Source organism: Kitasatospora sp. NPDC003701, from assembly GCF_053587085.1.
Genome location: NZ_JBSFNM010000006.1, coordinates 166,644 through 223,091, shown reverse-complemented (window position 1 = coordinate 223,091; position 56,448 = coordinate 166,644). Strand labels below are relative to the sequence as shown.

At 75.2% G+C, this 56,448-nt stretch carries 51 protein-coding genes (2 of these 51 running past the window's edge); 23 read left to right on the top strand and 28 right to left on the bottom strand.

The window, feature by feature from the left end:
- The 4 genes from ACWDRR_RS08665 to ACWDRR_RS08650 all read left to right on the top strand — a co-directional run.
- Positions 1-393: the end of a thiolase family protein gene (locus ACWDRR_RS08665; protein ID WP_449771431.1), read on the top strand. It extends 795 nt beyond the left edge of the window; only the last 393 of its 1,188 coding nucleotides appear in the window; its start codon lies off the left edge, out of view; its stop codon occupies positions 391-393.
- 124 nt (positions 394-517) lie between these two features.
- Positions 518-1,276 (top strand): beta-ketoacyl-ACP reductase, encoded by a 759-nt coding sequence (locus ACWDRR_RS08660; protein WP_449771430.1) that lies wholly within the window; start codon positions 518-520, stop codon positions 1,274-1,276.
- A gap of 197 nt (positions 1,277-1,473) precedes the next feature.
- A complete protein-coding gene (locus ACWDRR_RS08655; protein WP_449771429.1) occupies positions 1,474-2,832 on the top strand; it encodes a S53 family peptidase in 1,359 nt (452 codons plus the stop codon).
- A 356-nt stretch (positions 2,833-3,188) separates the two neighbouring features.
- Positions 3,189-3,641: a hypothetical protein gene (locus ACWDRR_RS08650; protein WP_449771428.1), complete on the top strand. Its 453-nt coding sequence runs from the start codon at positions 3,189-3,191 to the stop codon at positions 3,639-3,641.
- Positions 3,642-3,704: 63 nt separating this feature from the next.
- On the opposite strand, the gene ACWDRR_RS08645 is transcribed toward ACWDRR_RS08650, so the two are convergent.
- From ACWDRR_RS08645 to ACWDRR_RS08635, 3 genes are all read right to left on the bottom strand, one after another.
- Positions 3,705-5,819 (bottom strand): hypothetical protein, encoded by a 2,115-nt coding sequence (locus ACWDRR_RS08645; protein ID WP_449771427.1) that lies wholly within the window; start codon positions 5,817-5,819, stop codon positions 3,705-3,707.
- A gap of 828 nt (positions 5,820-6,647) precedes the next feature.
- Complete coding sequence (locus ACWDRR_RS08640) at positions 6,648-7,082, bottom strand: VOC family protein (RefSeq protein WP_449771426.1); 435 nt, start codon at positions 7,080-7,082, stop codon at positions 6,648-6,650.
- A gap of 223 nt (positions 7,083-7,305) precedes the next feature.
- The gene (locus ACWDRR_RS08635) at positions 7,306-8,037 is read right to left on the bottom strand and encodes an SDR family oxidoreductase (RefSeq protein WP_449771425.1); all 732 of its coding nucleotides are present in this window, start codon (positions 8,035-8,037) and stop codon (positions 7,306-7,308) included.
- A gap of 114 nt (positions 8,038-8,151) precedes the next feature.
- Between ACWDRR_RS08635 and ACWDRR_RS08630 the strand changes: the two genes are divergently transcribed.
- Positions 8,152-8,643: an RrF2 family transcriptional regulator gene (locus ACWDRR_RS08630; protein WP_449771424.1), complete on the top strand. Its 492-nt coding sequence runs from the start codon at positions 8,152-8,154 to the stop codon at positions 8,641-8,643.
- A 110-nt stretch (positions 8,644-8,753) separates the two neighbouring features.
- Here ACWDRR_RS08630 and ACWDRR_RS08625 read toward each other — a convergent pair whose 3' ends face one another.
- The 13 genes from ACWDRR_RS08625 to ACWDRR_RS08565 all read right to left on the bottom strand — a co-directional run bounded on the left by ACWDRR_RS08625 (position 8,754) and on the right by ACWDRR_RS08565 (position 22,904).
- On the bottom strand, positions 8,754-12,680 hold the full coding sequence (locus ACWDRR_RS08625) for a BTAD domain-containing putative transcriptional regulator (RefSeq protein ID WP_449771423.1): 3,927 nt from the start codon (positions 12,678-12,680) through the stop codon (positions 8,754-8,756).
- Entirely contained in the window at positions 12,680-13,063 is a 384-nt protein-coding gene (locus ACWDRR_RS08620; protein ID WP_449771422.1) for a hypothetical protein, read from the bottom strand. Before ACWDRR_RS08620 ends, ACWDRR_RS08625 begins: the two co-directional genes overlap by 1 nt.
- Positions 13,064-13,355: 292 nt before the next feature.
- Positions 13,356-13,754: a TadE/TadG family type IV pilus assembly protein gene (locus ACWDRR_RS08615; RefSeq protein ID WP_449771421.1), complete on the bottom strand. Its 399-nt coding sequence runs from the start codon at positions 13,752-13,754 to the stop codon at positions 13,356-13,358.
- 95 nt (positions 13,755-13,849) lie between these two features.
- On the bottom strand, positions 13,850-14,260 hold the full coding sequence (locus ACWDRR_RS08610) for a TadE/TadG family type IV pilus assembly protein (RefSeq protein WP_449771420.1): 411 nt from the start codon (positions 14,258-14,260) through the stop codon (positions 13,850-13,852).
- Complete coding sequence (locus tag ACWDRR_RS08605) at positions 14,260-14,547, bottom strand: hypothetical protein (protein WP_449771419.1); 288 nt, start codon at positions 14,545-14,547, stop codon at positions 14,260-14,262. The genes ACWDRR_RS08610 and ACWDRR_RS08605 overlap by 1 nt, the downstream gene beginning before the upstream one ends.
- 59 nt (positions 14,548-14,606) lie before the next feature.
- Positions 14,607-15,485, bottom strand: coding sequence for a hypothetical protein (locus ACWDRR_RS08600; protein ID WP_449771418.1), 879 nt, complete (start codon positions 15,483-15,485; stop codon positions 14,607-14,609).
- A complete protein-coding gene (locus ACWDRR_RS08595) occupies positions 15,482-16,480 on the bottom strand; it encodes a type II secretion system F family protein (RefSeq protein ID WP_449771417.1) in 999 nt (332 codons plus the stop codon). The genes ACWDRR_RS08600 and ACWDRR_RS08595 overlap by 4 nt, the downstream gene beginning before the upstream one ends.
- The gene (locus ACWDRR_RS08590) at positions 16,477-18,072 is read right to left on the bottom strand and encodes a CpaF family protein (protein ID WP_449771416.1); all 1,596 of its coding nucleotides are present in this window, start codon (positions 18,070-18,072) and stop codon (positions 16,477-16,479) included. The genes ACWDRR_RS08595 and ACWDRR_RS08590 overlap by 4 nt, the downstream gene beginning before the upstream one ends.
- On the bottom strand, positions 18,062-19,393 hold the full coding sequence (locus ACWDRR_RS08585; protein ID WP_449771415.1) for a hypothetical protein: 1,332 nt from the start codon (positions 19,391-19,393) through the stop codon (positions 18,062-18,064). Before ACWDRR_RS08585 ends, ACWDRR_RS08590 begins: the two co-directional genes overlap by 11 nt.
- A 1-nt stretch (position 19,394) precedes the next feature.
- Positions 19,395-20,144 carry an SAF domain-containing protein gene (locus ACWDRR_RS08580; RefSeq protein WP_449771414.1) on the bottom strand — a complete coding sequence of 250 codons (750 nt, stop codon included), beginning with the start codon at positions 20,142-20,144 and terminating at the stop codon, positions 19,395-19,397.
- Positions 20,145-20,349: 205 nt separating this feature from the next.
- Positions 20,350-21,219: a hypothetical protein gene (locus tag ACWDRR_RS08575; protein WP_449771413.1), complete on the bottom strand. Its 870-nt coding sequence runs from the start codon at positions 21,217-21,219 to the stop codon at positions 20,350-20,352.
- 71 nt (positions 21,220-21,290) lie between these two features.
- The gene (locus ACWDRR_RS08570) at positions 21,291-21,851 is read right to left on the bottom strand and encodes a hypothetical protein (protein WP_449771412.1); all 561 of its coding nucleotides are present in this window, start codon (positions 21,849-21,851) and stop codon (positions 21,291-21,293) included.
- 201 nt (positions 21,852-22,052) lie between these two features.
- The gene (locus ACWDRR_RS08565; protein WP_360630726.1) at positions 22,053-22,904 is read right to left on the bottom strand and encodes a hypothetical protein; all 852 of its coding nucleotides are present in this window, start codon (positions 22,902-22,904) and stop codon (positions 22,053-22,055) included.
- A gap of 337 nt (positions 22,905-23,241) precedes the next feature.
- On the opposite strand from ACWDRR_RS08565, the gene ACWDRR_RS08560 reads away from it, so the two are divergent.
- The 3 genes from ACWDRR_RS08560 (at position 23,242) to ACWDRR_RS08550 (ending at position 25,902) form a co-directional block, all read left to right on the top strand.
- Entirely contained in the window at positions 23,242-23,673 is a 432-nt protein-coding gene (locus ACWDRR_RS08560) for a pyridoxamine 5'-phosphate oxidase family protein (protein ID WP_449771411.1), read from the top strand.
- Between the two features lie 179 nt (positions 23,674-23,852).
- On the top strand, positions 23,853-24,305 hold the full coding sequence (locus tag ACWDRR_RS08555) for a MaoC family dehydratase (protein ID WP_329490640.1): 453 nt from the start codon (positions 23,853-23,855) through the stop codon (positions 24,303-24,305).
- 367 nt (positions 24,306-24,672) lie between these two features.
- Positions 24,673-25,902 (top strand): MBL fold metallo-hydrolase, encoded by a 1,230-nt coding sequence (locus ACWDRR_RS08550; protein ID WP_449771466.1) that lies wholly within the window; start codon positions 24,673-24,675, stop codon positions 25,900-25,902.
- Between the two features lie 82 nt (positions 25,903-25,984).
- Here the strand turns inward: ACWDRR_RS08550 and ACWDRR_RS08545 are convergent, their stop codons facing one another.
- From ACWDRR_RS08545 to ACWDRR_RS08535, 3 genes are all read right to left on the bottom strand, one after another.
- A complete protein-coding gene (locus tag ACWDRR_RS08545; protein WP_449771410.1) occupies positions 25,985-26,932 on the bottom strand; it encodes a DUF389 domain-containing protein in 948 nt (315 codons plus the stop codon).
- 138 nt (positions 26,933-27,070) lie between these two features.
- A complete protein-coding gene (locus ACWDRR_RS08540) occupies positions 27,071-29,755 on the bottom strand; it encodes a DUF7824 domain-containing protein (RefSeq protein ID WP_449771409.1) in 2,685 nt (894 codons plus the stop codon).
- Entirely contained in the window at positions 29,752-31,140 is a 1,389-nt protein-coding gene (locus ACWDRR_RS08535; RefSeq protein ID WP_449771408.1) for an SWIM zinc finger family protein, read from the bottom strand. The genes ACWDRR_RS08540 and ACWDRR_RS08535 overlap by 4 nt, the downstream gene beginning before the upstream one ends.
- Before the next feature lie 147 nt (positions 31,141-31,287).
- Here ACWDRR_RS08535 and ACWDRR_RS08530 point away from each other — a divergent pair, with 147 nt between their 5' ends.
- The 8 genes from ACWDRR_RS08530 to ACWDRR_RS08495 all read left to right on the top strand — a co-directional run bounded on the left by ACWDRR_RS08530 (position 31,288) and on the right by ACWDRR_RS08495 (position 37,381).
- Positions 31,288-32,199 carry an acyl-CoA thioesterase gene (locus ACWDRR_RS08530; RefSeq protein WP_449771407.1) on the top strand — a complete coding sequence of 304 codons (912 nt, stop codon included), beginning with the start codon at positions 31,288-31,290 and terminating at the stop codon, positions 32,197-32,199.
- A gap of 132 nt (positions 32,200-32,331) precedes the next feature.
- Positions 32,332-32,982 carry a TetR/AcrR family transcriptional regulator gene (locus ACWDRR_RS08525; RefSeq protein ID WP_449771406.1) on the top strand — a complete coding sequence of 217 codons (651 nt, stop codon included), beginning with the start codon at positions 32,332-32,334 and terminating at the stop codon, positions 32,980-32,982.
- Positions 32,983-33,205: 223 nt separating this feature from the next.
- A complete protein-coding gene (locus tag ACWDRR_RS08520) occupies positions 33,206-33,997 on the top strand; it encodes an alpha/beta fold hydrolase (protein ID WP_449771405.1) in 792 nt (263 codons plus the stop codon).
- 82 nt (positions 33,998-34,079) lie between these two features.
- On the top strand, positions 34,080-34,454 hold the full coding sequence (locus ACWDRR_RS08515) for a MerR family transcriptional regulator (RefSeq protein WP_449771404.1): 375 nt from the start codon (positions 34,080-34,082) through the stop codon (positions 34,452-34,454).
- Between the two features lie 216 nt (positions 34,455-34,670).
- A complete protein-coding gene (locus ACWDRR_RS08510) occupies positions 34,671-36,308 on the top strand; it encodes a BCCT family transporter (RefSeq protein ID WP_449771403.1) in 1,638 nt (545 codons plus the stop codon).
- Positions 36,309-36,484: 176 nt separating this feature from the next.
- Positions 36,485-36,664 carry a hypothetical protein gene (locus ACWDRR_RS08505; protein WP_449771402.1) on the top strand — a complete coding sequence of 60 codons (180 nt, stop codon included), beginning with the start codon at positions 36,485-36,487 and terminating at the stop codon, positions 36,662-36,664.
- Positions 36,665-36,704: 40 nt separating this feature from the next.
- A complete protein-coding gene (locus ACWDRR_RS08500; RefSeq protein WP_449771401.1) occupies positions 36,705-36,986 on the top strand; it encodes a hypothetical protein in 282 nt (93 codons plus the stop codon).
- Positions 36,983-37,381 (top strand): type II toxin-antitoxin system VapC family toxin, encoded by a 399-nt coding sequence (locus tag ACWDRR_RS08495; RefSeq protein ID WP_449771400.1) that lies wholly within the window; start codon positions 36,983-36,985, stop codon positions 37,379-37,381. Before ACWDRR_RS08500 ends, ACWDRR_RS08495 begins: the two co-directional genes overlap by 4 nt.
- 3 nt (positions 37,382-37,384) lie before the next feature.
- Here the strand turns inward: ACWDRR_RS08495 and ACWDRR_RS08490 are convergent, their stop codons facing one another.
- On the bottom strand, positions 37,385-39,088 hold the full coding sequence (locus ACWDRR_RS08490) for a DUF2398 family protein (RefSeq protein ID WP_449771399.1): 1,704 nt from the start codon (positions 39,086-39,088) through the stop codon (positions 37,385-37,387).
- A gap of 226 nt (positions 39,089-39,314) precedes the next feature.
- Here ACWDRR_RS08490 and ACWDRR_RS08485 point away from each other — a divergent pair, with 226 nt between their 5' ends.
- Positions 39,315-40,070 (top strand): lysoplasmalogenase, encoded by a 756-nt coding sequence (locus ACWDRR_RS08485; RefSeq protein ID WP_449771398.1) that lies wholly within the window; start codon positions 39,315-39,317, stop codon positions 40,068-40,070.
- A gap of 80 nt (positions 40,071-40,150) precedes the next feature.
- Here the strand turns inward: ACWDRR_RS08485 and ACWDRR_RS08480 are convergent, their stop codons facing one another.
- The 3 genes from ACWDRR_RS08480 to ggt form a co-directional block, all read right to left on the bottom strand.
- Positions 40,151-40,768: a hypothetical protein gene (locus tag ACWDRR_RS08480; protein ID WP_449771397.1), complete on the bottom strand. Its 618-nt coding sequence runs from the start codon at positions 40,766-40,768 to the stop codon at positions 40,151-40,153.
- A gap of 181 nt (positions 40,769-40,949) precedes the next feature.
- The gene (locus ACWDRR_RS08475) at positions 40,950-41,753 is read right to left on the bottom strand and encodes an exodeoxyribonuclease III (protein WP_449771396.1); all 804 of its coding nucleotides are present in this window, start codon (positions 41,751-41,753) and stop codon (positions 40,950-40,952) included.
- A gap of 168 nt (positions 41,754-41,921) precedes the next feature.
- Positions 41,922-43,709, bottom strand: coding sequence for a gamma-glutamyltransferase (gene ggt / locus ACWDRR_RS08470; RefSeq protein ID WP_449771395.1), 1,788 nt, complete (start codon positions 43,707-43,709; stop codon positions 41,922-41,924).
- A 196-nt stretch (positions 43,710-43,905) separates the two neighbouring features.
- Between ggt and ACWDRR_RS08465 the strand changes: the two genes are divergently transcribed.
- Complete coding sequence (locus ACWDRR_RS08465) at positions 43,906-44,733, top strand: hypothetical protein (RefSeq protein ID WP_449771394.1); 828 nt, start codon at positions 43,906-43,908, stop codon at positions 44,731-44,733.
- A 102-nt stretch (positions 44,734-44,835) separates the two neighbouring features.
- Here the strand turns inward: ACWDRR_RS08465 and ACWDRR_RS08460 are convergent, their stop codons facing one another.
- From ACWDRR_RS08460 to ACWDRR_RS08445, 4 genes are read right to left on the bottom strand one after another with little or no spacing between them, the layout of a single operon-like run.
- A complete protein-coding gene (locus ACWDRR_RS08460; RefSeq protein WP_387887584.1) occupies positions 44,836-45,942 on the bottom strand; it encodes an ROK family glucokinase in 1,107 nt (368 codons plus the stop codon).
- Positions 45,939-46,748: an ATP-binding cassette domain-containing protein gene (locus ACWDRR_RS08455; protein ID WP_449771393.1), complete on the bottom strand. Its 810-nt coding sequence runs from the start codon at positions 46,746-46,748 to the stop codon at positions 45,939-45,941. The genes ACWDRR_RS08460 and ACWDRR_RS08455 overlap by 4 nt, the downstream gene beginning before the upstream one ends.
- The gene (locus ACWDRR_RS08450; RefSeq protein ID WP_449771392.1) at positions 46,745-47,776 is read right to left on the bottom strand and encodes an ABC transporter permease; all 1,032 of its coding nucleotides are present in this window, start codon (positions 47,774-47,776) and stop codon (positions 46,745-46,747) included. Before ACWDRR_RS08450 ends, ACWDRR_RS08455 begins: the two co-directional genes overlap by 4 nt.
- Positions 47,773-48,792: a sugar ABC transporter substrate-binding protein gene (locus ACWDRR_RS08445; protein WP_449771391.1), complete on the bottom strand. Its 1,020-nt coding sequence runs from the start codon at positions 48,790-48,792 to the stop codon at positions 47,773-47,775. The genes ACWDRR_RS08450 and ACWDRR_RS08445 overlap by 4 nt, the downstream gene beginning before the upstream one ends.
- Positions 48,793-49,150: 358 nt before the next feature.
- Here ACWDRR_RS08445 and ACWDRR_RS08440 point away from each other — a divergent pair, with 358 nt between their 5' ends.
- Positions 49,151-50,248, top strand: a complete 1,098-nt coding sequence (locus tag ACWDRR_RS08440; protein ID WP_449771390.1) for an alpha/beta hydrolase — start codon at positions 49,151-49,153, stop codon at positions 50,246-50,248.
- Between the two features lie 70 nt (positions 50,249-50,318).
- Here the strand turns inward: ACWDRR_RS08440 and ACWDRR_RS08435 are convergent, their stop codons facing one another.
- Complete coding sequence (locus ACWDRR_RS08435) at positions 50,319-51,911, bottom strand: PucR family transcriptional regulator (protein WP_449771389.1); 1,593 nt, start codon at positions 51,909-51,911, stop codon at positions 50,319-50,321.
- A gap of 423 nt (positions 51,912-52,334) precedes the next feature.
- Between ACWDRR_RS08435 and ACWDRR_RS08430 the strand changes: the two genes are divergently transcribed.
- From ACWDRR_RS08430 to ACWDRR_RS08415, 4 genes are all read left to right on the top strand, one after another.
- A complete protein-coding gene (locus tag ACWDRR_RS08430) occupies positions 52,335-53,222 on the top strand; it encodes an FAD binding domain-containing protein (RefSeq protein ID WP_449771388.1) in 888 nt (295 codons plus the stop codon).
- Complete coding sequence (locus tag ACWDRR_RS08425) at positions 53,219-53,704, top strand: (2Fe-2S)-binding protein (RefSeq protein ID WP_449771387.1); 486 nt, start codon at positions 53,219-53,221, stop codon at positions 53,702-53,704. Before ACWDRR_RS08430 ends, ACWDRR_RS08425 begins: the two co-directional genes overlap by 4 nt.
- Positions 53,701-56,073, top strand: a complete 2,373-nt coding sequence (gene pucD, locus ACWDRR_RS08420; protein ID WP_449771386.1) for a xanthine dehydrogenase subunit D — start codon at positions 53,701-53,703, stop codon at positions 56,071-56,073. The genes ACWDRR_RS08425 and pucD overlap by 4 nt, the downstream gene beginning before the upstream one ends.
- 364 nt (positions 56,074-56,437) lie before the next feature.
- Positions 56,438-56,448, top strand: partial view of an NCS2 family permease gene (locus tag ACWDRR_RS08415; RefSeq protein WP_449771385.1) — the beginning only. The gene runs 1,471 nt beyond the window's last position; the window shows 11 of its 1,482 coding nt (coding positions 1-11); it begins with the start codon at positions 56,438-56,440; its stop codon lies beyond the right edge, outside the window.

Here is a 56,448-nt window from a genome sequence, read left to right as displayed (position 1 = left end):
GTCCTGGGCGAGCTGGGCCTGCAGCCGCTCGGCCGGTACGTGGCCGGCGCCTCGGCCGGGGTGCACCCGGACGTGATGGGCATCGGGCCCGTCCCCGCGACCCGCAAGGCGCTCGGCCGGGTCGGCTGGTCGGTCGCCGACCTGGAGGAGGCCGAGCTCAACGAGGCCTTCGCCGCCCAGGTGCTCGCCAGCGTCGACCAGCTGGGCCTCGACCCCGAGCTGGTCAACCCGACCGGCGGGGCGATCGCGCTCGGCCACCCGCTGGGCGGCTCCGGGGCGCGCATCCTCACCACCCTGCTGCACCGGATGCGCCGCAACGGCACGCGGCGCGGTCTGGCCACCATGTGCGTGGGCGTCGGCCAGGGCACCGCCGTCCTGGTCGAATCCGCCTGAACGCCGAGGGCCGGCACCCGGCCCGAGCGACCGACGGCTCGCGGCCACCGTCCCGTTCCCTTCTCTCATCGACATCGACATCGACGTCGCAATCGCAAGCGCAATCGCAATCGAAGGAGTTGCCGTGACCCGATTCACGGGCAAGGTCGCCGTCGTCACCGGTGCGGCGCAGGGCATCGGCGCGGCCACCGCGCGTCTGCTGGCCCAGGAGGGGGCGGCCGTCGCGGTGGTCGACCTGACCGCCGAGCGGGCCGCCGGGACGGTCGAGGAGATCACCGCCAAGGGGGGCACCGCGCGGGCGTACGGCTGCGACGTGGCCGACTACGACGCGGTGGAGGCGGTCTTCGCCGAGGTCGCCCGGGACCTCGGCGGGGTGCACATCCTGGTGAACAACGCCGGGATCACCCGGGACAACCTCTTCTTCAAGATGACCAGGCCGGACTGGGACACGGTGCTGACGGTCAATCTGACCAGCGCGTACAACTGCAGCCACGTGGCGCAGAAGTACATGGTGGCGCAGAAGTACGGCAAGATCGTCTCGCTCAGCTCGCGCTCGGCGCTCGGCAACCGGGGCCAGGCGAACTACGCCGCCGCCAAGGCGGGCATCCAGGGCCTGACCGCCACGCTGGCGATCGAGCTGGGTCCGTTCAACATCAACGTCAACGCCGTCGCCCCCGGCTACATCGCCACCCCGATGACCGCCGCCACCGCCGAGCGGGTCGGCGCGACGGCCGAGGACCACCAGGCGGAGGTCTCCGCCCGGACGCCGCTGCGGCGGGTCGGCCGGCCCGAGGAGATCGCCTCGGTGGTCGCCTTCCTGGCCAGTGAGGACGCCTCCTACGTCAGCGGGCAGACGCTGTACGTCAACGGTGGGGCGCGCTGATCACGACTGACGTTTCGTCAGAAGGCCGTCCCCGGCGTCGGGTTACCTTCGCCTGGGACGGCCTTTACCCTTTCCGGTGGCCAGGCACGACCATGCCGACGGGTACCAAATGACTATGGCATGATCATGCGGCTATCGATGGGATGGCCGGACCGCCCCGACCTGACCAGGTCGGGCCCTGCGTCCCAAGGAGTCCCATGGGCAGCCCCGCCACCCTCCGCCGCGCCCTGGCCCTGCTCGCCGTCGGGGCCACCGCCCTCACGGCCGGCACGCTCGCCGTCCCGGCGGCCCACCCGGCCGCCGCCGGCCTCGCGGGCGTCCACGTCCGCCCCGCCTCGGCCGGGCACATCAGTGCCGTCGGCCGGAACGCGCCCCTGCCCACCTCGCAGTGCGTCAGCGAGATCGGCATCCACTGCTACTCCCCGCTCCAGTACCGGACCGCCTACAACCTCGACCCGCTGTACCGGGAGGGCGTCACCGGCAAGGGCCGCACGATCGTCATCGTCGACTCCTTCGGCTCACCGACCATCCAGCACGACCTGGAGGTCTTCGACAAGCAGTGGGGCATCCCGGACACCAAGGTCGAGGTGGTCAGGTGGGGCAACGTCCCGGTCTTCGACCCGACCAACCCCGACCACACCGGCTGGGCCGGTGAGAGCACCCTGGACGTCGAGTACGCCCACGCCATCGCCCCCGACGCCCACATCATCCTGGTCGAGACCGGCGTCGCCGAGACCGAGGGGACGACCGGCCTGCCCGAGATGATGGACGCCGAGAAGGCCCTCATCAAGTCCGGCCGCGCCGACGTCATCTCACAGAGCTTCGGCGCCACCGAGAACACCTTCCCCGGCTTCGACAAGGGCGACTACAGCTCCATCACCGGCCTGCGGTACGCCTTCCAGGAGGCCGCGGCGCGCGACGTCACCGTCCTCGCCGCCTCCGGCGACACCGGCGCCACCGACTACCAGGCCAACGGCGAGGACCTCTACCCGCACAAGGTCAACTCCTGGCCCTCCGCCGACCCGCTGGTCACCTCCGTCGGCGGCACCCAGCTCAGCCTGGACGACGCGGGCCGGCGGACCGGGCCCGACCAGGTGTGGCACGACAACTACGGCGCCGGCGGCGGCGGGACCTCCGCCGTCTTCGAGCGCCCCTGGTACCAGGCCGGCGTCGCCGGTGTCACCGGGAACCACCGGGGCACGCCCGACCTCAGCATGAGCGCGGCGGTCGACGGCGCCGCCTGGACGTACGAGTCCTACGACCCGACCTCGGTCGGCTGGCACCTCACCGGCGGCACCAGCGAGGCGACCCCGATCTTCTCCGGCGTCGTCGCCCTCGCCGACCAGCTCGCCGGCCACCGCCTCGGCCAGCTCAACTGGCGCCTCTACGGCCTCGCCCTGCTCCCGCAGCAGTGGAGCGGCCTGGTCGACGTGACGGCGGGCGACAACTCCTGGGACACCGTGACGGGTTACCGGGCCGCCAAGGGCTACGACCTCGCCAGCGGGCTCGGCACCATCGACGGCGCGCGGTTCGTCCACGCCCTCGCCGGGCGGTAGCGGCCCCTGGATCCGGGTACGGCGGAGCGGACGGCCGGGTGGGTGGGCCGTCCGCTCCGCCGTGTCGGACGGCCGGGGCGGGTCGGGTCGGACGGGCCGGGGCGAACGGCCGGGGCCGGTCCGGTCCCGTCCCGGTCCGGTCCGGGGTACGACGTGGTCCCGGAGCGGCTCCGGATGCGCGGGCCGGCCGTACGTGGTGCGCTTGAACAGTCCGATGGTGGCCGGCTCCTGGGGGAAGCGGGAAGCACTGGGCCCCTCTGGACATCGACCGTTCGGATGCACCTCCCGGCGCCGTACGCACCCGCGAAGGGGCGGCGCCCCGGAAACCGGCCTGACCACGATCCGAGGTGGAGCCCATGGCTCTCTTGAAGAAACTCTCCGCAGGAACGATCGCGGCGATCACGTCCGGAACGTTGCTCTTCAGTGGTGCCGGAGTGGCACTGGCCGGCGATTCCGGCCACACGGGGAACACCGCCGCTCCGGCGGCGCGGCACACCGGCCCGTCGACGCAGCCACGGGCCGACGCGGCGGCGATCGAGGCCGCGCTGAGGGCCGTGCTGCTCGCCAATCCGCAGCTCATCGGGAGCCCCCTCTGCCCGGAGACCCACAGCGCCGATGACGTCGGGGCCTGTCTCCTCCGACTCCAACGACTGGCCCCGCTGATCCTCCATCAGCCCGATCTACTCCCCCGCCTGTCGACGGGCCTGATCCTGAACCTCCTGGCGCCGGCCATCGCCTGCGTACTGGCGGGAAACGACCCGGCGCTGTGCCCGATCGCAGGGCCGCAGGGCTCGGCCGTTACTGGATGACCTGTCAGGACCTCATCGACGACTGGACGGACGGGCGTATCGCACGCCCGCCCGTCCCGGTGCTCAGGTGGTCTCCGGCCGGGGGGCCGCGAGCTGGGCCAGGTAGCGCTCGGCGGCGCGCAGCTTGCGGCCGTCGCGGCCCGGCAGGTGGGCGCGCAGCTCGATGATCTCGGGGGCGATCCGGATCGCCTCCGCCCGGTCCGCGATCGCCCGCCAGCAGGCCTCGGCGTTGGTGGCCGCCTGCTGGGTGTCCGGGTGGTCGGGGCCCTGGGAGCGCAGCAGCGTCAGGGCCACCTCGCGGTAGATGTCCGCCGCCTCGACCGACTTCCCGGCGAGGCGGCACACGTGGGCCCGGACCTGCCGGACCTGGAGGACGGGCGCGGAGACGGCGCCGTGCTCTGCGATCGCCTCCAGTTCGAGGGCGAAGGCGAGGTCGGTGGCGGCGGCGTGGTCCCCGGCGTCGGCGCTGCGGACGATGCGGCCGATCACCTCGCGGTAGTCGTCGCGAGGGGGTTGGGGGGCCTCGGGGGCCGTGTCGCTCTCGGCGGCGGCTGCGGGCTCCGGCTCGGCAGCGGCGGCGGGCTCCGCGGCGGGCTCGGGCTCCGGCTCGGGCTCGACGGCGGCGGGCTGCGGGTCGGGGGCACCGACCGCCGGCTCCGCGTCCACCGGGGCGTCCACCGGAGTGACGGCCGGAGTGACGGCCGGCGGCGCATCGGCCGGCGCGACGTCCACGGGCAGCGGATCCACGGGCACCGCGTCCACCGGCACCGCGTCCGCCGGCACCGCGTCCGCCGGGCGGCCCTTGCCCAGGGTCACGCCCGCCGTCGCCGCCGGGCGCCAGGCGTAGGCCTTCAGCAGGTCGACCGGCCGGGCCGGGGGCGGGGGTGTGGGCGGCACACCGGGCTTCAGCAGGTTCACCGGGTCGTCGGACGGCCGCGCCGGGGCGTGCTGCGGTGCGGCCGCCGGTGCCGAGCCGGGCACCGGGAAGGCGGCCGCGGCGCCCTTGTTCAACGTCACGGCGGGCCGGGCGGACGGCGCGCTGTCGCGCTGGGCCGGCGGGCGGGGCAGCAGTGCGGCGGGGCGCGGGCCCTCGTACGGGACGGCGTCCGGCAGTGCGCCGTCCGTGCGGCGGGCGGTGTTGCGGAAGAACGGCCGGTTCGGCGCGTGGGTGGCGAGGATGACGACGTCCGGGCGCAGCACCGAGTACACCTGCTGGCGCAGCTGTTCGGGCGCGAGGACGGCGTCGGCGCCCGGGCGGCCGCCGTGCAGGGCCTCGATCAACGCGCGGGTGAAGGTGCCGATCTGCTCCGGGTCCGGGCTGACCACCGCCCAGAGCGGGAGGCCGTCGGCGAGCGGCGAAACGGTGCCCTGGAGGTAGGGCCAGGCGTTCTGATCGGCGCTCAGGTCGGCGATGACGAGCGTCTGCCAGTCGGCGGGCCGGTGCCGGAGCTCGGCGGCGACGGACTGCCAGGCGATGCCGTCCTGCCGGATGCTCCCCGGCTTCGAGTCCCGCAGGGTGAGGTGGAGTTGGCCGCCGCGCTTGTCGGCGAGCAGATGGCCGCCGAGGTGGACCAGCAGCGGCCCGGGGTGCCGGGCGGCCGCGCGCAGGTGGGCGAGGACGGTGTGCGGGTCGCTGGCTCCGGGGAGGTGGACGGCGTCCACCGCGTCGGCCGCGAGGAGGACCTGGGGCGAGACGGCGGCGAGCATCGCGGACAGGACGGGCGCCTGGGTGGGGCCGCCACGCCCCCAGGTGCGGCGGCCGGAGCTGCCGTAGCCGCCCTCGACCACCAGGATCCGCCCGCGCGGCGCGGCCCCGAGGCCACCCGGACCGGCGGCGAAGCCGTGGGCGGGGGTGGTGCCGTGGGCGGGCGTGCTGCCGGGTGTCGGAGCGGTGCCGTGCGCCGGGGTGCTGCCCGGGACGGTGAACGGCGGCGGGGTCGCGGAGGGCGGCGGGGTCGGGGACGGCGGCGGGGCGACGAAGGACATCCCGGTGACGGTCCATCCGGTGGGCGGCGCCATCGGCGCGGCCGGGGCGGGGGCCGGAGTCGGCGCCGGGGCGGGGGCCGGCGGCTGGACCGGGACCGGCGGCTCGTAGAGGGCCGCGGGGCCCGGCGGGTGCTCCTCGTAGGGATTGCGCGGCGGCCGCGGCGGTGCGGCGTCCCGGGGGGCCGGCTCCACGACGGAATCGGGGCCTCCTGGGAGAGCTGTCGACTCCGCCATCTCTGGTCACCGCCCCGCCCCGCCGCTGAGCGGCGTCTGCTGCCCTTGCCCCGTGGCGCCTGCGACCACGACCGTCTGCGCCACCCTACGAGATCCCGGCACACCCGAGCCAGGCCGGGTGGGCGATCACCGCCCCACCGCTCCGTCGCGCCGTACCGCCGCTGTTCACCGCAGTTCACCCGGCTCGCCCGGCCGTCACCCCCCTTGCGCCCGCGCACCCGCCGGCGCCCGGACGGCTGCGGGCGCGCGCCGCGGTCGACCCCGGCCCGCCGGGGCGAGGGGCCGCTTCTCTCCGCAGGCTTCTGACGGCCCGGTGGAGCTCGTGCCGCCCCCGCGCCGCCCACTCCGCACTCGGCGGAGGCCTGCCCTTCCGGCACGGGGATCCCACCCGATCGTGCAGCCGCCGTGCCCCTGTGACGAGGCGTCCGGCCGTCTGCTCCGGGTGGCGGTGGGCGCGCCCACCGGCCGGATCGCCCTGCGCCGGTGTCCGCGGCGTCGGCAGGACGCCGCCAAGTGTTCACCCGGGCCGTCGGCCTCGGCCGGTACACCCCGGCCGCCCCCACCCACCTCCGCACCCGGGCACGGAACAGCGCCGGCTCCCGGGGCCCGCCGAGGATCCGCCACCTTGCCGGGAGACGCGGGCGTCCGGCCCCGGTGGACACGCACCGTGCCGGCGGATCGCGAACGCTCGGCCGCCGACGGCGCCGGGGCGGCGCACTCCGGGTGAGGCCCCGTCATCACGACGCATCGACGCGGTGGTGGCCGCGCCGGCGACGCTCCGCCGCCTCAGGCCGGGCCCGCGGCGACGCAGAACTCGTTGCCCTCCGGGTCGGCCATCACCACGTGGTGCCCGTCGAACACCTCCAGGACGGCTCCGCCCGCCCGCACCAGCCGCTCGGACTCCGCCGTGATCCGCGCCCACCGCTCGCCGGCGCTGCCGTGCCCCGGCACCCGGACGTCGATGTGGAGCCGGTTCTTCGCCGTCTTCGGTTCGGAGACCTTGAGGATGGAGAGCCGGGGCCCGACTCCGTCGGGATCGCAGAGCCATGCCCCGTCGTCCTCGGAGTCGTCCTCCGGCAGGTCGAACTGCGCGAGCCACTCCTCGCGGGTCCTGAAGGGGGGCGGCGGCGGCTCGTCGATGTAGCCCAGTGCCGTCTTCCAGAAACCGGCGAGGAGCTGCGCGTCCGCGCAGTCGAGGGTCAGGTCGATTCTGGCTGCCATGACAGGAGCGTATGACCCGGCGCCGACGCCTGCCCGCCGCCGGCCCCGGCGGGAGTGCGGACCCTGCGGGCGCTCACCTCGTCGACCGGGAGGGGTGCGGCGCCGGCCGGGCCGGATGCCGGACGCACCGAGGCCTCCGGCGGGGGGGGTGGCGGCACCACGGACTGTCGGGGCCCTGTCGGTGGCGGCCGGCAGGGCCCCGACAGTCCGTTCCGGTGGGCGGTCAGCCGGCGAGCCAGTCCCGGTAGTGGGTGGGCGCCACGCGGGCGTCGGGCCCCGGCGTGAGGACGTCCCCGCGGACGGCGGCGAACAGGCCCGCCCGGTCGTCGACGACGACGGGGCGCCGGTCACCGCGCGCGGCCAGGGTCAGCCGGCCGATCTCGTCGAGCGTGAACCTGTCGGGGCCCGCGACCTCCAGGATCCCGCCGAGCGGCGCCGCGCCGGCCACGTCGGCGAGCGCGTCGACGACGTCGGCGCTGGCGATCGGCTGGAGCGGGGTCGCGGGCAGCCGCACCGCGGTCTCGTCCGAGGTCCACGACATGGTCGGCTCCATGAACTCGAAGAACTGCGTGGCGCGCACGATCGAGTACGGCGTCGGGCCACCACGCAGCAGCTCCTCCTGGAGGACCTTGGCGCGGTAGTAGTCCAGCTCGGCGACCTGGTCCGCGCCGACGATGGAGAGCACGACCTGGTGGCTCACCCCGGCCCGCTCGCCGGCGGCCAGCAGGTTGCCCACCGTGGTGCGGAAGAAGTCGAGGGACCGGTCGTCGAACGTGGGGGAATTGGTCACGTTGACGACGGTGTCGGCGCCGGCGAGCGCGTTGTCGAGACCCGCCCCGGTGAGCAGGTCGACGCCGGACGACAGCGACGCGGTGGTCACCTCGTGGCCTCGCGCGGTCAGCTCCGTCGCGAGCTGGGAGCCGATCAGGCCGGTGCCGATGACGGTGATGTTCATGGTGTGCCTTCCTTCTCTTCCTGGGCCGAGCCCCACCCCGGGCAGAAACTCGGACATCTCATGTCCGAGATGATGATACTCGGATAGCCTGGGTCCGAGTCACATGGAGGTGGCATGAAGTTGTCCGGTGGCGTGGAGTGGGCGCTGCACTGCTGCGTGGTGCTGACCACGGCCGGCGAACCGGTGCCGTCGGCCCGGCTGGCCGCGCTGCACGACGTGTCCCCGAGCTATCTGGCCAAGCAGATGCAGGCGCTGTCCCGGGCCGGCCTGGTGCACTCGGTCCAGGGCAAGACCGGCGGCTACGTCCTCACCGAGCGGGCCGAGGACATCACCCTGCTGGACGTGGTGCAGGCCGTCGACGGGGCGGGCCCGGCGTTCGTCTGCACCGAGATCCGCCGGCGCGGACCGCTGGGGACGCCGCCCGAGCAGTGCACCGGGCCGTGCCCCATCGCCCGGGCGATGGGAGCGGCGGACGAGGCGTGGCGGGCGTCCCTGGCCGCCGTCACGATCGCGGACCTCGTCGCGTCGGTGGAGGGTGACAGCGGCCCCGAGGCACTGCCGAGGATCGGCGCCTGGCTGAACGAGGGCCCGGGCGGTCGGGCCTAGGGTCCGTGCGGCGGATCGTGCGACCGCCCCGCGGCCGGATCGATGGTCCGGCCACGGGGCGGGGAGGTCCGAGCAGGGACGGGTGCGACCGGTCGCGCCCGCCCGCCCGCTCACGCCCCCGAGAGCAGGTCCCGCAGCAGGGCGACGGTGTCGGCGTCGAGGTCCCGGCCGGTGCGGCGGCTCAGCGCGTCCAGCCGGTTGACGGCGCGCAGGAGCTGGTCCCGGGCGCCGGCGGAGGCGTAGGCGTAGAAGAGGTCGCGGTGCAGGAGCTCGACGTCCGGGGCGACGGCGAGACCGCGGAAGACGGCGGCCTCGGCGCTGCGGTGGTCGCCGTACTGGAGGCGGCGGGCGGCGAGTTCGTGGGCGGTGTCGACGATCGCCGCGATCATGTCCTGCCGCTCCGCCTCGGCCCAGCCGTACGCGGCGGGCGGGGCCTCCGCGAACGGGGCGCCCCGCACCAGGGCGAGGGCGTGGGCGAGGGCGGCGTCCGCCGTGGCGCTGGTGCTGCGCATGCCGCGCCGGTAGAGGCCGCGGAACTCGTCCCAGTCGCAGGTGACCGTCGGGGCGAAGGCGTAGCCGTCGGTGGTGTCGGTGGGCAGGAAGGCCCGGCCCTCCGCCGAGGTGCCGAACCAGGCGGCCAGGTCGGCGAGTTTGCCGGGCAGCGGGCTCTCGGCGTCGGCGACGGTGGGGTGGGTGTCCAGGTGGGCCGCGCCGGGGTGCAGGTCGTGGTCGAGCGCGGCGTGGTCGGCGCCGGAGCGCAGCGAGAGGTAGGCGGCGAGTTCGGTGAGCCGGGGCAGGGCGGCCGGTTCGACCGTGCCGGTGGCGCCGGCCACGTCCACCGGTCCGAGCAGCCGGATCCGGGGGGCGGTGCGGACGGCGTGCGCCTCCGGGGAGCGGAGGATCGCCAGCAGGTCGTCGCTGTCGCTGCGCACCGGGGTGGTGCGCGCCACCGGGGCGGTGGCGGCCGGGCCGGGAGCCGGCTCCGGGGCCGGCTCGGGGCGGCCGGGGACCCTCGGATCGGCGCCGGTGGGCGCCGGGGCGGCGTCGTGCGTCGGCACCGGCTCCGGCACCGGCACCGGCACCGGCGCGGGCTCCGCGACCGGCTCCGGCCCGGGGGCCGCCGCGGGCAGCGGCTGGACCGGGACGATCACCTGGGTCTCGACCGGGGCCGGCAGCCGGAGGTTCTGGGTGGTCTCGTCGGCCTCCCCCTCGGCGGGGTCGGCCTCGGCGCGGCCCCCGTCGGCGGCCGCCGGGGCGGGCGCCACCGCGGGCGGTCCCGCCGGCGGCACCGCCGGGGTGCTCGCCTGCCGGCCGAGGCCGTTGACGAGGTAGCGGGACCCGGGTCCACCGGCGGCGGGCGCGGCCGGATCGGTGCCGGCGAACGGGCTGACGCCGGTGCCGATCACCCGGGCGAGCAGACGCGGACCGGCCGCCTCGACACCGTCGTCCGCCCCACCGCCGCTGCCGCCGTCGAGCGCGCCGCCGTCGAAACCGGTACCGAGGGCGTTGTCGAAGCCGCCACCGTCGAAACCGCCGCCGAACGGCGCCGCCGAGGCGCCGACCGCCGCCAGTACCGGTACGGGGGCCGGGAGTTCGGCCGGTTCGAGATCGACGCCGGGGCCGTCGAGGGTCCAGGCGGGGGCGGGGTGCTGGGTGGTGTCGTCGGCGGCCCGGAGCAGCTCGGAGACCTGCTCGTACTGGCCGTCGGTCAGGCGCTGGAGCTCGACGGTGACGTGCAGGCCGGGAATGGTCGCCTGGCCGGTGGCGGGCAGCGTCCAGCGGGCGACCGGGCCGGTGCCGCGCTCGGGCGCGCGGGTGACCACGGCGACGCAGGTCCGGGGGCGGGCGTCGAGCAGGCGGCCGAGCTCGGCCGGGACGTCGCCGCCGGGCTGCTGGGCGCAGAGCACGATCTCGGGGACCCACGACTCGTCGGCCAGGCCCCGGCTGCGGGCGTCCCGGGGGCTGGCGGCCTCGGCGGCGACGAGCGTGGCGCGGGCCTTGGCGGTGCGCGGGCCGAGGGCGGCGAGCGCCGCCTCCAGGGTGGGGTGCCGGTGGACCCGCTCGGCGGCCGGTCCGCTGATCGGCAACTCCTCGGCGAGGTCGACCAGGTGCAGGTGGAGGCGGTCGGCCAGCGGGCTGTGGGCCAGCTCGATGGCCAGGGTGCGCAGGACGTCCCGGGCGTCGTCCGGGTGGCCGGAGAGGTGGAGCAGCCGGACGGTCTCCAGGTCCGCGAGGACCACCGAGCCGTCGGGCGCGCTGCCGAGGGTGACCAGCGCCGGGTAGGGCGAGGCGGTCTTGCGGGCCTGGGAGGGCGAGAGGAGCTCACCGGCGTCGGCCGCGCACCACCAGACGTTGGCGGCGTGGGCGGCGCGGAACGGCGCGATCGGGGTGGCCGGGCCGGAGAGGTGCAGTTCGACCGTGTGGCCGGGGGTGATCCGGGCCGCGACGATGGCGGGCAGGCGCTTGCCGCCGCGCACGGTGTTGCGGGCCATGGTGCGCAGGGCGCGGTCGAGCAGGTCGAGGCCGCGGTCGTCCTGGCGGACCTTCAGTTCGGCCTCGAACGCGGCGGCGGGGGCGGCCGGCAGCGCGATCCGGTGGCGCGGACGGCGGGCGCGCAGCTGGGTGCCGCGCTTGTGGGCGACGGTGCCGACCATCATGGCGGCGAGCAGCACGCCGACGGTGGAGGCGGTGAGGGCGACGGTGTAGTCGTCGCTGCGGGCCTCGGCGTGCGCGGCCGGGGCCGGGGCGTCGGTCGGTGCCTGGGTGGGCGCGGGGGTCGGCGCGGGGGTCGGCGCGGGGGTCGGCGCCTGGGTGGCCGCGGGAGCCGGGGCGGGAGTCGCCTGCGGTGCCGGTGCCTGGGGGGCGGGTGCCGGAGCCTGGTCGGCGGGAGCCGGAGCAGGTGCGGGAACGGGTGCGGGTGCCGGATCAGGCGTCGGAGCGGGAGCGGGCGCGGGCGCGGCGGCCCCCGGCAGCGTCAGCACCATCCCCGGCACCACCACGTCCGGGTCGGTCAGCCGCTCGCCGTCCGGCGCCTGGGCGCCCTGATTGGCCTCGAAGAGCTTCGGCCAGGCCTCGGCGTCCCCCAACTCCCGTTCGGCGATGGCCGACAGGCTGTCCCCGGCCGCCACCGTCACGGTGCCGTGCCCGCTCCCGGCGGTCCCGCCGGTGCCCGGCTGCGGCGCACTCGGTGCACTCGGCGCGGGCGCGGGCACGGGCGCAGGGGTCGGCGCCTTGGCCTCGTCGGCCTTGGCGTCGCCCGGCATCAGCAGCTCCCAGCCGGGCTGGATGGGCCGCTCGGCGTCGAAGCGCAGGCCCGAATCACCCATCGTCCGGCCGTCGTTGAGCTTGGCGATCTCCACCCAGCGCTCGCCCGAGCCCAGTTGGCGCTCGGCGATGGACCAGAGGCTGTCGGCCGGCCGGCTGTCCCGGACGGTGTAGGTGGGCTGCTGGTCGGCGGCGGGTGCGAGGGCGGGCGCGGCCTGGGCCGCGGGCAGCGCGGCCCGCTGCACGCCGGCGGCCGGCTGGGCCTGCGCGACGGCCGGGGCCCGGTCGGGGGCGGCGGCGAAGGCCGAACCGGCCACCGGCAACAGGGCGATCACCGAGCCGACCAGGCCGGCCGCGACCCGCTGGCTCCAGCCGAACGCCGGGATCCGCCGGGCGATCCGCCCGCGCAGCTGCGCCGGGATCTCCAGCAGGACGGAGAACGCGAAGCAGAGCCAGCCCAGCCAGCCGACCACGACCAGCAGCCAGAGGAAGAGCCGCCCGTCGTCGGGGCTGGTGAGCAGCTGCCCGACGCCGTCCGGCGCCACCTCGCCCATCGCGGCGACCGCCCCGGTGCCGTACAGCAGCAGCGCGGGAACGCCGACCAGCAGGACGATCAGGGCGACCAGCGCGGCGACGGCGGTGAGCAGGGCGCCGCCCCGGCCGCCGCGGCGCGGTGGCAGCGGGGCCGGCCGGCGGCGGGCTCCCGCCGGGGCGGGCACGCCCCGGGCCGGGCGTCCGGCGCGGGCTTGGTCCTTGGCACGTGGCGCGACCATCAGTCGGTCTCCGCTTTCTCGACTCCGTGGACGAGGGTGGCACTGCCCTTGCCCGTGACCTTCTGTTTGCCGAGCTCGCCCAGCAGCGCCGGCCGGTACTCGGCCTGCACCGTGACGGTGACGGACGAACCGTCGTCCGAGAACGCCACGTCGTGGACGGAGAGGTGGTACAGGGCGAGGTAGCTGTTGGCAGCGTCCTTGACGTAGTCCTGCTTGATCTTGTAGCCCTCGCCCCGGAGCAGGGCGGCCTCGTCGAGCTGCTGACCGCCCACCCGGGCCGCCTCCTGGGCGTAGCCGTCGGTGCGCTCGGCGACGCGCAACCGGCCGCCGGCGTCCACCACGAGGGCGATGATCAGCACCAGGAACGCCGCACAGATCGCCACGAAGATGGCGATCGCGCCGCGGTCCGACCGGTCCCGGCCGCGCCGGCCGGATCGCCGGCCCCCGGCCCACCGCCGGACGGCGTGGCCGCCCCACCGTTCCCCCCCGGGTCTGCGCACCGTCACGCCCCCTCCCGCACCTTCGTCTCCCTGGCGGCCCCACCGGGGACCGCTCCGCCTCGCCCTGCCGTCCCCCGGGAGCTCTCCGCTTGCGTCTCCCCCGCCCGGGCCGTCCCCAATCCCCGCCCGGAGCCCTCGTCGGCACCGGCCGTCCACCTCACCGGCATCGCCCGGCTCACCCGGCCCGGTACCGGTCGACCACCGAGACGAACCGGCCTTCGAGCCGTTTCGTCCCGGGCATGCCCGGCCCGGGCAGGAGGTCGCTCAGACCCACCTCGCACCGGACCGTCACCTCGACCGTCGCCAGCGTCACCCCGTGGCTGATCAGCTCGCCGTGCTTCACCACGGTGTCGCTGTCGCGGCAGGTGACGCCCTGCTGCCTCAGGGTCTCGGCGGCGGTCTTCTTGACCAGCTCGTCCATCCCGTCCACGCTGCGCGCCAGCGAGGCCGTCCGGGCGGCCGAGCGGGCCGCCGCCTCCACCGTGCCGGCCGCGGTCTGCACCCGGCCGGCGGCGACGGCGACCAGGATCAGCGCGACGACGCCCGGGGCGACGATCGCCGCCTCGATCGCCACCCCGCCGGCGTCGCGCCCGCGCGCCGACCGGGCCGACCGCAGGCGGGCGAACCGGCTCCCCCGCCCGGCGGCCCGGCCCGGCCGCCCCGCCCGCCTCACGGCGCCGCCCGCGGCGGGACGAAGCGCTCGCGCGGCGCCTCGGCGTGCTGCGTGATGGTCGGCGGGGTGACGCCGGGGATCAGGACCGGCGGCGTGAGCTCCACCGTGACCCGGATCAGCACCGGCGAACTCCCGTCCGTCCGCACCCGGTAGCCGGGGCCGCCCTGCCGCTGCAGGAAGTCCTCGGCCTGCCGCTTGGCCGCGGCGTCCTTCACCTCGTCGCTCTGGTTCCCCTGCACGCGGCCGGCGTCCACGCCCTCGCGGGCGGCGGTGAGCGCGAGCTGGCGGTTGTACCACCACATCGAGCCCTGGACGACGATCAGGACGAGCAGCAGGACGACCGGGAAGACGATGGCCAGGCTCAGGCTTATCGCTCCCCGGTCGCGGCGGCGACGGGGTCGGTGCATCACGGGGTCGCCGCACCGCCGGCGCCGCCGGGCAGGTTCGGGTCCTGCTCGACCTTCTTCACGACCTTGTCCTTCAGCGCGTACAGCGCCACCGCGACGGCGCCGGCGACGAAGACCAGCGCGATGATGGCCAGGGCGAGTTCGATGCTGATCGCGCCCCGGTCGCCGCGCGCCCTGGCGGCCTTCAGCCGGCCGACCCGGAACTGGAAGAGCAGCAGGGCGAACTGAACGGGCAACAGGGTGGGCCGGATCAGCCGGCCTGCCAGGGATTTGAGCTGGTCGGACATCGGAGTACTCCCGGGGGTTGGGTGTGGTGTCAGGTGCTCACAGGCACTACGGGGCGGTGTCAGGCGAGCATCTGGTGGAGCGCGGGGAAGACGATCAGGGCGGTCATCAGCAGGGTCAGGGCGGCCCCGGGCGCGACCATCCGCTCGCTGTCGGCGTTGGCCCGGGCGAGGTCCTCGGCGAGCAGCTCGCCCCGCAGGCCCTTGGCGCGGGCGCGCAGGGTGTCGTAGACGGCAGCGCCGTCGGTGCCGGAGAGCCGCATGATGTCGGCGACGTCCTGCAGCGGGGTCAGCCCGAGTTCGGCGGCGAGCGCGTCCAGCCCCGCCCAGGGCGGCAACCGGTCGGTCGTGGCCCGGTCCAGGGCGTCCCGGATCCGGCGGAAGACCGGGCCGCGCCCGACCGAGGCGGCGCGGCGCAGCGCCTCGGCGGGCCCGAGGTCGGCGGCCCGCTCCAGCGCGACCAGCTCCAGGTAGGCGGCGATGCCGTGCAGGTACTCCGTCCGCGCCTCCTTGGCCTCGCCGCGCACGATGGCGTCCGGGACGAACCAGAGCAGCCCGGCGAGCAGCGGCCCGACCACCAGCGGGAGCGCGAACGGCAGGCCCATGTCCAGCAGCACCGCCATCGCCGCCAGATAGGCCGGCAGCACCAGACCGATCACGGCGAACAGCAGCTTGTGCGCCATGAACCGGGCCGGGGCCCGGCCGATCAGCGACAGCTCGCGCTGCGGGACGCGCACCCCGCGCAGCCCGATCGAGCTCTCGCCGATCCGGTCGTACCAGCGCGGCCGCTCGTCCGGGTCGGGCGCCCGGTCGGAGGGCGTGCGGTGCAGCCGGTCCAGGGCCTGGCCCAGGTCGGGCGGGGCGGGCCGCAGTTCGGAGATCAGCAGGGCGACGCCGCCGGCCGCGACCGCACCGGCCAGCACGGACCAGGGGGAGATCATCGGACCTCCCCGAGGAGTCGCTGGTCGTCGCCGGTGTCCTGGGGCTCGCCCTCGGCCGGCCGGTCGGTGCCGCGTCTCCGGCCGCCGCTGCGGCTGCGCCGGTCGGTCACCAGGAGGCGCGGGACGGGCGGGTGCGCGGCGAGCGCGCGCATCCAGGCGATGATCGCCACGAACAGCGCGGCGACCACGGCGAGCACGATCTGGCCCAGCGCGGTGCTGTAGGGCCTGGTGTAGGCGGTGTTGAACGAGCCGATCACGACGACCAGCACGATGATGCCGACCAGCCAGCGGATGGTGGTGCGGTGCTTGGCCCGGTCGGCCTCGATCGTCCGCCGCTGGCGGACCTCCTCGCGGACCGAGTCGGCCATGTCCGCGAGTGCCCGGGCCAGGCCGGGGCCGCTGTCGCCGGAGCGCAGCAGCAGTGCGGAGAGCACCTTGTCGGCGGTGGCGTCGGCGAGGCTGTCGGCGAAGGCGCGCAGTGCCTCCTCCGGCCGCCAGCGGGCCTGCAGCCGGGCGGCCAGCTCGCCGATCTCGTCCTCCAGGGCGGCCGGCGCGGTGCGGCGGCTGGTGACGATCGCCTGGTTGAGGCCGACGCCGAGCAGCAGCACGTCGGCGATGCGCTGGGTCCACTCGGAGAGCGCCTCCAGCCGTTCGATCCGGTGGGTGTCCGAGCGGGTGGTGTCGAAGAGCCAGGGCAGGCCGAAGACGGCCAGCGGCACCAGCAGCGCGGTGAGCGGGATGCCGGTGAACAGCCAGCCCAGCGGCGCGGCGATCAGGGCGATCGACAGCTGGATCCGGCGCAGGCGCACCACCCGGGCGGAGGCGGTGCCGGGCGCGCCGTACCAGAAGGCGTGGCCGCGGCCGGCCGACGGGCCGGGCCCGGACCGGCCGTCCTCCTCCGGGTCGCCGGTCTCCTCGCTGCCGCGGGCCCAGGCCACCAGGGTCACCAGACCGGCCGTGACCAGCAGGCCGCAGAGGACGAAGAGGAGCGTCATCGCGCCCCACCGCCGATCCGCAGCTGCAGCGGCTGGCCCCAGCTCCCGTACCGCGAGCCGAGCAGCGCCGCGTCGAAGCCGGCCCGGCGCAGATCGTCCAGGCAGTTCGGCGGGGTGTGCGGGACGGCGCGCGGCTCGCCGAGCTCGGGGCGCGGGCCGAACACGGTGTTCAGCGCGGGCCGGCCGCTCTCCCCGAGGCCGGCGACCTCCAGGACGTGCGAGACGAAGCGGTGACGGCGGCCGCCGACGGCCGTCTCGTCGACCATCGAGACGTGCACGATGAGGTCCACGGCGTTGGCGGTGAGCCGGTAGGCGAGCGTGTCGGTCATGTGCGAGCCGTACTCCAGGCAGAGCTCGGCGATGCGGTCGACCACCATGTGCGGGCCGCGGGCGTGCAGGGTGCACATCGAGCCGCCCTCGCCGTTGGTCATCACGCGCAGCATCGGGACGACCTCGCCGGAGCGGACCTCGCCGACGATGATCCGGGAGAGGGTCATCCGCAGCGCGGCGGGGATGAGGTCGCCGATGCTCAACTCGCCCGCCGGCCGGCCCTCGACGCGCTCGCCGTTGCCCTCCCGGGCCTCCATCGGGACGACCTGGCGCAGGTGGCCGAGGGTGTGCAGCCAGAGCTCGAACTCCGACTCCAGGGTGCCGATCCGCTCGTCCGGCGGGATCTCGGCGGCCATCGCGCGCAGCAGGCTGGTCTTGCCGACGCCCTGGGTACCGGTGATCATCACGTTCTTCCGGGCGCGGATCGCCGCGGCCAGGAAGGCGGCCAGGGTGGTGTCCAGGGTGCCGAGTTGGACCATCTCGGGCAGTGTCGCCGAGGCCACCCGGTGACGGCGGATCGCCACGTACGGGCGCGGGGTCACCTCGGTGAGCGCCTGGAGGCGCATCCCACCCTCCAGCCGGAGCGCGAGGGTCGGGCTGGAGGTGGAGAGGCTGCGCTCGCCGCCGCCGTGCTGGCGGGCGAGGTCCTGGAGCAGCTCGATCAGCTCGGCGTCGCTGTCGGCCACCGGCGGTACCTGGCGCAGGGGTTGGTGCACCCGGGAGATCCAGACGTCGTCGCAGCCGTTGATCAGGATGTTCTCGATGTCCGGGTCGTCCAGGTAGGGCTGGAGCCGCCCGGCCCGGAAGAGCAGGTCGAAGACGGCCTCGGCGAGCGCGCGGTCCTGCTCGCGGGTCGGCGGGATGCCGTGGGTCTGCGCGTACGCGTCGGACCAGCGGGCGACCGCCTCCTCGATCAGGGCCCGCCCGCGCTGGCGGCGGGTGGCGCGGTCCGGCTCGATGCCGGAGGTCGCGGTCAACCGGGTGATCTGCTGGTGGAGTTCGGCCGCCACCTGGCGCTTCAGCTCGCGCGCCACCTGCGGGTCGACGGCCGGCCGGGTGCCGGCGCCGCGCAGGTCGAGCGCGGGCAGCTGGGAGGGGACGGCGGTGGGGGTCGCGGCGCCGCCCTGGTGGGCGGCCGGCCCGACCGGGCCGGGGGCCACCGGCCCAGGCGGCGGCGCCTGGTGGGGCGCCGGCTGCGGCGCCGTCCAGGGCAGTGCGGCCGGGTCGGCCGCCGGATGCTGGTGCAGGGGGCTACCGCGCACGGAGCACCTCCCCGTAGCTGACGTGGGACCCCTGACCGGCGGGCGGCTGCTGCGGCCCCTGGGCGTGGGGCGGTTGCGGCTGCCCGTACGGCGCGGCCGGCCCCGGCTGGACCTGGCCGTACTGGGCCTGGCCGTACTGGGCCTGCCCGTGCTGGGCCTGCCCGTTGTGCTCGGAAGCGCCGTACTGCGCCTGGCCGTACTGCGCCTGCCCGTTGTGCTCGGGCACGCCGTAGGGTGCCTGCTCGTACGGTGCCTGCCCGTACGGCGCGGACCCGTACGGGGCCGACCCGCCGTACTGCGCCGATGCGTCGGGCTGCGGCGACGGCTCCGGCTGCTGCGGCTGGACGTGCGCCGGGAACGGCGCGGGCGCGGCCGGCTGCGGCGCCAGCCCCGCGAGCGGAGCCACCGGACCGGTGGTGATCACCGGAGCCTGCGGCGCCGACCCGTACGGCTGGGGCGTCGACGCGTACCCGAAGGACTGCCCCTCCCCCTCCGCCGCGGGCGCCGGACCGACCTGGGCGGGCGCCGCCGAGGGGGCCAGCCGCTGCCGGCGGCGGCGCACCAGCGCCTGCACCTCGTCCGCCGCCGACCGGGCGGTCCGCATCAACTCCGAACGGATGAACCGCCGGTCGGTGACGTCCCCGCCGTCCGAGAGCACCCGCGCGGTGCGGGCCGCGTGCGGCAGCAGCCCGAGCACGGGCAGCCCGTACTCGCGCGAGACCTCCGCCCCCGAGTACGGGCCCTCGGTGACCAGCAGCAGCCCGAGCGCGTCGGCGCCGGTGCCGGCGGCCGCGAGGTCCTCGGCGAGTGCGGACAGCCGGGGCCGGGCCGCGCTCAGCCCGCGCAGGGTGGTCCGCACGGTCATCGCCACCACGTCCGCCCGGCGGGCCAGGACGGCGCTGGTCCCGGTGGCGCCGGAGCGCCCGAGGTCCAGGATGACGTCGTAGCCCTGCGGTTCCAGCCCGTGCAGCACCTCCATCAGCGGCTCCCAGGTGTAGGCGAGCCCGGGTGCCTGGGTCGGGTCGGTCAGGCCGGGCAGCAGCAGCCGCTCGGCGTTCCCTTCGGGCGAGAGGTCGATCAGCTGCTCCCAGAGCGTCTGGGCGAGCAGCCCGCGCCGGTCCGCGACCGCCAGGTTGCGCAGCCCGTAGACCGCCTCGACCCGGCCCTCCAGGGCGCCGGCCAGGACGGCGCCGCCGTCCGGGTCGCACTCCACCAGGACGATCCGGCGCCCCGGCGGGAGCGGCCAGGCCAGCAGCAGCGCCAGGGCCGTCGTGGTCGCGCCCGGCGCCCCCGGGCCGCCGACCACCGCGATCACCGCCATCTCAGCCCCCACCCGCCCCGGACGGCGCGGCGGTCCCGGTCGGGGCGGCGGTCCCGGTCGGGGCCGCACTGCCCGAGGGCGCCCCCGACGGGGCGGCCGTTCCGGGCGCCGCGGGCACGCCGCCGGCCGCGCCGCGCGGCGCCAGCACCACCTGGATCCGCCCGCTCGCGACCCACGAGGCCAGCCGGGGGGCATCGGCCGCCGCCACCGCCACGTCCACCACCTGGCTGCCGTCGGTGTCCACCCGGCCGACCGTGATGACGAGTGCGGACAGCGATTCCGCCCGGCCGTTGTCGGGCGTGTAGACGACGACGATCGACACGCCGGGCTGCAACCGGGTCGCCGGCAGCTGGGTGCGCTTGGCCGACACGCCCACCACCAGCTGGCCCGGCTGGACGGCCAGGCTCGCGGCGACGTCCGCGTTCAGCAGCAGGGCGCCGCGCCGGAGGTCGGTGGTGGCCCGCTTCCCGATGGCGCCCTCGCGGTCCTTGGCCGACAGCGGCCTCAGTGCCGGGTCGGTCGCGATCCGGGCCACCACCAGGTCGGCGTCGGTCAGCACCTGTCCGAACGGCACGTCACGGGCCAGCGCCAGGACGGCGACCCGCTGGCCGGTGCTGTTGTAGAGCACCGCGCCGCCCAGCCCGCCGGCGGCTATCAGGGCCACCGCCATCGCCAGCACGGCCGGCCGCCGGCGTCGTGCCCGCAGGTTCCGCCCGGGGGCGTGCGGCGCCCCGCGCCCCTGCTCCGGCACCGCCACGGACACCGCCGCGGCCCCGGCCGTGCCGGACCCAGGCGTCGCAAATGTACGGTTCTCCACCGGGTTCCGGCCTCTCCCACGTCGTTCGGACACGTTCTGCGTTCACTGGTGCTGCGTTCACTGGTGTGCGTTCACGGTGCTGCGTTCACTCGTGCTGCGTCCACGGGTGCGCGGCGGGGGTGTTCCCGCCGCACGCCCGTCAGTTGAGGACCTGCACCTCGCCCACCTTGAGCTCCAGCGGAGCGAAGGTGAGCGGGACCCTGATCGGGGCGACCGTCTGGGTGCTGCCGGTGACGGTCACCACGCCCACCCAGTTGGCCTTGACGCTCCCCACGAAGGTGCCGCCGGGCTTGCCGGCCGAGCCGGTCTTGAAGTCGTGGCCGCAGGTGGGCGACTTGGCGGCGCCGTACTTCGCCTCGTAGGGCGTGCCGGCCGCGGCGCCCTCCTTGCCGCAGGTCTCCGGCCGGCCGTCCCCGAGGTCCCACACCACCGACTCCAGGCGCGGGGTGACGGTGATCGTGATGCCGCCGCCGCTCACCGACTTCGGGGCCGGCGCCTTGGCGTTCTCCAGCCAGAGCCAGACCGGCACCCCGACCACGGCGGTGCCCTTGGGCGCGACGCCCGGCTCGGGGAACGGCAGGTGGATGCTGTCCATGATCTTGTGGGCCTCCGCCACCGGGTTGAGCGGCGGCGGCCCGGCGGGAGCCTGGGCGAAGAACTTCGGCGCGGCCGTGCCGATGCTGCCGTCGGTGAAGCGGCAGGTCTCGTCGTAGACCGTGCCCTCCGAGGGCTGGTGGCCGCCCCAGGCCGCGGCGCCGGGCTCGGGCTGCGGGGTGGCCTCGCGGTAGTAGCAGCCGGTCGAGCTGCTGAACCAGCCCAGCTCCGGGTCGTGGCAGGGCCACTGCTGCCCGTTCCAACCGCACAGCTGCGGACCGCCGGAGCTCCCGCCGCTGCCCGTCCCGCCGCCACCGCCCGGGGAGGGCGTACCGCCGGGCGTGGTGTGCTCCTCGCAGATGACGTTGACCGCGCAGTGCGTGACGTCCCCGCCGATCGGTGGTTCGTCCGCCATCGCAGGCGCCGCCGGGGATAACAGCAATCCCGCGACCAACAGCACGCGGATCGCGAATCGCCGTACCGGATTCAGCATGTTCGGTCCACCTCCCGCTTGAACTCGTAGATCAGCCAACGCGCTTGGAACTGTCGCAGGGAAACGGTCGCGATGTACCGGGTGAGCCGCCGCGGTGGATCCTTTACGGCGCGGGTGGTGGCATCGGCCTGGTGCCAGTCGGTCACATCGAGGCAGTCCTCGATGACGGCGGTCTGCGGGTCCGCCTTCAGATCGACGGTCTTCACCACGGGTGAATTCCGCGGGCTGCCGATCATCACCAGTTTGGCGTCGTGGAGCTGACGGAGATTGACGAGGGAGTCGCCGAGCGCCTTCCCGGAGGAGTAGGCCTCCAGCGGGGAGCCGTCCGCGTCCGGCCGGCCGAACTCCGTCACCTGGGTCTGCCACCAGTCCTGATAGGTGCTCAGCGCCAGGCGGCCGACGGCGCCCTCGGGTCCGTCGGTCGGCGCGATCCCGACGTTTGCGGAACCACTCGAAGGAGTTACCGGGTTCACTCCCGCAACACTGGGCGCAGCCGTCCCGAGACGATCGACGGAACCGCCGCCACCACCGCTCGCACAAGCACTCAGAAGCATCGCCAAAACCAGCCCAGCGACCCCAACCGCCCCAGGGCGCAATACATTTCCGCGCCGCCGCATCGCCCCACCTCGTCGCGACCGACCCCGTCCGTGGTCTGTGGTCGCCAGAAGAATTCCGCTGCCCCGCCGGTGTTGCTGCGAGAGCATCGATTCTTCGCCAACCCGCCCCTTCACGGCAACACCCCGGGCCACCTGACCTTACGCGGAAGGCGGATCCGTCGGGGCACTTTCGCGCCACAGGACGGCCAACAGTTCTTCGGAAAGCGACAATCCGGCCAATGCGCCCCGAACCGCGGCCCGATTGCGCATCAACAGGCGCCCGCCCTGCGGCGGTACGAGCAGGCGCGCGCCCGGCGCACCGGCCGGATCACCACCGTCGAGCAGGCCGGCGACGGCCGGCTGGAGGTCGAGCGGGGCGACGGCGGCCGGCGCTCCGGGCAGTCCCTGGCCGAGCACGGTGGTCAGGGCCCGGCTGAACGACCCCTCGCCGCCCGGCAGTACGGCGTCCCGCCCGCGTCTGCCGGGGGTGTAGCGGCCGATCCGGCCCCAGAGCGGGACGCGCGGGTAGCTGAGCAGCTCGCCGGCGCCGTCCTCACCGCCGCCGCGTTCGAGCGCCGCCCAGGTGTCGCGGTCCACGACGGCGTCGACCAGCAACAGCGCCTCCTCCTGGTCCCCGTGGACCATCGCGCTGACCACCCAGTCCCAGGCGAGCCCGCGCCGGTACGCGTTGTCGGCGGTGCTACCGCCGGTGACCAGGGCCAGCCGACGGCCGCGCGGGTCCGCCACCAGCTGGCCGACCAGGCAGACCAGCAGCCACCGGCCCGGCCGACCGGCCGCCTCCCGCACCGCCGTGAGCATGGTGTTGGCGTCCGCGCCCGGCTCCACCACGGCGACCCGGCAGCCGCCCGAGCCGGCGTCGAAGCACATCCCGGGCAGGACGTCGGCGAGCAGCCGGGCGCCGTCCGCCGCGTGCGCCGAACCGCCGAAGCCGCGGTCCGGCCCGCCGTCCGCCCCGATCACCACAAGGTCGACCCCACTGACCACCCGCACCGCCCCCTCCTTGCCGGCCCCGGCTTCCCCGGAACCGCCCGCCGCGCCTGCGTACCGCCGCGCCCCTGCCCTGCTGTGCCCTGCCATGTCCTGCTGTGCCCTGCTGTCTGTGCCCTGCCGTGACCCGCCACGACCTGCCGTGACCCGCCGGCCCGGTCCCCCGGCCGTTCCGGCGCCGGGGCCGCGCGGCGCCGGGGCCCGCCCGTGCCGGCGGCACGTTCCACCGCGCCGCCCGACAAGCTACCGCCCCGGGCCCCCGCCGACGGGGCTCCCGGCCCGGCCGCTCCGGGACCATGGGCCCTATCGGCCGCACACCGGCGGGGGCACGATCGGAGCCATGGACCGTGACGACCGGGTGGAGACCCTGTGCGAGGCCGAGTGCCTGCGGCTGCTCAGCACCGTGCCCGTCGGACGCGTGGTGTACACCGAGCACGCCCTGCCCGCCGTCCTGCCGGTCTCGTTCGACGTCGCGGCGGACGGGCGGCTGCTGCTGGCGGTGCGCCGGAACAGCACCACCGCGCGCGGCCTGGACGGCACCGTCGTCGCCTTCCAGGCCGACCACCTGGACCCGGTCACCCGGACCGGCTGGAGCGTCCTGGTGCACGGCCGGGCGGACGTGGTGCGCGAGCCGGAGCTGGTCCGCCGGGCGCTGCGCACCGGACTGCGCCCCTGGGTCGGCGATCCGGACCCGATGTTCGTCGCGCTGGTGCCCGAGCTGGTCGGCGGCCGCCGGCTGCTGCCCACCGGCCGTACCGTGCAGCGCTCCTGACCCGTACCGTGCGGCACTCCCGGCCCGTACCGTGCGGCGTTCCCGGCCCGTACCTGCGGCGTTCCCGGCCCGTCGCGGACGGCGGACCGCCCGCCGGGCGGGCCACCCCCTGACAGGTGACCGGCCAGTAGGCATACTCTCCCCGAGTTCCCACCCCCGCCTGCCACCAGGAGCGCACCGTGACGACCTTCGCCTCCCTCGCCGACCTGACCGCCGCCGTCGGCACCGAGCTGGGCACCAGCCGGTGGCACACCGTCGAGCAGGAGCGGATCGACCTGTTCGCCCAGGCCACCGGTGACCACCAGTGGATCCATGTGGACCCGGAGCGGGCGAAGGAGAGCCGGTTCGGCTCGACGATCGCCCACGGCTACCTCACGCTGTCGATGATCCCGGTGCTGGCCAAGGAGTGTTACAGCGTCGAGGGCGTCCGGATGGCGCTGAACTACGGCTCGGAGAAGGTGCGGTTCCCCGCCCCGGTGCCGGTCGGCACGGCGCTGCGGGCCACCGCCGAGCTGGTGTCCGCGACCGAGGTGCCCGGCGGCGTCCAGGCGGTGGTCCGGTTCACCATCACCAGCGCGGAGAGCGAGAAGCCGCACTGCGTCGCGGAGACGATCACCCGCTTCTACGCCTGAGCCCGGCTACGCCCGAGCCCGGCGGGACGCACCGGAGCGCGGCACGGCGGGCCGGCTCCGGGCGCACCCGCGCGTACCGCTCACCGGCCGGCCGCGCCCGCCGTTCACCGGGCCCGGTCGACCCGGTGTACGCCGAACGGCACGCGCGGGGCCGTCCACCAGGTCCGGACGGCCCACGACGAGTAACCTCCGACGAGATGGTTGTCGTACCGCATCGGTCTCGCCGCCGTGGGTACGCGCCCCGGCATGCCCGGTAGCCGTAGCCGTCCTTGGAGGTGCCGTGCCCCGCCCCGTCCCGTGGTTCTCCCGCGTCGCCGGTCTGGCCTCGCAGTTCTCCGCTCCCCCCACCACCGGAACGGCCCCGGGCCTGGCCAAACTGCCCCGCGCGGCCTGGCACCGGGTCCGGACGGACGCCTTCGGCGCCGAGCCCCGGGGCGAGCGGCTGGCCCGGATCCACCGCTCGCCGCAGTTCGCGGACGGCGCCTTCCGCAACCCGCTGCCGACCCGCCGACTGGTCTACGAGCGCACCCCGCTGGAGATCACCCGCGCCCAGCTCGCCGCCGACAAGACCCGCCGGATGCCCACCGCCGCCGTGCCGCTGCACCGGCTGCTCCCGGTCGACCTGGCCCGGCCCGCCGCCTCCGGGCTGCGGCTGACCTGGCTCGGCCACGCCACCGTGCTGGCCGAGATCGGCGGCCGCCGGGTGCTCTTCGACCCGGTCTGGGGCGAGCGCTGCTCACCGTTCGGCTGGACCGGCCCCAAGCGGCTGCACCCGGTGCCGCTGCCGCTCGCCGAACTCGGCCCGGTGGACGTCGTGGTGGTCTCGCACGACCACTACGACCACCTGGAGATGGCCGCCGTCCGCGCGCTGACCGCCACCGGCGCGGTCTTCGCCGTCCCGCTCGGGGTCGGCGCGCACCTGGAGCACTGGGGCGTGCCCGCCGACCGGATCGTGGAGCTGGACTGGTGGGAGTCGGCCGAGGTCGCGGGGCTGACCCTGACCGCCACCCCGGCCCGGCACTACTGCAGCCGCGGCCCGCGCACCAGCTCGCTGTTCCTCTGGGCGTCCTGGGTGGTGTCCGGCGGCGGGCACCGGGTCTTCCACAGCGGCGACACCGGCTACTTCCCCGGCTTCGCCGAGATCGGCCGCCGGCTCGGCCCCTTCGACGCGACGATGATGCAGGTCGGCGCGTACAGCGACTTCTGGCCCGAGGTGCACATGACGCCCGAGGAGGGCGTCCGGGCCCATCTCGACCTCGGCGGCGAGCTGCTGCTGCCGATCCACTGGTGCACCTTCAACCTGGCGCCGCACCCGTGGGAGGAGCCCGCCGAGCGGGTGGTCGCCGCGGCCCAGGCGCTCGGCGCCCGGCTGGCGGTGCCCCGGCCCGGCAAACCCTTCGAACCGGTGGACCCGCCCGCCCTGCGGCTCTGGTGGCGCGCCGTCGCGGCGCTGCCCCAGGGCGACCGGGAGCTGCTCGTCCCGGACGGCCTGGCCTCGGCGGCCGGCGGCCCGGACCCGGCCTCGGACTCGGCCTCGGCGACGAGCGGCCCGGTCCGGCCCAAGGACGCCGCGGAGGACGACGGCGTCACCGTCTGAGCGGGCACCCGCCGCGCACCGGTGACGCCGCGAAGGCCGGTGACGCCGCAACGACCGGTGGGCGGCGGGCCCGACGGCGACGTCAGCCCGCCGCCCCCCGCTTCGCCCGGCGGCGGATCATCCGCCAGGCGCCCTGCTGCACCAGCAGCGTCAGCACCCCCGCCAGCACGATCCCCAGCAGGTTCAGCAGCAGCTGCACGCTGGACCCCCGGAACTGGTCCAGGTCGCCGTAACCGAGCGCCACGGCCGCGTTGGCGGCCGCCGGCACGGTGGTCACCGAGATCGCCACACCGACCAGCATCCCGGCCTTGGAGGAGGTCAGCGAGAGCAGGCCGGCCACGCCCGCGAGGAACGCGACCACGAAGGAGGTCGCGTCCGGCTGCCAGATGAACGAGGTGTTCGGCCGCACGCCGTCGAACCTCGCCCGGCTGAACAGCCCGGACCCGTCCATCAGCAGCGAGAAGAGGACGGTCAGCGCCATCGCGACGGCGAATCCGGCCACCAGGGCGGTCAGCGACCGCAGGGCGGGGCGGGCCCGGCGCTGGACCAGCGCGACGCAGAGCCCGGCCAGCGGCCCGAACTCCGGCCCGACGGCCATCGCGCCGACCACCAGCACCGCGCTGTCCAGCACCGCGCCGCAGGCCGCCAGCATCGTCGCGACGGTGAGGAAGGCGAGGTAGACGGCGGTGAGGGTGGACTCCTCGTGGGTGATCTCGGAGACCGCCTCCCAGACCAGCGCGTCGGCCCCCTCGCCCGGCGCGAGCCGCTCGGCCTCGTCGGCGGCGGCCGAGAGGGTCAGCGCGACCTCCTCGGCGCTGATCGCCCCGCGTTCCGACAGCCCGGTCTGCCGCAGCGTCGCCAGTACCTCGTCCGCCGCCTCGCGGGCCACGTCGCAGAGCACCACGTCCCCGGCGGGCCGGACGGCGGCGTCCGGCAGCACGACCACATGGGTCACGCCGACGGACTCGTCCAGGCCGCCGAGGACGGCGTCACGCAGGTCGTTGGGGACGATCAGGCGCAGATGCAGCACGGGTGCTCCGGGCGGGGGTTCGGCGGCGACGGGGACGGGCTCACCCTAGGTCCTGCCGCCCCGCACGCCCCGGACCGGGCCGCCTCACCCCGCACGCCCCGGGCCGCCTCACCCCCGCACGCCCCGGACCGGGCCGCCTCACCCCGCCAGGACGTCGCGCAGGGCTCGCGCCTCCTTCACCAGCCGGCTCGCGCCCGCCCCGGCCGCCGCCCGCGTCACCTCGGCGACCGGGCCCCGGGCCGAGCAGCGGCGGGCGCAGTCCCCGGCCACGGCGACCAGATCGGCGGTGCCGCGGACCGGCGCGCCCGACAGCACGGCCGGCAGCGCGGGCGCCAGGACCGACCAGACCGTGCCGTACGCGCCGGTGTCGGCGGCAGCGGCCAGCGCCTGGGCGAGCCGGCTCGGCTTCACCGTGCCCTCGGTGACCAGCGCGCCCAGCTCGCGGCCGAGCAGCGCGCCGTCGAGGTCACCGCGCGCGGCGAGGACGAGCAGGGCGTCCACCGCGGCCGTGCGGTCCTCGGGGAAGCGGGCGCCCAGCCCGTACGCCAGCGCCAGGTGCAGCGCCAGCCCGGCCGGGCCGCCGGCCTCGGCGAGGACGGGCAGCAGCCCCGCCGCACCGCGCCGTTCGCGGTCCGCGGAGTCGGCGAACCAGTCGAGCCAGCGGGCGGCCAGCTCCTCCCGGTGGTGCGGCAGGACCGCGGCCCAGTGCGCGGTCGGCTGCCAGAGCCACTCGTTCTGCTGCCGGGCCCGCGCCACGCTGGGCTCGGTGCCCTCCAGCAGTGCCAGGAAGTCGGCGCCCAGCCGTTCGCCCGCCGGGCCCTGCGGGCCGGCGCCGACGCCGGGTTGGGAGACGCAGATCCGCTTCACGTCCTCCCACCAGCGTTCCTGGTAGACGGCGCGGCTCCCGACGCCCCGGCCGGGCGCGAAGCGCACCCGCTCGGAGCGCTGGCCGAACAGGCCGCCCTCGCGCAGCCAGCGGGCCGTCCAGCGCCCGGCCGGCGAGGTCAGCCGGTCGGCGGCGGCCAGCACGGCCTCGTCGGTGGTCACCGTGACCCGCAGCAGGGCCGCGTGCAGATCGGCCTCCCCCGGCTCGACGCCCGCCGCCCGGTACCCGGCCAGCCGCTCGACCAGGGTGGCCGCCGCCAGCGCGCCGGTGGCGTCGGTGGGGGTGGCGAGCAGCAGCGGCGGCCGGTCGGCCGTGACCCGCTCGGCCGCCTCGGTCAGCCGGGCGGCGAACACGTTGCCGTACCGCGTGTTGTGCTCGCCGCGCAGCGGGGAGCGGCCCTTGGACCGGAAGACGCCGCCCCGCTGGTGCGGGTCGACCTGGCCGGCGATCGCGGCGGCCACGTACAGGACGTCCCCCGGACCGCAGTCGCGCCACCGGCCGACGCCGTTCCACGGGTGCACCCGCAGCACCGGCGCCAGCGCCTCGGCGAGTGCCGCCCGGTCGAGACGGGCGTGCCGGACGAGGCCGTCCAGGGTGCGCTCGAAGACCGCGACCTCGGGCCGTGCGGCGGCCAGCAGCGCGGACAGCTCCTCGACGACCTCGGCCGGCGTCGCGATCGGCTCCCCCAGCGGCCTCGGCGCCGGGGCGGGCGGGAGCAGCTCGCTCCACCCGGTGTCCGGATCGTCGCCGCCGACCGGCGCCCCCAACAGCTCGCCCGCGCGGGCGTGGTGGGCCGGGTTCAGCGCCTCGGCGGCGTACCGCAGCTCGGGCAGGACGGCCGGGCCGGCTCCCGCGAGGTGACGGGCCACCACGGCGAGGGCCCGCTCCTGGAGGGCGGTGTCGGGGTGGCCGAAGGCCTCGGCGGCGGCCAGCACCACCGGGCCGGCGCGCTCGGGCGAGCGCCGCGCCGCCTTGTCCAGCCAGCCGAGCTGGGCCCGCACCAGCTTCTTCTCGGTCCGGAACAGCACCACCGCCGAGGCCTCCGCCAGCACCTCGGGTTCGACCAGGGCGGCGGCGTCCAGCTCGGCGAGCACCTGCTGGGCGTGGCCCGCGGCCACCGAGAGCCCGTCCAGCAGCGCGACCAGGCCGCGGACCTGCTTCGCGTACTCGTCCGGGGTGGGCGCGAGCGCCACCAGGACGGCGAGGAACGCCCGCTGGTCGCCCGGCCTGCCGCCGCGGACCAGCCGGGCCAGGCAGCGGTCGATCAGCTCGGCGCGGTCCAGCCGGCCCTCGGCCGCCAGCGCGGCGACGGCGGCGGGCCAGGAGTCCCCGGGCCGCTCGGTGCGCCGCTGCTCGAACCGCCCGCCGATGTCGGCGAGCTCGAACACCCGGGGCAGCAGCACCGGGGTGAAGGCGTCCTCCCGCAGGCAGTCCAGCAGCGTCCTGACCCAGCCCCGGCGGCCGTCGCCCGCCGAGACCCGGTCCAGCCACTCGGTGGTGAAGGCCTCCGAGGCCGGCACCGGGCAGCCCGTCCGCCGGACCACCCGCTCGATCAGCGGGTAGACGTCCCAGCTCCAGCCCGAGCCGCGGCGGGCCGCCAGCCGGGTGACCACCTCGATCTGCCACTCGACCGGCTGCGCCTCGACGACCTGGTCGAGCGCGGGGTGCCGGGCCCAGGAGCGGGCGGCGAAGTCCCGCCCGCCGATCCAGGCGGCGGCGCCGGCCGGCCCGGCGTGGCAGCCGGCCCCGGCCACCAGCAGCGCCCCGGACCGGGCGTTCGCCTCCTTCGACCACTCGCCCCGGGCCTGCTTGCGCAGCTCCTTGAGCTCCGGCAGGCAGGCCCGCCGCTCGGCCGGGCCGAGCGCCGCGACCAGCGTCGGCACCTGCGGTGTCCGCCCCTCGCGCACCGCCCGCAACAGCTCCTCGACGCCGCTCACGCGCTCGCCTCCGCTCCGGCCAGGGCCCGCTCCCGGACGACGGCGACCGCCAGCGCGTGCTTGCACGGCCCTCGCCCGCCCCGGTACTTGGCCCACCAGAGGCAGGTGCAGCTGACCCGGCCCGCCGCGTCGGTGCGCACCCGCTGGAGGTGGTCGTCCACCGTGACCTCGGCGAGCGCTCCGCCCTCCGCCAGCCGGACCGCGCCCGCCGCGACCAGCGCGTGCGCGGCCCGCAGTCGCGGGTTGCGCGCCTCGGCCCGGCCGGCGTCGTACGGCAGCTGGCGGTGGAAGTACGCGGTCTCGGCGGTGTCGTAGCCGATCTGCCCGGCGGTGCCGAGCCTGGTGAGCGCGGCCCGGACCCGGGCCGGGGTGAGCCCGGACTGCTCGGCCAGCTCGGCGACGTCGATCCGCGGCTCCCAGGCCAGCAGCACCGCGACCAGCTCGGCGTCCTGCTCGGCGGCGCCGGTGGCCAGCGCGCCGAGGACCCCGCCCTCGCCGGAGAAGCCCCGCGAGGCGTCGGGCGACAGCGTGAGCGTCAGGCGCATCCCGGGCAGCACCACCTCCCAGGCCGAGGCCGCCGGGGCATCGCCCGCCACCGGGCCGTACACCCGCAGGGCCAGCGCGTGCCGCAGCACCCGCTGGAGCGCCGCCAGCCGCTCCGGGCCGGGCAGGCAGACCGCGCCGGGGACGGGGCGGGTGGTCGGGCGCAGCGTCCGCCCGGCCGGCACGACCCAGCCGGCGGCGGCCCGGGCCCGGCCGCTGCCGCCGCGCGGCAGCGAGCGCAGGAAGCGGACCGCCTCGGCGGCGGGCAGTTCGGCGCGCAGGTCGAAGGCCGCGGCCGTCACCTGGGTCTCGGCGAAGCCGCGCACCCAGCGCTCGGGCAGCGGGACCTTCTTCTCGACGACCGGCCCGTCGAAGGTGGTGACCTCCAGGGCGTCCGGCCCGACGGCGAGGTGCAGCGGCTCGGCCGGACCGATCCGGGTGAGCGCCTCCCGCAGCGGGTTGTTGACGTCGACATTGGTGGTGCCGTGGCCGATGTCGTCGCCGTCGAGCCCGTCCCGGAGCACGTCGAGCCGGGCGTAGACGCCGCAGCAGCCGGAGAAGGACTCGAAACGCAGCCGGTCCCCGTTGGCGGTGACCACCGGGTCGAGCGAGGCGCGCAGCTGCGGCTGGTAGTAGCGCGCGGCGGCGACGTCGGCGACCGCGAGCAGCGCGGCGGCGGCCGGGGCCGGGTCGGTCAGGAAGCCCGCGAAGAAGCGCGGGTTGGCGACCGCCCCGAGCGGCGTGGTGCCGCCGGAGGTCTCCAGGGCGAGGCGTGGGCCGTCGGCGCCGTCGAGAACGGCGGACGGGCGCAGATAGGCGTACGCGTGTGCGGCTTGCGTCATGCGGAGCACGCTAGGAGGGGCTACTGACAATCCGTCGGCCGCGTGGTCACCCGGAGCCACGACTGGAACAGGTTCTACCGGGCGGCTTCCCTCCCTGGGGTTACCCAGGTCACACCGCCGGACGGCGGCTTCTGCCACTATGTCCCCGTGACAGACCTGACCGAGAAGGAGAGACGGACCGTCGACACCGCCGGTTCGTTCGCCGAGCTGCTGCGGATCGAGCGGCTGGACGAGAACACGTTCCGGGGCCGCTGCCACGCCGGGGCACCGATGCGCGCCTTCGGCGGCCAGGTCGCCGCGCAGGCGTTGACGGCCGCCGGGCACACCATCGGCGACGACCGCGACGTGCACTCGCTGCACAGCTACTTCCTGCTCCCCGGCGACCCGGCCCGCCCGATCCGCTACGAGGTCGACCGGGTCCGCCAGGGGATGTCCTACGCCACCCGCCGGGTGACCGCCGTCCAGGGCGGCGAGGCGATCTTCACGCTCTCCGCCTCCTTCAAGCGGCCCGAGACCGCCGCCGACCGCCACCGGGAGATGCCGTCGCTGCCCGGCCCCGAGGAGCTGCCGGACGCGCTGGCGGGCTGGGACGCGGCGGCCCGCGCCGAGCTGGCCCGCACGGGCGGCTTCGGCTCGCTGGACCTGCGGTTCGTCCCGGCGGACGCCCCCGGGGTGCCGCCTGCCGTCCCGGGCATGCCGCAGCAGTTCGTCTGGCTGCGCACCACCTCCCCGCTGCCCGCCGGGGACCGGCTGCTGCACGTCTGCGCGCTCACCTACCTCTCGGACCTCACGCTGGCCTCGACGGCCGGGCTGCACGTCCAGCCGAACTTCTTCCAGCGCACCGAGCCGCCCCGGCTGATCATGGCCTCGCTGGACCACGCGATGTGGTTCCACCGCCCGTTCCGGGCCGACGAGTGGCTGCTGTTCGCCCAGCGCAGCCCCTCCTCCTCGGACGGCCGGGGCCTGTCGCTCGGCGAGTTCTACGACCGGGACGGCCGGCTGGTCGCCTCCGCCGTCCAGGAGGCCCTGATCCGCGACCGGCCGCCCCTGCCGCGCTGACCCGGGCCGGCCCCGCGCGCGTCCGCCCGGTGGACGGCGGGCGGTGGACGCCGGCCGGTGGACGGCGGGCGAACGCGGGGCGACCGGTCGGCGTCATACTCCTGAGCGGTCCCGAGCCGTATCATGGTGCGGGTGACCAAGGTTGACCTGTCACCACGACCGGTGGAGGCGATGTCTCCACGTCAGCTCGAACGCCGCGAGTCCCTGATCGCGGCCGCGCTCGCCCTGGTGAACGAGATCGGTGTCGAGCGGCTGCAGATGAAGCAGGTCTGCGAGCGCTCCGGAGTCGCCCTCGGAACGGCGTACCGCTACTTCTCCTCCAAGGACCACCTGTTGGCCGCGGCCATCGCCGAGTGGCACCGGCTGCTGCTGGCCGACCTGGTGGCGGAGCTGCGCGGGCCCCGGGCCGGGCTGGGGGCCACCGACCGGGTGGTGCGCTTCGTGCGCGGAGGCATGCGGGCCTACCAGCGCCAGCCCGAACTGGCCCGGCTCCGGGTGGCCGTCGCCGCCTCCACCGACCCCTTCGCCAGCGAGGCGCTGCAGGGCATGGCCCGGGCCGACAGCACCGCGCTCCAGGCGGTGATGGCCGAGGTGCCGGCCGCCGCGAGCGATCTGGTGCGGCACATCGTCGGCCACGCCTGGCAGGGCGAGCTGACCGCCTGGGTGACCGGCCGCACCACGCTCGGCGACGCCCGGCGGCGGCTGGAGGACGTGGTGCGGCTGGTGCTGACCCCGTACGAGACGCCGTACCCGGCCCCGCACGAAGTCCGGCCCACCGTCTGAGGCACGTCGGGCCCGCCGTCCCCGGGTGGACCACCACCGCGTCGAACGGACCGCCCGCGCGGTCGGAAAGGCCGCCGTCGGGCCGTGCGGTGCCGCGCGGTCGGTCGGTCGCGCGCGCCCGCGGCCCGGACGGGCCGGCACTCCCTCGCTTGACCTTCACACCGGTGTGAACTCCTACCGTGCTGGACACCGAGACAGCCACGGCCGAACAGGAGCCCCCGCCATGACGGAACAGCCCACCACCACCCCGCCCCCGCTGGCCAGGACCGTCCGCGGCTCCGGGCCCGGCCTCCTGCTGGCCCACGGCGCCGGCGGCAGCGCCCGGGACAACTGGGGACCGCTGCTGGACGACCTCGCCGCCCACCGCACCGTCGTCGCACCCGACTTCCCCGGCTCCGGCGACACCCCGTACGAGCCGGCCGGACCTTCGCTCGACGAGCTGGCGGACCGTCTGGTCGCGACCGCCGTCGAGGAGGGCCTGGAGAGCTTCGACCTGGCCGGCTACTCGCTCGGCGCCGCCGTCGCCGTCCGCGCCGCCACCCGGCACCCGGCGCGGGTGCGCTCGCTGCTGCTGCTCGCGGGTGTGGCCGGCGGCGACCACCGGCTCCGCCTCACCGCCGAGCTGGTCGTCGGGCTGGCCGACCACCCGGAGCTGCTGGCGCGCTTCTCACTCGCGGCCGTCTTCGGCCGGAGCTGGGTCAACGCGCTCACCGCCGAGCAGCTCGCGGGCCTGCACGCCGGTCTGCTCGCCCCCGTCCCGGCGGCCTTCCGGCAGCAGTTCGGCCTGGCCGGCCGGGTGGACGTGCGCGGCGACCTGGCCGGGGTCGCCGTGCCGACGCTGGTGGTCAGCACCACCGAGGACATGCTGGTCCCGCCCGACCAGCACCGCACCCTGGCCGAGGGCATCCCGGGCGCCCGACTGGTCGAACTCGCCGGCGGCCACCTCCCGATGGTCGAGCGGCTGCCCGAACTGCGCAAGCTGGTGCTGGACTTCGTGGCCGGCCAACAGCGGTAGCAGCGGCAGGAGCGGGTGGCCGGAGCAGCGGACCCGGCGGCCGGCCGGGAACAGCCCGGCCCGGGCGGGCGTTCGTCCGGTCATGCGCATCGGAGAACTCGCCCGCCTGACCGGGGTGTCCACCCGCCTGCTGCGGTACTACGAGGAGCAGGGGCTGCTCGCACCGGACCGGTCGGCCGCCGGCTACCGCGAGTACGGCGAGGACGCCCAGATCCGGGTGCGGCAGATCCGCAGCCTGCTGGCGGCGGGCCTGGCCACCCGGGTGATCGCCGAGATCCTGCCGTGCGCCAGCGGCCCCGTCCCGGCGCTGGAGGCCTGCCCGGACCTGCTGGCCACCCTGCGCGGCGAGCTCGCCGATCTCGACGCCCGCATCGCCGAGCTGACCCGCAGCCGGCAGGCCCTGGCCGGCTACCTGGACACGACCCGTCCGGTCACCCGCGCGTACGCCGCCGCCTGACGGCCCACCACCCTCCCGGCCGCACCGACCGGCCGCACCGACCGGCCCCTCGCACCGACCGACCGCACCGACCGGCCACCGGGCCGGCGGTCCCGGCTGCTCGGCCCTCCTCGGCGTGCCCTCCACCGGCTCCGCCCAAGGACTGGACATAGTACGACATGTATCAACTTTTCGATCATGCCGCCGACCGTCCGGTACGCCAGGAGAAGGACCTTCATGAGCAGTCAGCCACCAGGCCCCGACGAACCCGCCGCGACCCTCCCCGTCGACCGGACGGTGTTCGGCGTCAGTGCCGTCCTGGTGCTGGGGGTGGTCGCCTGGGGCGTCTTCGCCGCGGACTCGCTCGGCGACACGTCCGGCACCGCGCTCAGCTGGGTCCTGCACAACTTCGGCTGGCTGTTCGTGGTCGCCGCCGACGTCTTCCTCGTGCTCACCGTCCTGCTGGCGTTCAGCCGCTTCGGCCGGATCCGGCTCGGCCGCGACGACGACGAGCCCGAGTTCTCCACCCTCGCCTGGGTGGCGATGATGTTCAGCGCCGGCATGGGCATCGGCCTGATGTTCTACGGCGTCGGCGAGCCGCTCCAGCTGTACGCCGCCCCGCAGCCCGGCTCCGGCCTGGAGCCGCAGAGCCCGGCCGCCGCCCAGCAGGCGCTGGAGTTCTCGCTCTTCCACTGGACCCTGCACCCCTGGGCGATCTACGCGGTCGGCGGCCTGGCGCTCGCCTACACGACCTTCCGCAAAGGCCGGGGCAACCGGATCTCCGCCGCCTTCGTCCCGCTGATCGGGCAGCGCGGCGCGGACGGCTGGCCCGGCCGGGCGATCGACCTGCTCGCGGTGTTCGCCACCGTCTTCGGCTCGGCGACCAGTCTGGGCCTGGGCGCCCTCCAGGTGGCGGACGGCCTCGGCTTCATCTCCTCCGTCGAGAACACCGAGCGCACCCAGCTGGTCATCATCGGCTCGCTGACCGCCGCCTTCGTCCTCTCCGCCTTCTCCGGCGTGCACAAGGGCGTCAAGTGGCTCTCCACCTCGAACGTCGTGCTGGCCTCGCTGATCATGGCCTTCGTCTTCGTGTTCGGCCCGTCCGTCTTCGTGCTGGACGCCATCCCGTCCACCGTCGGCGGCTACCTCTCCGACCTGCTCGACATGTCGACCCAGACCGGCGCCTTCACCGACGAGGGCTGGCTCGGCACCTGGACGATCTTCTACTGGGCCTGGTGGCTCTCCTGGGCGCCGTTCGTCGGCACCTTCATCGCCCGGATCTCGCGCGGCCGGACCATCCGGCAGTTCCTGACCGGTGTGCTGCTGGTGCCCAGCGGGGCGACGGTGGTCTGGTTCTGCGTGATGGGCGGGACGGCGATCCGGCTGAACTCCACCGGCGAGGCCGACCTGGTGGCCACCATCCCGCAGGGGGCCGAGGCGTCGCTGTTCGAGATGCTGCGCGCGCTCCCGCTCGGCTCGGTGACCAGCGTGATCGCGGTCCTGCTGGTGATGACCTTCTTCATCACCAGCGCCGACTCCGCCTCGCTCGTCCTCGGCTCGCTCTCCAGCCGCGGCTCGCTGCACCCGCGCACCTGGCTGGTGGTGGTCTGGGGCGTGCTGATGGGCGGCGTGGCCGCCGCGCTGCTGCTCGCCGGCGGGCTCACCGCGCTGCAGAACGCCACCATCCTGGTCGCGCTGCCGTTCGTCGTGGTGATGCTGCTGCTCTGCCTCGCCCTGGTGAAGGAGCTGCGCGAGGACCCGGCGGCCGGGCCTTCCCGCTTCCACGCCGCACACGGCCTGCGGGACGCCGTCCGGGTCGCCGTCGGCGAGGCGATGGCCTCCGCCGGGCGGGGCCCGCGACCGCCGTCCGAGTGAACCGGCCCCGGCGGACCGGCCCCGCCGCAGGGCCCCGCCGGCCCGGCCGCCCCACCCCCGCCCCGGGGTGGGGCCCGGCGCCCACCGGCCCTGTCGGCACGAACCGACGCCCAGCCCCCATCCGGACTTCACCCGCGCGTAGCGCTCGTTCACGCCGCCCTGGAACGCTCTCTGACATGAACGCCAACCCTCCGGCGACCCTCCAGGACCCGCGCTTCCCGCTCCCCCAGCGCCACCGCCGCTTCCTGGCCTGTGCCGCCGTTCTCGCCTCCGTCGCCCTCGGCACCCTGGGTGTGGGAGCCACCGTCGAGACCGTCCAGCACGGCCCCCTCACGGCGGCCACCGCCAGACGATGATGTGACCGGCGCCACATCGACTCGTGGTATGGTCACTGGTATGGCCATGACCAAGAAGTACACCGTGACTCTGCCCGAGAAGCTCGCGGAACAGATCCGCGCCAAGGTCGGGCCGGGCGAATTCAGCCGCTACGTCACGCAGGCCATAGAGCACCAGGCCGAGCGGGACCGACTGAACGAGCTGGTCGGCTGGTGGGAGTCCGAGTACGGCCCGGTTCCCGAGGAAGCACTGCGCGAGGCCGAAGCCGAGCGGCGTGACCACGAGGCCTGGTTCGCCGCCCGTGAGGCGCGCTCGCCGGAGCAGGAACGGCGGGCCGGTTGAGCGCCGACCTCGTCTATGTCCTCGACTCCGAGGGCCTGTCCCAAGGCGCCCTGGGTGCCACCCCCATGGGCGCGCGGCTCAAGGACGCGGCACGGAGCGGCATCCGAGTCGTCACCAGCGCGATGACCATGATCGAAGCGAAGCACGAGCGCATCAACAAGGCCGCCTGGAGCCGGACCCTCTCTCGCATCGTGGTCGAGCCGGTCACCCAGGAAGTCGCCGAGGAAGCACTCGTCCTCCTTCGGGACGCCGGGCTGCACGGCCACAAGTACGCGATCGACGCGGCGCTGGTGGCCGTCGCGCTTCGACAGCGGGGCAGGGTCGTCGTCTACACCTCGGACGTCGACGACATCGAACGCATCTCCGGCGGACGCCTCAGGGTCGCCCGGCTCTGACCCTCAGGCCCGCTGCTCCGCCCGGGGCCCGGCCGGCCCGGGGACGACCGCCGGGGCCTCCCGCCGGGAGTGCCGGCCCGTCCCGGGAGCCGGCAGCAGGTCGGGCGCGGGCGCGTAGCGGGCGGCGGGGGCGCGGAGCAGCCAGCCCGGCGGGCGGGTACCGCGGGGCGCACGGGTGATCAGGCCCATCCGGTGCAGCAGGTCGAGGGCGTCGCGGCGCAGCGCGGTGCGGTCGGCGAGGTAGTCGCGGCGCCAGCGGGCCGGGAGGCCGTACTCGTCCGCGATGTCCCCGAGGACGCCGTCTATCAGCGCGTCCGGGATCGGGACGTCCGCACCGGTGGCCTCGCCGGGCAGCGGGCGGACCTCCTCGACCAGGCGCTCGACCAGCAGCAGGGCGGCCTGGGCGAGGGTGCCGGTACCGGGCAGGGCGAGGTCGGTGAGCTCGTCGGCGGGGTCGAGCAGGGCGACGCCCTCCGCCCGCAGTTCGGCCTCCAGGCCGAGGAACTCGGCGAGCGCGGCCGGGCCGGTCCGGCGGTGGAGGTCGAGCCAGTCGCGCTGCTCCTGGGGCAGGTCGGCGGCGAGCACGGCCGGGGTCTCGGCGAGGCGGCGGCGGACGGCGGTCCCGGGATCGGCCTCGGTGGCGCGGCGGATCAGGTCGGCGGCGTCGGCGCCGAGGGCGGGCGGCCCGGCGGGAACGGCGCGGGCGAGCTCCCGGTCGACCGTCAGGACGACGCCCTCCTCCGCCTGGTCGGCGGGTATCTCGCCGAGCACCTGCCAGTCGGCCAGCGCGGCCAGCGCCATGGCGAGGTCGGCGGGCGCGGCGGCCGGGCCGGGGGCGGTGTCCCGCATCGCCGCCAGCAGGCGGCCGAGCGGGAGCTGCTCGGGGGCGTCCACCAGCAGGGCCAGTGCGAGGGCGAGCTGGGTGTACCCGCCGGGGGTGAACGGGGCCCCGGTGCCGGGGTGTTCGAGGCGGCGGGCGGCGCCGGGGCCCAGCCCGGCCTTGCACAGGCGGGCGTGCCAGGGGCCGACCACCAGGCGGTAGCCGAGCAGGGTGTCGAACTGGCCGGTCAGCCAGTCGCGGTGACGCCGGATCAGCGGGAAGCCGTCGGCGTGCGGCCCGGAGGCCGTGACCAGCGGGTGGGCGAGCAGCAGGCGGGCGGCGATCCGGCGCTCGGCGGCGGCGGAGCGGTCCTGCGGAGCGGCGGCCGAACGGGCCGGCTCGGGCTTGCGGTGCTTCCCGGGCAGGCCCGGCTTGGCACCTGAGAGGACGACGGGCGGCGCGCCCTCGCCCTGCCGGGCCCGGCGCTGGCGGCGCGCCGGCCGCGGCTCGCGCACCCGTAGTGCGGCGGGGGCGTGCGCGGTGGGGCCGTGCCACCAGCTGACGGCGGCGGCGGCCGCCGCGCCCTCCGGGCCGGTGACCGGCTCGGCGGGGACGCCGAAGTGGCGGGCCGGGTAGAGGCCGAAGGAGGCCACGCAGAGGTCGTCGGCGGTGGCGGGATCGGCCTCGGCGAACCAGTGGGCGAGCCGGAGCAGCCCCGGGTCGGGCGAGAGCGCGGCGGCGGGTGCGGACTCCTGCGGAGCGTCAGGACCGGCTTCGCGTACGGCGACGACGGCGACGGTGGTGCCCTGCCCCGCCCCGCCCGTGCGCCCGTCCGCCGTGCCGCCGGCCACCCGCGTGGTGCCGGCCGCGTACTCCTGCTGCTCCATGTCGTGGACCAGACTAGACGGTGGGCGCGGCCGCCGGTGGCAGCAACCGGACCTCACCGCGAATTGGCCGGAGGACTGCCGGCCGGGCGGGGCCCGGCACCGGTCGACGGCCGCCCGCCCGGTCGGCGCACCCCGGGCTACGCGCGGGTAACAAGCCCTTTCCCCCGACGGGCCCGGTCGCCTAGGGTGCGGACGAACGCCCCCACCCCCCGGAGGACACCGCCGCATGAGCATCCGTACGACCACCCGCGCCGTTCTCGGCGGGCGCCTGCGCGCCGCCACCGGGCTGCTCACCGGCTTCGCCGCCACCTCGGCCGCCCATCTGGGCGCGATCCTCACCGACACCCCCGCCCTGCGGCACGCCACCAAGCCGGCCCTGATGCCGCTGCTGGCCGCGCACAGCGTCACGGCGGCCGCCGCGGCCTCGCAGGAGGCGCCGAAGCTGCTGGCGCCCGCGCTGCTGCTCAGCGGCGCCGGGGACGTCCTGCTCCAGCTCGGCGACGACACCGCGTTCCTGGCCGGCATGGGCTCCTTCGCGGCCGCGCACGTCTGCTACGTGACGATGTTCGTCCGCCAGGGGGCGCTGACGGACCGGCGGCGGGCGCTGGTGGTCTCGGCGGCGTACGCGACGGCCTGGGCGGTGATGGTGGGCCGGCTCTGGCCGGACCTCGGGGACCTCCGGGCCCCGGTGGCCGGGTACAGCCTGCTGCTCGCCTCGACCGCCGTCACCTCGGCCGGGCTCGGGTGGCGGACCGGTCTGGGCGGGGCGCTCTTCCTGCTCTCCGACACCCTGATCGCCACCAAGCTGGCCAAGTGGCGCGAGCTGCCGGGGCATCAGTTCTGGATCATGTCGACGTACATCCTGGCCCAGTACCTGCTGGCCACCGGCCTCCTGAGCGCCGCGGAGACTCCCGAGGAGGACCGGGCGGCCCCGGCGCCCGGGAGGCCCGGGGGCTTCGCGACTCCGGCCGCGGCGCTCTGACACGTGCCGGTACCGCCGGACCCGGGGGTCCGGCGGTACCGGTGGTCGGACGCGGTGCGGCGCCTCGGGGCGCGGGGCCTTCAGGCGGACCCGGCGCCACCGCGCCGACGCAGCAGCCAGAAGCCGCCGATGCCGCCGACGACCAGCGCCGCGCCGCCCGCCAGCTCGGCGGGGTCGGCCGCGACCGAACCGCCCAGGCCGGTCTGCACCGCGCCGTGCGGGGCGACCTGCTGGCTGCCCGCGCCGGACTGGCCGAGCGAACCGGCCCACTCCCCGGCCGCCTTGCCCCACTCGCCGAGGCTCTGGCCGGGCGAGGAGGAGGCTCCGGAGGAGGACGCGGCGACGGTGGTCACCGTGACGCTGGTCGAGAAGGCGCCGCCGTCGGGGCAGGTGCCGTCGACCTTGCTGTCGCCGCCGGCCTTGCTCGCCAGCCGGGCGGAGCCGGTGTGCCGGCCGTCCGAGCCCAGGGTGAGGGTGGCCGGGCCGCCCTCGAAGGCCTGGGAACTCGCGGTGATGGTCTTGGCGTCGGGCTTGTCGGACTTCTCGCAGGAGACCGTGACCGTCACGGTCTGGCCCGGTGCGGCCTGGGACGGGCTGACCGTGGCGGCGCCGTCCTTGGCCAGCGCGAGGGGGGCCGTCAGGCCGGTCAGCACCGTCGCGCCGATCAGGGCGGCGGCGGCCGTACGCGTGGGGCGCATACCGGAACCTCCGGGATTCTCGGGCGCAGCCGGGGACTCCGAAGTCCACGTGATCGAACAACTACACCCAGTCATTCACCGACGGTAGGCACACACCCGGCGCCCGGCCACCGCTCTGGACCGTTCGGGCGAGACCCCGCTACGGGGCGTGACGCCGGGCTCGGCCACGGGCCCGCCGGGATCAGAGGTCCAGGTCGACCACGACCGGGGCGTGGTCCGACGTCCCCTTGCCCTTGCGGGCCTCGCGGTCCACGTAGCTGTCCGTGACGGCGTCGGCGAAGGGCTTGTTGGCGTAGGTGAGGTCGATCCGCATGCCCCGGTTCTTCGGGAAGGCCAGCTGGCGGTAGTCCCAGTAGGTGTAGGGGCGGTCGTACTTCAGCGGGCGGGGCACGACGTCCTGGAGGCCGGCCTCGCCGAGGGCGGCGAGGGCGGCGCGCTCGGCGGGGGTGACGTGCGTCAGGCCCTCGAAGGCCGCCACGTCGAAGACGTCCTCGTCGGTCGGGGCGATGTTGAAGTCCCCGAGGACGGCGAAGGGGCGCTCACCCGCGGCGTCCTCCAGCGAGGCGAGGCGCAGGGCCTCCAGCCACTCCAGCTTGTAGCGGTAGTGGGCGTGGTCCACCTCGCGGCCGTTGGGCACGTAGACCGACCAGACCCGGACCGGGCCGCAGGTCGCCGCGACGGCGCGCGGCTCGACATCGGGCAGCAGGGCGTCGTCGGCGAGGTAGCCGGGCTGGCCGGGGAGGTCGCGCACCACGTCCGCCAGGCCGATCCGGGAGACGATGGCCACGCCGTTCCACCGGCCGGTGCCGTGCGCGGCGGTCTCGTAGCCGAGCTCGCGGACCGGCTCGTGGGGGAAGGCGTCCGTGGAGCACTTGAGCTCCTGGAGGCAGAGCACGTCCGGCTTGGCGCTCTCCAGCCATTCCAGCAGCTTGGGCAGCCGCGCGGTGACGGAGTTGATGTTCCAGGTGGCGATGCGGACGGTCACGGAGGGCGGCCTTCCCGGTGGTACGGACGAGGGCGGGCGCCCGGCAGGACGCCCACCCCGAATCTACCGCCCGGCACCGACAGGCCCGGGGCCCCGCCGCGGCGGGGCCCCGGGCACGGGATCTCGGGGCGCGTGCCCTCGGGGCACGCGACCTCAGGGCGCGCGACCTCAGGGTGCGGGGCGCACCACCGCCGCGGCGCCGCCCCCGCGGCGCACCGGCTCGGCGGCCGCCACCCAGCGGCCGTCCGGCAGGCGCTCGACGCCGGTCGCGGCGCCGATCTCGGGCGTACCGGCGAACACATGCCCCAGCGCCTCCAGCCGGGCCCGTTCGGGCAGGGCCAGGAAGGCCGGCTCGGCCTGGGTGGCGGCCGTGTTGCGCTGGCTGGCCCGCGGCGCGGCGATCGCCTGCTCCAGGGTCAGCCCCCGGTCCAGCCGGCCGAGCAGCACCTGCAGCGTGGTGGTGATGATGGTCGCGCCGCCGGGCGAGCCGGCCGCCAGCACGGGCTCGCCGTCGCGCAGCACGATGGTCGGCGAGAGCGAGGAGCGCGGGCGCTTGCCCGGTCCGGCCAGGTTGGGGTCGGGCACGCCGGGGGTCAGCGGGGTGAAGTTGAAGTCGGTCAGCTCGTTGTTGAGCAGGAAGCCCCGGCCGGGGACGGTGATGCCGCTGCCACCGGTCTGCTCCAGCGTGAGGGTGTACGAGACGACGTTGCCCCAGCGGTCGGCCACCGTCAGGTGGCTGGTGCTCAGGCCCTCGTACGGCTCGGACTGGGCCACCCCGGTGCTCGCGCAGTCGGCCGGGTGGCGCGGGTCGCCGGGGGCGAGCGGGCTGGTGAGCGCCCGGTCGGGGCTGATCAGGCAGGCCCGGGAGGCGACGTACCGCGGGGAGAGCAGCTCCTTGGTCGGCACGTCGTTGAAGGCCGGGTCGCCGACCCAGCGGTTGCGGTCGGCGAAGGAGATCCGGGAGGCCTCCAGGAAGTGGTGGTAGTACTGCGTGCCGTCGTACCGGGCGACGTCGCCGTCCTCCAGGATGCCCAGCGCCTCGCCGACGGTGGTGCCGCCGGAGCTGGAGGGGGCGATCGAGTAGAGGTCGTAGTCGCGGTAGGCGACGTGGGTGGGCTGCTGGCGGCGGACCTGGTAGGCCGCCAGGTCGGCGGCGTCCACCTTGCCGGGGCGGGCGTTGCGCCCGGAGGCCGGGTCCACCGGCGGGTGCTGGATGGTCCGGACGATGTCGGCGCCGAGGTCGCCCCGGTAGAGCGCGGCGGTGCCCTGGGCGCCCAACTGGCGGTAGGTGGCGGCGAGCTCGGGGTTGCGGAAGGTGGAGCCGACGGCGGGGAGCTTGCCGCCGGGCAGGAAGAGCTTCGCCGTCGCGGGGAAGTCCTTGAACCGGTCCTGGTTGAGCGCGGTCTGGTCCTGGAAGGTCTGGTCGACGGTGAAGCCCTGCTCGGCGATCCGCCGGGCGGGCTTCAGCGCGTCGTCGAAGGAGCGCTTGCCCCACTGCCGCACGGCCGTCTCCCAGGTCGCCGGGGAGCCGGGCACGCCGATCGACAGCCCGCTGGTGACGGCGTCCGCGAACGCCAGCGGCTTGCCGCCCTCCAGGAAGAGCGTCTCGTCGGCCGTCCGGGAGGCCGTCTCGCGGCCGTCGATGGTGTACACCCGGCCGCTGTCGTGGTCGTAGTAGACGAAGTACCCGCCACCGCCGATGCCGGCCGAGTACGGCTCGGTGACGCCGAGCGCCGCCGCCACGGCGACGGCGGCGTCCACCGCGTTCCCGCCCTTGCGCAGCACCTCGATCCCGGCGGCCGTGGCGTCGGCGTCCACGCTGGCCACCGCGCCGCCCCAGCCCACCGCCTCGGGCACCTTGGGCGGCGGGGCCGCCGCCCCGGCCGGCCCGGCGGCGGAACAGACCAAAGCGGTGGCAAGCAGGAGCGGCGGGGCGATTCGGGCCAGAGCTCTCATCCGGAGGCCTCCTGAGTCGACGTCAACTCCGTTGTTTCACAGGAGGCATGGCCCGGACAACAGGGCACTGCGGCTACCAACGGGTAGTTGACGTGCCGCCGGATCGGCACCCGGGGGCGGGAGATCACATTTCGAATGCGAACAGGTGAAGCCATGAACAAGTGATCATATGGACGGTAGCTTGTGCGGGCACGTCATGGATTCCTCACACGAAGGACGCGTCATCCCCGTGTACCCGGCTCCGCCAGCACCGTTCCCCGCCGCCGCCCACCCGGTCCGACGCCCCTGGTGGCAGCAGCGCGGCGTCCACCTCGCGAGCTTCCTCGTCTTCCCGTTCGCGGCCTTCCTCATCGCCTGGACCTGGCCGAGGCCGCTCTGGCGGAAGCTGCTCAGCAGCGCGGTGGCGGCGTTCTGCTGCCTGGTCTGGATCGGTGCGGTGGCCGACCCGGAGCCGGCCGCGAAGCCGCCCGTCCCGGCGGTCGCGACCACCGGTGCCGGTCCGTCCCCCACCGGGACGCCGACGCCCACCGAGACCCCGACCCCCACCCCGACACCGACCCCCACCCCGACCGAGCCGCCGGCACCGGCCCCGGTGGTGACCGCGCCGCCGGTGGCGGAGGCCCCCGCGCCGGTGACGCCGCCGCCCGCGCCGCACCCGGAGACGCCGGCCCCGGCGGCTCCCACGTCGAAGGCGCCCAAGCCCACCCCGGCGGCCCCCACCACCCGGCCCGCCGACGGCGGAAGCACCGGGACGACCGGCGGGTCCGGCACGGGGACGACCGGCGGGTCCGGCACAGGCGGCTCCTCCACCGGCGGTTCGAGCAGCGGCGGTTCGAGCACCGGCGGGAGCTCCTCCACCGGCGGTTCGGCCACCGGTGGCTCGTCCGCCGGCGGCGGTGCCGGCACCGTCCACCCGGGCTCGTTCTGCTCCCCGGCCGGTGCGACCGGCGTGACCACGGCGGGCACCCCGATGGTCTGCGGCCCGGGCTCGGACGGCCGCAACCGCTGGAAGTCGGCCGGCTGACCGGCCCGGCACCGGAAAGCGGAGTGGGACGTCGGACCGGCCGACTTCCCACTCCGCGGTTCCACCCCGTCGCTCCGGCACCGCCCACCCCGGCACCGCCCGTTACGGCACCGCGCGCTCCACCCGGCGGCGCTTGATGGTGCGGAAGCGGCGGGCGACCTGGCGGGCGAGGTCGGCGGCGCCGACCAGGCCCGCCTCGTTGCCGAGGGCCGCGTGCACGATGGTGGCCTCGGGGCGGAAGCCCCGGCCGGTGAGGGTGCGGCGGAAGGCGGCGCGGGCCGGCGCGAGGAGGAGGTCGCCGGCCTCGGAGACGCCGCCGCCGATCACGAAGCGGCCCGGGTCGAGGGCGGCCGCGAGGTTGGCGATGCCGACGCCGAGCCAGGTGCCGACCTCGTAGAGCAGCTCGGTGGCGGTCGGATCGCCGGCCCGGGCGGCCTCGGTGACCAGCGGGCCGGTGATGCCCTCGACCACGCCGCCGGCCCGGGCCAGCAGCGGCTGGACCACCGGCGACTCCTCGGCGACCAGTTCGCGCGCGTCGCGCACCAGCGCGTTGCCGGAGGAGTACTGCTCCCAGCAGCCCCGGTTGCCGCACGGGCAGCGGTGGCCGCCGGGCACCACCTGCATGTGCCCGAACTCCCCCGCCAGCCCGTACTTGCCCCGGTCGACGTAGCCGTCGCGCACGACGGCGCCGCCGATGCCGGTGCCGAGGGTGAGCATCACCATGAGGTCCTCACCGCGCCCGGCCCCGAACCGCCACTCGGCCCAGGCGGCCGCGTTGGCGTCGTTCTCGACGATCACCGGGAACCGCAGCCGCTCGCTGAGCGCCTGCTGGAGCGGCTCGTTGCGCCAGTTCAGGTGCGGGGCGAAGAGCACCCGGGAGCGCTCGGCGTCGACCCAGCCGGCCGCGCCGATGCCCACCGCGTGGACGTCGTGCCGGTCGGCGAGTTCGAGCACCAGCTCGACGATGACGTCCTCGACGACCCGGGGGCTCTTGCTCTTGTCGGGGGTGTCGGTGCGCAGCTTCTCCAGCACCTTGCCCTCGCCGTCCACCACGCCCGCGACCACCTTGGTGCCGCCGATGTCGACACCGATGGTGGGCAGCCGCAGGATGCTGGCGGGCAGGGCCCGGCGGCGGCGCTCGGCCCGCGGGCCGAGACCGAGCAGGCTGGGCAGGACCGGTGGCCGGGTGGCGGCGTTGGGGCTGGTCACGGCTGCGGGCGCTCCTCAGGGGTGTCGTTGGACTGCGGTCGGGCCAGCTCGTGCGAGAGCTCGGCGAGGTCGGAGCCGCCGGCCATCTCGGTGGTGAGCTGTTCGAGGCCGATCTCCGCCCGCGGGTGGCTGCCGGCCATCCGGCCCCGCTTGAGCAGGGTGAAGTGGTCGCCCACCAGGTAGGCGTGGTGCGGGTTGTGGGTGATCAGCACCACCCCGAGGCCGGCGTCGCGGGCGGCGGTGACGTACTTGAGCACCACGCCGGACTGCTTGACGCCGAGCGCGGCCGTCGGCTCGTCCAGGATCAGCGCCTCGGCGCCGAAGTGGACGGCCCGGGCGATCGCCACGCACTGCCGCTGACCGCCGGAGAGGGTGCCGATCGGGCGGTCGACGTCGTGCAGGTCGATGCCCATCCGGGCGAGCGCCTCCCGGGTGGTGGCGCGCATCCCCTCGGCGTCCAGGCGCAGCCCGCCCCAGCGGCGCAGGCCCCGCTCGGAGCCGAGGAAGAAGTTCCGCCAGACCGGCATCAGCGGGACGACCGCGAGGTCCTGGTAGACGGTGGCGATGCCGCGGTCCAGGGCCTCGCGCGGGGAGCCGAAGCGGACCTCCTCGCCGCCGACGGTGAAGCGGCCCTCGTCGTGCTGGTGCAGCCCGGCGATGATCTTGATCAGGGTGGACTTGCCGGCGCCGTTGTCGCCGAGCACGCAGCTGATCTCGCCGGCCCGCAGGGTCAGCGAGACGTCCTGGAGCGCCCGGACGGTGCCGTACGTCTTGCCGACGCCTTCGAGGGAGAGCAGTTCGGTCATCGTGGTCCCCGTTCGGCGCGGCGCTTGACCCAGGTGTTCAGCAGGGCCGCGAGCAACAGCATCGCGCCCAGGAAGAACTTGAACCAGTCGGGGTTCCACTGGGCGTAGATGATGCCCTTGCTCGCCATGCCGAAGATCAGCGCGCCGAGCGCGGAGCCGACCACCGAGCCGTAGCCGCCGGTGATCAGGCAGCCGCCGATGACGGCCGCCACGATGTAGATCAGCTCGTTGCCGACGCCCTCGCCGGACTGCACGGTGTCGAAGGAGAAGAGCAGGTGCTGGCCGAGCACCCAGGCGCCGAAGCCGACGCCGAGGTAGAGCACGGTCTTGGTCCGGGCGACGGGTACGCCGACCGCCCGGGCCGCGGCCGCGTCGCCGCCGACCGCGAAGATCCAGTTGCCGAAGCGGGTCCGCAGCAGCACCCAGCTGCCGACCAGCAGCAGGCCGAGCCACCACCAGACGGTGGCCTTGATCGTCAGCCCGCCGACGGTGACCTCGGAGGCGAACAGCCAGCGGCAGGCCCCGAAGCCCTCCATGTCACCGATCGGCTTGGTCGAGACGGTGCCGGAGACCAGCTTGGTGATCCCGAGGTTGGCGCCGGTGAGCATCAGGAAGGTGCCCAGGGTGACGATGAAGCTGGGCAGCTTCGTCCGGCTGAGCATCCAGCCGTTGAAGCCGCCGACCGAGAGCGTGACCAGCAGCGAGACCAGCACGCCGACCCAGGTGACGGCGGTGAGCTGGTAGGAGACCATCGACGAGGTCAGCGCGGCGGTGGTGACGAGCACCCCGGCCGACAGGTCGAACTCGCCGCCGATCATCAGCAGCGAGACCGGGACGGCCATGATCCCGATGGTGGAGGCCGCGTACAGCACGGTGCCCAGCGAGGAGACCCGCAGGAACGGTTCGGCGGTGGCGGCGAAGACCAGGAAGACCGCGACGGCGGCGATCAGCGCGCCCAGCTCCGGGCGGGCGAGCAGCCGCCGCAGGGCCGCCGGGCGGTCCTGGACGAGGAGGTCGGTGGTGCTCAACGCGTCCCCCTCGCGACGTACTCGGCGAGGGCGTCGGCGTTGTCGCGGGTGAGGATCTGCGGGCCGGTCAGGACGGGCTTGCCGCCGCCGAGCATGTCCAGGTTGGAGCGGTAGAGCCAGAGCAGGTCGACGCCCTCGTAGCCCTGGAGGTAGGGCTGCTGGTCGACGGCGAAGCCGACGGTGCCGGACTTGAGGCCGGTCACCACCTGCGTGCCCAGGTCGAAGGTGTCGAGCTCGACGGTGCGGCGGGCGTCCTGGATGGCCTGCAGCCCGGTGGCGGCCATCGGGCCGGAGAGGGTGAGCACGGTGTCGATGCCCGGGTCGGCCTGCAGCTTGGCGGAGACCGCGGCCCGGGCGTCGGGCATGTTGACGCCGTCCACGTAGAGCACCTGGAAGGCGCCGCCGGCCTTGGACTGCGCGCCGGAGCAGCGCTGCTCCTGGCCGACGTTGCCCTGCTCGTGGATCACGCAGAGGACGTTCTTGCGCCCCCGCGCGGCGAGCTCGGCACCGGCCGCCTGGCCGGCGGTGGACTCGTCCTGGCCGATGTGGGTCAGCGCGCCGAACCGGGCGGAGTACTCCTGGCCGGAGTTGACGGTGATCACCGGGATGCCGGCGGCCTTGGCCTTGCCGAGCACGTCGGCGAGCGCGTCGCCCTTGGCGAGGGTGACCAGCAGCCCGTCGACCTTCTGGTCGATGGCGGCCTGGACCAGCTGGACCTGGTTCTGGGTCTGGGCGTCGTTGGAGTACAGGAAGGTGATGTTGTCCTTGGCGGCGGCCTGCTCGGCGCCCTTGCGCACGGTGTCCCAGAAGGCGTCACCGGCTCCGGCGTGGGTCACCATGGCGATCTTCCAGCGCGGGGTGGTGACGGCGCTGCCGCCGGCGGCCGCGGCCTGGCTGCGGGCGTGCTCGGCGCGGAGGCCTCCGGTACTGCTGCAGCCGGCCGCTGCGGCCAGCACGGCGAGGACGGCGCAGGCGGACCGGAACCGGCGGGAAGGGCGAAAGCGGGTTGTGCTCATCCCTATAGTCTCGCTGCCCGCCGCACGCGCGATTGCACCGCCTCGCCCGCCGCCCGGGTCCGTCCGGGCGGTATCGTGCCCTCCCGGGGCAATCCTGGGAGTCCGCTGGGTGCACCGTCCGGGCGCGGGCCGTCAGGGTGGCAGACTGGTGCGGGCCCGGAAGAGGGATCAGCGCGTAAACGTGATGTTCCTCTCAGGTTTCCTACAGATTCGGACGGCAACCGATCCCGCGTTCCCGGCCGTCTGATGCCATTGGAGCGCGTTCCGGGCGAGTGGGGCCCCGGACGGCTTTGAACCCGGATACGAGAACTTGATGCAACTGACAGGCACGCCATTCCTCATCTGCACGATCATCCTCGTGCCGATCTCCATCGCGGTGGCCTTGCTGCTCTGGAGCAAGGTGCGCGGACCGAGGCCGGTGCGGATCCTGTCCAGGCTTGCCATGATCGTCTTCTGCCAGATCACCGCCGTGACGACGGTCTTCGTCATGGTCAACAACGCCAACCTGATCTACGGCAACTGGGACGACCTGCTCGGCACCGGCAACCACGTCAGGGCCGTGCCGTCCGTGCCGGTCGAGGCGGGCGGCGGGGCCACCGGCGGGTCCCAGGGCGGCGGGGACGCGGCCAAGCAGCCGCCCAAGGTCCAGCAGCAGTTCCGCAGCGTGGACGACCCGAAGGTGCCGAACGACGTCCAGAAGACCGACCTCAAGGGCCAGCTGTCGGGTGTGGACGGCGAGGTGCTGGTCTGGCTGCCGCCGCAGTACCACGACCCGGCGTTCAAGGACAAGAAGTTCCCGGTCGTCGAGCTGATCCCGGGCTTCCCCGGCTCGTCCTCCACCTGGTACGGCACGCTCAAGGTCTCCGAGCAGCTGAAGCCGCTGATGCAGGAGGGCAAGGTGGCGCCGTTCATCCTGATCTCGCCGCGCACCCTGCTGCTGGGCAACACCACCGACGCCGGCTGCACCGACGTGCCCGGCCGGGTCAACGCCGACACCTGGCTGACCCGCGACGTCCCCCAGATGGTGCTGGACAACTTCCGCGCCGACCCGTCGGCCGACCGCTGGGCGGTCGCCGGCTACTCGGCCGGCGCCCACTGCGCCACCAAGCTGTCGCTGGCCCACCCCAACCGCTACCGGGCCGGCATCAGCCTCTCCGGCTACAACGACCCGGCGGTCGAGAAGGACTCGCTGGTCGGCAAGGACGCCAAGCTGCGCGAGGCGAACAACCCGGTCACCATCGTGAAGACCGCCGCCCAGCCGCCGAAGGTCGCCCTGTACATCAGCGGCAACAAGGGCGACGGCTACGAGGACGGCCAGGCGATCGCGGCCGTCGCGAAGGCGCCGACCACCGTCCAGGTCCAGGAGACCACCGGGCCGCACACCAGCGACGTCTGGAAGAACATGGTGCCGGGCGTCTTCCAGTGGCTCACCTCGATCATCCCCGCCCAGCCGTAGCCGGGCCGCACCGCGCGCAGGGGCCCGCCACGACGCCACCGGCGTCCGTGGCGGGCCCCTGCGCGCGGGCTCAGGCCAGTTCGAGGGCCAGGTAGAAGTCCACGCGGTCCTCCAACCGGGAGAGGTCCCGGCCGGTCAGCTCCTCGATCCGGCCGATCCGGTAGCGCAGCGTGTTGACGTGCACGTGCAGCTGGGCGGCGCAGCGGGTCCACGAGCCGTCCGAGCGCAGGAACGCCTCCAGGGTGCGGACCAGGTCCGCCTGGTGCTCGATGTCGTAGGCGATCACCTTGTCCAGCAGCCGGCTGCGGAACGCCCGGCGGACCTCGTCGGGGACGGCGGCCAGCAGCAGCACGTGCGAGGCCAGCTCCTCCGGGCCGGCCACGCAGACCCGGCCGACCCGGGCGGCGGCGATCCGGCGGGCGTGCCGGGCCTCCTCCAGGGCGCCGCGCAGACCGCCCGCCTCGGGGGCGGGGGCCGAGACGCCGAGGGTGATCCGGCCCTCCGAACCGAGGCCGGCCTCCAGCGGGGCGAGCAGCTCCCGCAGGGTGTCGGCGGGCACCGCGCTGTCCAGCGCGGGCAGCACCACCACCGCGCCGGTGCCCGCGCCGGCGACCAGGGCGCGGTCGGTGGTGCCGTTGAGAGCTTCCTCCAGGATCGCGCGCACCGCGCCCTCGGGCAGGCCGGTGCCCTCGGCGCTGAGCACCAGCCAGGAGCCCTCCGGCGTCGGCGGCTTGGGCTCGGGGCTCTCGTAGCGGGCGGCCATCGCGGTCGAGGCGTACAGGGTGCGGCTGATCTCGCCCGGGTCGGCGTCGCGGTGGAGCAGGGTCAGCACCTCGTCGGCGAGGCGGCGGCGCAGCCGGCGGCCCTCGTCGCGGCGCTGGCGCTCGGCGGCGACCAGCCGGGCCAGGTTCTCGGCGAGCTGCTGGCGCTTGGTGGTCCACTCGGTGACGTCGCCGGCCACCGCGAGCACCCAGTCGGCGAGCGGCGCCTGGGTGTCGGCGACGGCCGGGGCGGGCAGCAGCGAGTAGGAGCCGGTGGCCAGCCGCGCGCGGTGCGGGGGCCGGCGGCGCTGGCGCTGGGCGCCGAGGTGGGCGCGGACGAGCTGGTCGCGGTCCTCGGCGGAGAGCCGGTCGACCGGGCCGGCGATCACCGCGCCGGTGGGGGTGAGCACCCAGCAGTCGAGGTCGAGGTCGCCGCCGAGCAGGTCGAGGACGGCGTCCAGGCCGCCGCCGCCGGCCGCGGAGACCAGCAGGCGGTGCCGGTCGACCAGGGCGGCCAGGTCGGCGGCGCGGTCGGCGGAGACCTGCCGGCCGATGAACTCGGTGACGGTGCCGAAGGCGATGTCGTCGGGTACCGCCAGCAGGGGCATCCGGTGCCGGCGACACGCCTCGACCAGGTCCTCGGGGACGGGCCCGACCTCGGCCTCGCCGGCCGCGAGGGCGACCGCGCCGCCGGCCACGATGGTCCGCACGAAGCGCTCGGAGTCGGCCGGCGCGGTGCGCCAGAGCATGCCGGTGAGCACCAGCTCGCCGCCGTGCAGGTAGCGGCCGGGGTCGTGCAGGTCCGTGGTCATGACGCCGCTGACCTGCCGGTCGAGCTCGTCCTCCGCCGCGAGCAGGCGCAGTCTCGGGGCTCCGGGGGCGAGCAGGTCGCGGACACGCATCCGGGACTCCTAACGGGCTTGGGGTGAGGGTGAGGGGGCCCGAGCGCTCGGTCCGGGGACACAGTGTGCCCGAACATCCGTGCTCGGTGTTACGTCCCAACGGACGCCCGGATCACGGGGCCATAGCTTGGGAATCACGGCCGGATTACGGTCGTAGACAGCGCCCGGAAAACAGCTGGGCTGCGAGATTGTCCTCCTTAGAGGAACGTACAGGATGCCAGGCGGGACCACAGCCGGGGCTTCATGCCATCGGTGACTGCCAGTGGGCCCCGTCACAGCGGTTCACTGGCCACACGCCGCCGGACACATCCCGGTGACCAGGACCCGACGCGGAGGCGACGAAGCGGACAGCGTGGTCCGAACACCGAGTTCCGGGCACTGTGCCCACCCGTCCGGCCGGCAACGACTTGAGGAGACACCCGCATGGAGTTCCTTCGGCCCGCTACCTGGGACGAGGCACTCGCGGCGAAGGCTGAGTACCCGACCGCGCTGCCCATCTCGGGCGGCACGGACGTCATGGTCGAGATGAACTTCGACGTGCACCGGCCATCCGCGATTCTCGACCTGAACCGCATCACCGAGCTCACCGAATGGTCGAACGACGGCGATGTCGTCCGGCTCGGCGCCTCCGTCCCCTACTCCCGGATCATCGACGAGCTGTCCGGGCCGCTGCCCGGCCTCGCGCTGGCGGCCCACACCGTCGGCTCTCCGCAGATCCGCAACCGCGGCGGCGTCGGCGGCAACCTCGGCGGTGCCTCCCCGGCCGGCGACGCGCACCCAGCGCTGCTGGCCGCCGGCCGCGACGTGTTCGTCGAGGCGGACTCCGTGCGCGGCACCCGGATGATCCCGATCGACGAGTTCTACGTCGGTGTGAAGCGCAACAGCCTGGCGGCCGACGAGCTGATCAGGGCCGTGCACATCCCCGTCGCGGACGGGCCGCAGCAGTTCTCGAAGATCGGCACCCGCAACGCCATGGTGATCGCGGTCTGCGCCTTCGGCTTCGCGCTGCACCCGAAGAACGGCACCGTCGGCACCGGGATCGGTTCGGCCGCCCCCACGCCGCGCCGCGCCGTCGAGGCCGAGGAGTACCTGCAGGGCGTGCTCGCCGAGCGCGGCCTCTGGGAGTCGGGCGAGCTGCTCGGCGCCGAGGTGATCCAGCGGTTCGGCGAGCTGGTGAAGGCCGCCGCCTCCCCCATCGACGACGTCCGCGGCACCGCCGACTACCGGCGCCACTCGCTGGCCGTGATGGCCCGCCGCACGCTCACCTGGACGTGGAACGACTACAGCAAGCAGATCAGGAGCGCGGCATGAGGGTCACTTTCACCGCCAACGGCAAGCCGGTCGAGGCCGACGACGTGTGGGAGGGCGAGAGCCTGCTCTACGTGCTGCGCGAGCGGGTCGGCCTCCCGGGCTCGAAGAACGCCTGCGAGCAGGGCGAGTGCGGCTCCTGCACGGTCTACCTGGACGGCGTCCCGGTCTGTTCGTGTCTGGTCGCGGCCGGCCAGGTGCAGGACCGCGAGGTCCGCACCGTCGAGGGCCTGACCGACGAGCAGGGCGAGCTGGGCCTCGTCCAGCAGGCCTTCATCGACGCCGGCGCCGTGCAGTGCGGATTCTGCACGCCCGGTCTGCTGGTGCAGACCGACGCCCTGCTGGCCAAGGACGCCCAGCCGAGCGACAACGACATCCGCGAGGCGCTGTCGGGCAACCTCTGCCGCTGCACCGGCTACGAGAAGATCATGGACGCGGTGCGGCTGGCTTCCGCCCGCACGTGCCAGAAGGCGGCCTCCGAATGAGTACTCGCACCATCCAGGGCCAGAAGAACCTGCAGAACATCAACCAGGCCAGCAAGGACGGCATCGGCGGCTCGCCGCTGCGCCCGGACGGCAACCTGAAGGTCAAGGGCGAGTTCGCCTACTCGTCCGACATGTGGCACGAGGACATGCTCTGGGGTATGGCGCTGCGCTCGCCGCACCCCCGGGCCAACATCCTCTCGGTGGACATCTCCGACGCGCTGAAGGTCCCCGGCGTGTACGCGGTGCTGACCCACGAGGACATCCCCGGCACCAAGTACTACGGCCTGGAGATCCAGGACCAGCCGGCCCTGGCGATCGACAAGGTCCGTTACCACGGCGAGGCGATCGCGCTGGTCGCGGCCGACCACCCGGAGACGGCCCGCCGCGCGGTGAAGAAGATCAAGGTCGAGTACGAGGTGCTCACCCCGATCGTCACCGAGGAGCAGTGCCTCGACCCGGAGACCCACGGCTACGTGCACGAGCCGCACGAGTACAAGTCGCACGGGTACGGCAACATCTGCCACGAGCAGCGGCTGGTCTCCGGCCTCGGGGTGACCGACGAGGTGCGGGCGCTGGCGGACGTCGTCGTCAGCGGCACCTACGAGGTCGGCATGCAGGACCAGGCCTTCCTCGGTCCGGAGTCCGGGCTGGCCGTGCCGGCCGAGGACGGCGGCATCGACCTCTACGTCGCCACCCAGTGGCTGCACGTGGACCGCCAGCAGATGGCCCCCGTGCTGGGCCTGCCGGAGGAGAAGGTCCGCCTCACGCTGGCCGGCGTCGGCGGTGCCTTCGGCGGCCGCGAGGACCTCTCGATGCAGATCCACGCCTCGCTGCTGGCCCAGCACACCGGCAAGCCGGTCAAGATCGTCTACGCCCGCGACGAGTCCTTCTTCGGCCACGTGCACCGCCACCCGGCCAGGATGTTCTACGAGCACGGCGCCACCCGCGACGGCAAGCTGGTCTTCGCCGACTGCCGGATCGTGCTGGACGGCGGCGCGTACGCCTCCGCCTCGCCGGCCGTGGTCGGCAACGCGGCCTCGCTCGGCCACGGGCCGTACGTGATCCCGAACGTCCGGATGCACGCCATCGCGCTGTACAGCAACAACCCGTCCTGCGGGGCGATGCGCGGCTTCGGCGCCGTCCAGGCCGCGTTCGGCTACGAGACCCAGATGGACCGGCTGGCCGCCGAGCTGGGCATGGACCCGGTCGAGCTGCGCCAGCTGAACGCGATGGCCGAAGGCGACTTCATGCCCACCGGCCAGCAGATCGACTCGCCCGCCCCGGTGGCCGAACTGCTGCGCCGGGTCAAGGACATGCCGCTCCCGCCGCCGCTGGACCTGGAGCACCTGGACGTCCGCCAGGTGCCGGGCGCGCTGTCCAACACCTCGCACGGCGAGGGCATCGTGCGCGGCGTCGGCTACTCGGTCGGCATCAAGAACGTCGGCTTCTCCGAGGGCTTCGACGACTACTCCACCGCCCGGGTGCGCCTGGAGGTGATCGGCGGCGAGCCGGTCGCCATGGTGCACACCGCGATGGCCGAGGTCGGCCAGGGCGGCGTCACCGTGCACGCCCAGATCGCGCGCACCGAGCTGGGCGTCGAGCAGGTCACCATCCACCCGGCCAACACCGAGGTCGGCTCCGCCGGTTCGACCTCCGCCTCCCGGCAGACCTACATGACCGGCGGTGCGGTGAAGCTCGCCGCCGAGGCCGTCAAGCAGGCGCTGATCGAGAAGGGCCGCCGGCGCTACGGCTGGACCAGGAACGACCTGTCGCTGGTCGGCGGCAAGGTGGTCTCCCAGTCGGCGGGCGCCCTGGTCTCCATGGTCGACCTGCTCGGGGACGAGGCCATCGACCTCACCCGCGAGCACCACCACCGCCCGACCGTGCCGTTCGACAAGGAGACCGGGCAGGGCTTCGGCCACGTCCAGTACACCTTCTGCGCCAACCGCGCGGTGGTCGACGTGGACGTCGAGCTGGGCCTGGTCAAGGTGGTCGAGCTGACCGCCGTCCAGGACGTCGGCAAGGCGCTCAACCCGCTCTCGGTGGTGGGCCAGATCCAGGGCGGCTGCACCCAGGCGCTCGGCCTGGCCGTGATGGAGGAGATCATCGTCAAGGACGGGAAGGTGCGCAACGCCTCCTTCACCGACTACCTGATCCCCACCATCCTGGACACCCCGCCGATCCCGGTGGAGATCCTCGAACTGCCCGACCCGCACGCCCCGTACGGGCTGCGCGGGGTGGGCGAGGCGCCGACCGTCTCCGCGACGCCGTCGATCGTGGCCGCCATCCGCAACGCCACCGGCCTGGCGCTCAACCGGATCCCCGTCCGGCCCGAGCACCTGACCACCGAGACCCCCGGGGCGCTGTAGCCCCCGGACCTCCCCCCACACCTCCCCGGGGCGGCACCAAGCGAACCTCCTCTCCGAGCGCGAGCGAGGAGAACACCGAGCACGGCCCCGCCGCCCCGGGGCAGTTCCACCCCCCAGCAGTACAGGCACCACACATGCACCAGCCGACACAAAGCGAACGCATCCTCCCGCTGCCTCTCCCACGCCGGGGTTCTGCAGCGGTGCGCACCACCCACCCCCGGCCGTCGGCCGGAGGAACGCACTGCACCGCAGCACTGCCACAGAGTGCGCCCAGTGAGTCGAATCGTCCCCCTGTGCCAACTTCGTTGACTGGCTGTCAGGTCGGCTCGCCCACCCCAACCCCCTTTGACACTTGGGAGTGGACATGACCAGGAT

Coding starts and splice junctions, on each gene's coding strand:
- ACWDRR_RS08655 (WP_449771429.1), top strand. CDS start 1,474: ATGGGCAGCCCCGCCACCCTCCGCCGCGCCCTGGCCCTGCTCGCCGTC.
- ACWDRR_RS08650 (WP_449771428.1), top strand. CDS start 3,189: ATGGCTCTCTTGAAGAAACTCTCCGCAGGAACGATCGCGGCGATCACG.
- ACWDRR_RS08640 (WP_449771426.1), bottom strand. CDS start 7,082: ATGGCAGCCAGAATCGACCTGACCCTCGACTGCGCGGACGCGCAGCTC.
- ACWDRR_RS08635 (WP_449771425.1), bottom strand. CDS start 8,037: ATGAACATCACCGTCATCGGCACCGGCCTGATCGGCTCCCAGCTCGCG.
- ACWDRR_RS08630 (WP_449771424.1), top strand. CDS start 8,152: ATGAAGTTGTCCGGTGGCGTGGAGTGGGCGCTGCACTGCTGCGTGGTG.
- ACWDRR_RS08625 (WP_449771423.1), bottom strand. CDS start 12,680: ATGGTCGCGCCACGTGCCAAGGACCAAGCCCGCGCCGGACGCCCGGCC.
- ACWDRR_RS08610 (WP_449771420.1), bottom strand. CDS start 14,260: ATGCACCGACCCCGTCGCCGCCGCGACCGGGGAGCGATAAGCCTGAGC.
- ACWDRR_RS08605 (WP_449771419.1), bottom strand. CDS start 14,547: ATGTCCGACCAGCTCAAATCCCTGGCAGGCCGGCTGATCCGGCCCACC.
- ACWDRR_RS08600 (WP_449771418.1), bottom strand. CDS start 15,485: ATGATCTCCCCCTGGTCCGTGCTGGCCGGTGCGGTCGCGGCCGGCGGC.
- ACWDRR_RS08595 (WP_449771417.1), bottom strand. CDS start 16,480: ATGACGCTCCTCTTCGTCCTCTGCGGCCTGCTGGTCACGGCCGGTCTG.
- ACWDRR_RS08585 (WP_449771415.1), bottom strand. CDS start 19,393: ATGGCGGTGATCGCGGTGGTCGGCGGCCCGGGGGCGCCGGGCGCGACC.
- ACWDRR_RS08575 (WP_449771413.1), bottom strand. CDS start 21,219: ATGGCGGACGAACCACCGATCGGCGGGGACGTCACGCACTGCGCGGTC.
- ACWDRR_RS08570 (WP_449771412.1), bottom strand. CDS start 21,851: ATGCTTCTGAGTGCTTGTGCGAGCGGTGGTGGCGGCGGTTCCGTCGAT.
- ACWDRR_RS08560 (WP_449771411.1), top strand. CDS start 23,242: ATGGACCGTGACGACCGGGTGGAGACCCTGTGCGAGGCCGAGTGCCTG.
- ACWDRR_RS08535 (WP_449771408.1), bottom strand. CDS start 31,140: ATGACGCAAGCCGCACACGCGTACGCCTATCTGCGCCCGTCCGCCGTT.
- ACWDRR_RS08520 (WP_449771405.1), top strand. CDS start 33,206: ATGACGGAACAGCCCACCACCACCCCGCCCCCGCTGGCCAGGACCGTC.
- ACWDRR_RS08515 (WP_449771404.1), top strand. CDS start 34,080: ATGCGCATCGGAGAACTCGCCCGCCTGACCGGGGTGTCCACCCGCCTG.
- ACWDRR_RS08510 (WP_449771403.1), top strand. CDS start 34,671: ATGAGCAGTCAGCCACCAGGCCCCGACGAACCCGCCGCGACCCTCCCC.
- ACWDRR_RS08505 (WP_449771402.1), top strand. CDS start 36,485: ATGAACGCCAACCCTCCGGCGACCCTCCAGGACCCGCGCTTCCCGCTC.
- ACWDRR_RS08500 (WP_449771401.1), top strand. CDS start 36,705: ATGGCCATGACCAAGAAGTACACCGTGACTCTGCCCGAGAAGCTCGCG.
- ACWDRR_RS08490 (WP_449771399.1), bottom strand. CDS start 39,088: ATGGAGCAGCAGGAGTACGCGGCCGGCACCACGCGGGTGGCCGGCGGC.
- ACWDRR_RS08485 (WP_449771398.1), top strand. CDS start 39,315: ATGAGCATCCGTACGACCACCCGCGCCGTTCTCGGCGGGCGCCTGCGC.
- ACWDRR_RS08480 (WP_449771397.1), bottom strand. CDS start 40,768: ATGCGCCCCACGCGTACGGCCGCCGCCGCCCTGATCGGCGCGACGGTG.
- ggt (WP_449771395.1), bottom strand. CDS start 43,709: ATGAGAGCTCTGGCCCGAATCGCCCCGCCGCTCCTGCTTGCCACCGCT.
- ACWDRR_RS08465 (WP_449771394.1), top strand. CDS start 43,906: ATGGATTCCTCACACGAAGGACGCGTCATCCCCGTGTACCCGGCTCCG.
- ACWDRR_RS08455 (WP_449771393.1), bottom strand. CDS start 46,748: ATGACCGAACTGCTCTCCCTCGAAGGCGTCGGCAAGACGTACGGCACC.
- ACWDRR_RS08445 (WP_449771391.1), bottom strand. CDS start 48,792: ATGAGCACAACCCGCTTTCGCCCTTCCCGCCGGTTCCGGTCCGCCTGC.
- ACWDRR_RS08435 (WP_449771389.1), bottom strand. CDS start 51,911: ATGCGTGTCCGCGACCTGCTCGCCCCCGGAGCCCCGAGACTGCGCCTG.
- ACWDRR_RS08430 (WP_449771388.1), top strand. CDS start 52,335: ATGGAGTTCCTTCGGCCCGCTACCTGGGACGAGGCACTCGCGGCGAAG.
- ACWDRR_RS08425 (WP_449771387.1), top strand. CDS start 53,219: ATGAGGGTCACTTTCACCGCCAACGGCAAGCCGGTCGAGGCCGACGAC.
- pucD (WP_449771386.1), top strand. CDS start 53,701: ATGAGTACTCGCACCATCCAGGGCCAGAAGAACCTGCAGAACATCAAC.